The organism is Thermoactinomyces sp. CICC 10521, assembly GCF_016055135.1.
Classification (GTDB): Bacteria; Bacillota; Bacilli; order Thermoactinomycetales; family Thermoactinomycetaceae; genus Thermoactinomyces_A; species Thermoactinomyces_A daqus.
The window spans coordinates 1-55496 of sequence record NZ_JAECVZ010000012.1 but is presented as its reverse complement, the minus strand read 5'-3'; the positions used below and the strand labels follow the sequence as shown (position 1 = coordinate 55496).

Here is a 55496-nt window from a genome sequence, read left to right as displayed (position 1 = left end):
AGAAACGTGACAATTGGCGGAATCGGATCAACATACTGGATCAACTGCCCAGCACCTTCCTCACTTGAAACTCCACCACTTGCTTCATTCTTGATTCTCCTTGATCCAAAGCTTTTGCCATGATGTGATACCTTTTTTCCAATTCACTTGCATAGGAAACGTTGGAGCCAATGGCCAATGTGGTGACATCCTCCCCTTCCTCCAACTCATAAACGATATCCTCATCGGTCGCTTCACGAACGTTCCATCCACTTTTATTCCGTGGTGGAAAAGAAGTTCGATAACCAATGCTGTTGATATAAAGCCCCGTGTCGATGTGATCTTCATCACGAGTAATCCGCTTCGCTTCGTCAGACCAAACCATTCCGGCGGCTTCAACCGCTTTTTGACGAGCCTCCTTTAACTTCTGAGGGGATTCCTTCTTAAAAAAATCGTAGGCATTGGCATCGATTTGTACTTGAAAGGAAATCTCACTTTTCGCCATCCTCATTTCCCTCTTTCTTCAAAAACACCTCATAGTGATGAATTCCTTTACGTCCAAAGACAGGCTGGATTTGCTGAAACAAAAAAAGACCCGGAAAAACCAATCGGCCAACTCGATCCACGATATCTCTCACTTTCATCGTTTCATCCAAGACAAGGTCTGGCCCTAAAAATAAAACATAGCTTACCCCATACTCGAAGCCAAAATCATCCCATCGCGCCTCTTCATTAAATTGGTCCACCCTGCAAGGGACATCCGGCTTCAATCTCTCATCAAAAATGGGACGACCATAAGGATCAAACCCCGTTTGTTGCCCCTTCGTTACCAGCGTGCACCGATGGATAAAATTCAGCTCCATTCGCATTTCTTCCCCACCCTTGATGGTCCAGATACCGAGAAAAACATCCCTGTCGCGAATGTCTTCGGCATTAGGGACAATAAAATGGAATCCAGTTCCTTGATTCCGGTCAGTCCCGTTTCCTTACCGGTATCATCCTTCAATGTATAGGCATAGGAGCCGATTCTTTCTTGTTTAACCTGGCTCATAACCCTCTCTTTTCCTTCGTCATGATCCTGCACCCACAGGTACTCCACGAGGAGTACGCTCGCTGTTTTAAGATCGATTAAGCGATCCAGATCAGTCTCATCATAAAATTTTCTCTGGGCGACGCGGTGTATCCATGCGGTGGCTCGTTCGAGATATAGCTGGAGCTTCTCTTCGGGAAGTTCAGCCACTTCTTTCAAACTGGTCCTTTCTCTTACTTCCTCGACGGAAAGATAGGCCAAAGTCAGTTCACCTCAACAATAAAACCAGAACGGATGCGGGCCAACAGTTCCGGAGAAGGATTCTCTGGTAATTCCTTCTCCTGATTCCCAAGCAACGAAAAAGACCCTTCCCCATATTGAGTAGAAGGATCTTTGAGCCTCACTTTCTTTTTCTCTTCTTTTTTGGTCGCCATTTCATATCCCTCCATTCTTTTAATGTAAAATTAACTTAGGACAATATGAAAGGAGTAGTGATAGATTGATTTTCGCTCTTATGCAGTTATTGGGTGGAATTATCTTATCACTAGGCTGGATACCACAGATTGTTCAAATCTGGAGGACCAAGTCCGTTAAGGATTTGAACATAAAATCCTATTTAATGGTTTTGTTGGGTATTAACCTGATGGAAGTTTATGCACTGAGTTTAGCGGTAAGAGGAGTTGGATATGCTTTTTTGATTACCAACACGTTATCTTTGGTTATTATCCTCGTTCTCGTGATCCTCATTTTACGATATAAGAAGTAAGCTTGTTTTGAATTAGAACCACCGGAAGATTTCCATATGCCCCTTATGCTCGTTGTTGGTCTAACGTAATAATTAAGCGAGCATTCTTCTCAAACGGAACGAACTCTGATATTTCTGTTCCGTAGGAACCCTCCAACTGGGTCTTCGCCGACCGTTCAAATTCGACACCGAACTCTTTATAGGAGTAGCGGATCAGGGCAAAGGCAGTGTCCACGAGGATAATCCGATTATCTGGAACAAGATTGTTAATATGAATCGGTGCTCCCAGTGGTGAAGGCCACTCTCCACTCTTTAAGTTATCAATAAATAAGTAGTTGCCATCGCCGTTTTTCAATTCGGCAATCGAAGAAGCCGTCTTGCGATTCATCACGAGCCGTTTTACGTTGTAGCCCAGCTCTTCCTCCATATACATGGCCGCATAAAACAAATCCCCAATGGTCAGATTGTTAGCCGTCTTTACCCCAATCACAGGCGGGGAATCGGAACCATCCGGAAAATAGCCATTCAACAACCGGTAAATCGCCGTATTTTCATAGTCGCGCCCCAGTTTTTTCCCTACTTTCATCAGAAACAGGGATACCAGTTTAATATTCATGTCTTTCGCTTCATCGGTCCATTCAATGCCACGTCCTCGTTTATGCAGCCGGATCGATTGATCTCCAATCTTGAGCGTACCAACCGGAATCGGAGCCCCTTGACCGATTTCACGCAGGGCGACTTCATCCTCATCATACTCGAGGAAATACCACTCTTGTGCCATTTTGGTGGCATCCACCGTATCCGCCACCAGCACTTGCCAGTTGGATTCCTTCTCAAATCCCATTCGCAATCCATCTTCGATCGCTGCATTAAACAATGGCTTCATGCCGTCATTCTGGAGCACCGTGCGAACTTGGACCTTTCCGATGTCCTCGATTCCAAATGCCCGGAACACATCATTCAGTTGAACTTGCTCTGCTTCCAAATAACGATTCACGGCATAGGAATCAGTTCGCTTATATCGCTCCTTTAAATGAGCAATTAAGGATGCCCCCGTTTTCAGCTCGACATTCTTCCCACAATGATTCCTCACTAGGATTCCCATTGATCAATCCTCCTTTTTAGGGCATGGCCACTTCGACGATCTGCCTACTTGAGTCCACAAAGAGAACGAACGTTCCGTTGTTATCCGAAGCAACCTTGACAACGCCATTTCCGGCGGCGACCACGGATGCACCGATCGTGGGTTCAGCCCCCGTAAATTTGAATCTGTCTACACGGGAAAACCCATATAAATGGCAACCTACAGGCGTCGTGCCGTCGGTTACTCCACCGTGGATGGCCTTTAACTGAATCGGGTCTCCATCTGCACATGGAGCCGCACTATAAGGAGCGGTCGTAATCAACTTGAGTAAATCCCCTTCATTCACCGGCTGTGAAGCCGTTGCACTGGGAACCAGGACAGTCACTTGCAAACCATAGGAATGCGGTGTGACTCCACCCACGCGCGTTCCATACATGAAACCTCACTCCTTCTCAAAGATGTTTTCACGCTTAAAATCCGATGGTTGTGCAGTTGGTTGACTATGAAGCAGTTCAGGCTCTGTCTGACGACCGGATGTAAACCGCTGTTTTACCATCTGTTCGTACAAACGGATTTCTTCTTTCACGGAATCCAGATCATTTAGTTTCAGCAGCATAGAGCGGTATTTCTCGGCATCAAAGCGATCCCCAAAGGCACGAATCCGAGCTTTTACCGCTTGATCGATCGAATCCTCCAGATAGGCGCGCCCCATCTGGGCCTCTTGTTTCAATTGGCGCACTCCCTCGACGGTGGCGTAATCGACCAACTCATTTCTTAGAGCAATATCGTCCGGTTGACGGAAAAGCTCTCCTTCTGAAAGGATGTCGTACACCCGGCTTTTTTCGATCTTGTTTTCCTCAATCGCTTGCCGCAGTTGGTCTAACAGATTCACTCTCTGTTCACTCCCTTTTTCAGGCATAAAAAAAGAACGCTTCCCATCGTCCAACCGGACATGGTACTGGCGTTCTAAGCGAGCAATATTCTGTTGGGACAATTGCCCTTGTGAGACATATTCGCGTGCCTTCTCAATATAGGCTCCCGGTGTGGCTCCTTTGTAAACCGTGCTTACCTCACAGAGCCGCGCATCCATTACCCAGGCAACATTCATTCTCCCTTCTTCATCTTCTAAACCGGGGATATGGGGACATTCCCAATCCCAAAGATTACGTCCGCAAGACCCACAGCGATACCACATGCTTGTTCCGCCAAAACCAACGGACAAATCCCGGATCACACCTGTTTGGATGGCGCGAATCAGATCTTTGGTATTGGCCCCATTGATGTTTAAGTCTCGGATAATGTACCAGTAACCCCGAACGGCATGTCCACCCTCATCCACCGAAATGAGTTCCCCGTGATAACTTCGCCCATAGGGATTCTTGTGGATATCATGGCCTTCCTGAAGACTGACCCCAGATTGAAGGTCCTCAACGTAATTCCGAAGCGTGGTGGACGTATCCATCCGGGTAAAGTAAGCATCTTGCTGATCATTGGAACAAATACCCGAAAAGGTAAAGACTTCTTCCGCTGTCACCGGCTCCAGTGTGTGCCGGTTAATCAGTTCAAGATCCATCTCCCGATTTTCGCCGATCAACCGAACAGGCAAATGGAGCAGGTTTGCTTGCTCGCTCATTTTTTCACCCCTTTCTCTTCCCTCTCCAAATCCGAAAGTAGCCACAGCGACAGTTCACGATATTATCTGCCGTCGCTCCAAGAGATGTATCTCCTGGAAACATCAACTTTTCGCCATTTACTTCAAATGGTTCATCCAATGGCCTCCTCTGACCATCCGCCTCTAAATGCCAGGGGCGGGTGCGATCTTGATGAGCCGCAAACCATTCTTTCCCCACCACTATTCCAGACTGTTTGTCCCCATAAAATTGGCCCGCCCTGGCCGCAGAAATCATTTCCGTCCGGGCAATCGTTCTGGCTCGTTCTTTGCTAAAGGCAAAGGAATTCCGCAATGCTTCCTCCGCTTTATCGATCGAATACTCCCCCTCAAGGACGACCACATCCCACAGGGTCATGATCACCTCGTGGTCGGTTGTTTGCTGAAGGAGGTTTGCCGATTCATAAGCCCGATTGGACAGCCATCGAAGCAATTGCTCATCGCGAGCATCGAAATCCATCTCCACCTCTAATTCCAGTAATGTTGCCATTCCAGCTTCTTCTGCCACCTGTTGAATCCATTCCATTAATACTGTCTCCCATTTATCGACCTGTACATCGGCATCATGAAGAATGCTGACCATGACCCACTTTTCAAACTCCGATGAGGGATGATCGTCATCTACTCGAGTTGTCAATAAAAAACGAGTGGGGAATTGCTTCGCCTCTCGTAGCCGCTGAATGTACGCTTCAACTTGGGCCTCCAACCTCTTATGGATTGCTTGAACAGCCTTGCTTGTTAACCGGGCCACATCAGAAGACCACGAAGTTTGGATCTCTTTGACAAACTCATCTTCTTCCTCTTTTCTCGTTTTCGGCACACGCTTGATTTGTATCCGGTGTGATCGGCCCCCAACTACCGGTGAAGAAGTCGGCAGCTGCGGCTCATTCACCGCTTCATGCCCCACCATTTCCATCGCTGCTTCATCGTTCGTGAACCATCCTTGCTGAATCTGAGCAATTTTGGTTTGCGTTTCAATCTGTTCCGCCTGTGCTTCCAGTAACCGATCCGTCGTCCGCAATTTATTAAAAGTGATCCTTGCCCGACTTTGCCTTCCTTGGACTTGCAGAGCTAAGTTATATGCCTGTTCCAGCACCCGCTTAACCCCACGCTGGATGGACTCGATTCCCGCAACGTAAATCTGCCACTGAATGGAGCCGTGCGTCTCCGTTGTCCCTTCATTCCTTCCGAGCAGGATTGGGAGTTGCTTCAATGCGGTTACCACTTGTTGGTTGATCACATCAATGATTTTGGTCACATCGATCGATTGCCCATTGGTTCCTCCTACCATCGAAATAGTAACCGAATCCGGATGAAAGAAATTATCATCAGGCTGTAAGTCCTTAAATCCCCGCTCAATTTCATGGATGTAATTCATGACAAAGGTACGAACGGCATCGGGGCCCTGAGCAATGATTGAAGGAGGCAAGTTTTCCATAATCGCTTTTTCAGCGATGGAAATATCAAAACGCGCATGCCCTTGATGGTGGGCAACCGCCTTGAGATCTCGTAAAACCTCTACCTGAAAAAATACGATTTGTAGGATCGGAAGAATTGGGCTACGACCATAAGGGTCACCAATATCCGGGTCAATGGGATAGTAAAATACCTGTTCCCGGTTCAATACCTTGTATGTGCCATCCGATTGTCGTTGTACCAATTCGACTTCCCCATTTTCTTTTCGTCTAAAATCTAGGGACGAAGGATCGATCGCATGGAAATCCACCACATCATCCAGACTTTCATTTAACTCGACCTCCAACGCCAGTGCCCCTTGGGTAAATCCGGACAGATTCAATACATTCACCAGTTGATCCGTTCCTCCGGCGTAAAGCTTTCCTATTCTTCTCGACAAATCATTTAAATAGGCCAGTCCTGTTTTATCAGGAGATCCCGTTGGTTTTACACATTCCAGGGTATGGCCTTGATTGGACAAGCGAAGGAAGTTCCAAATCGCCATGCTCGCATCCGGGTTAATATCTCGAATCAGCCTCAGCGTTTCCATGATGTTCTTCTGGCGTAATTCGTCCCGCTTGATGAATCCATCATACCAACCAAACTGCTTCCCCCATTGATTCCCAGTCTGACGACCGCTTTCCAATCGTTTCGTCAGCGATTGCCGAAGATCGGTAAAATACTTTCTTACCTGCCTTCTGGCTTGCCATGATCTCCATTTATCTAGAATCCACACTTCCTCACCTCCTCATAGCCCACCCCTTAATTGAGGGCAACACGACATGTTCCGGCGCTTCAAACTGTCGGAACCGGATCATGGCTTGTGAAAAAGCGTCCACTTGGTCATCGTTTTTCCCATTGGGAAAGGCTGCGCACTCCTCCACAAAATCATGAATCCATGGGGCAATACTTGGTTCGGGAATAAATACGTTCCCCGCTTCCAAGTCAACGGAAGCGGCTGCCGCTCGGGATTCCTTTCCACCTTCAGGATTGACCGGTATCAGTCCCGGAATCTCGTGGTGGAGCATTTGAATCACTGCCGGGCCATTGGCCTTATCTTCGATCAACTTGGTGTATGCATACGGGTGTTTGGCAGATAATCCCCGAATCGCTTGCATCGTTGCCGGTAAATCCATTTGTCCCCGAACCTGATCGATCAAATATTTATCTGCCCCGATCCGTCCCCATACTTGTCCGACCACATAGTCGCTGTCTTTCTTATCCTTAAAGGTACAATCCCATGACTGGATGACCTCATCAAACCGGCTTGGCAATTGGCGATAATACCTCCACCACTTCCGTTTTAATATTGCTCCCTCTGCGGGGGAAGGTCTTTGTTGAAACAGGGCCGCCCAGGTTTGGGAACCAACGGATTGTCTCGTTTCTTCCACCCATTTCTCGTCGAACCCGTACTCCGGCCATAACGGTTCCCCAATCGCCCTGGCAAGGGGGTCATTTTCATTCTCACAAACCGCTGGCAACGAAAGAATTTCCCATCGACTTGGTTCAAATTGAAGTAACCTTCCAGCCAAATCATCCTCATGCCATCGGGTTTGAATCAAAATCACTTTCCCTCCGGGTTGTAAACGGGTTCTCAACGTGTTTTGCCATTCATTCCAGATGTTTTCCCGATACGTGTCCGATTCTGCTTCTTGTTTGTTCTTAATCGGGTCATCAATGATGAGAAGATCCGCACCTTGCCCGGTGAGGGCTCCGCCAATCCCAACGGAAATCATTCCGCCACGATGGCCTTGGATATCCCAGTTCGTAACGGAACTGTTGTCTTGGGATAACTCGATTCCAAAAATCTTCTTTCCAAACTCCGCGATCTTATGTTTGTTCGCTCTTCCGAATTTCCTCGCTAACGTTTCCCCATAGGAAGTCAAGATGACACGCCTTTCCGGATTCCTCCCGATGAACCATGAAGGAAATGTTTCCGAAACGGTCATCGACTTGGAATGGCGCGGAGGCATAAAAATCATTAAACGATCCACTTCGCCCCTTTCCACCTGTTCCAGTTTCCTACAAATGAGATCGGAATGGCGGGAGGGAATATACTGACCATGATGGACATATTCGATGTAAACCGAATAATCATGACGAACCAATTCCATTTCAAGGACGAACCAATCAATTTGACTCCATTCGTTTAAGTTCATAAACTCTCCGGAAAAGCTGTTTAACCAGCTCCCTTGACTCCGGATCGGTAAGGATTTCATGCTGGATTCTAACGTTTCCACGCTGATCCACCTGCCCGCTATGCTCCACTTCATGAATTTCGGTTGACTCTCCTCTGGCTAATCGCTCCACTTTTACAGCGATGTCAAACCAGCGAATCAAATCAGCGGGAGTCAATCGATTCGGATCAAGTGTCCGAAGCCGTTCCAGGATTTTGTTTTGAAACATCATGGCCTGTTTCGCATGACGTTCTGCCATTTTCCGCCGCTCTTCCTCTTGTTGAAGGCGGTGTTGCCGATCCATCTCCAGATCATATTCTTTGGCCCGTTCCACCCAATTCCACTTTGCACTCCAACGTCTGAGAAGAGCCTCACTTTTGGTTAACTTTTGGGCTACTTTCTGTATACTCCGGGTCGATCCCATATCCCGGTAAATAGCGAACGCTTCAAAGGCTTTCTGGCTCTCACCCCGCTGTCTCTCCCAAGGTTTGATGGACATCTCTATTCACCACTCAGATAGTCGGCTGATAAATACTCCAATACCTGCCACTTGTTCTTATTCGTAATCTCGCCTGTTGACATCATTTTCTCCACTGCTTGATGGAGGATTACGGCAACGGGTGCAGGAATCATGTCGGTTCCCAAGATACTTGAGATCGGAACAAAGCTCTTATGAATGACACCTCCGTCTTCATCCAGCCATCCCGCCTTTAAATCAGCTTGGTGTCGTTCAAACACATCAAGTATAAGCATTAACGCAGTGGCCCCATTGTGAATGTTGTACGCCCCCTGCGTTTTCGCTACGGCATCAAGCAGGCGGCTGTATTCGGCGTGCCGGGCAAGGATGGCATCGGAAGCAAGCTCATTTTTCACCCTTTCAAACACTTCCACAAGCCGTTCTGCTTCCTCCGGCAAAAAGACGAAGGAGAGAGACAAGTAATCCAATTGCGCTTCGGTCAATCCCGACACTTGAACTTTTTCAAGCTGTTGCAATACCTTGTCATCCAGTCCCGAATAGTATTTAAGGGTCAAATCCTCAATCTCGTTGTACAGCTCCTGCAAAATCACCGGGTCATCTTCACCCACCAGCGAATTATGGGCAAGCTGGACGGCAATCTGCTCATCTTTGGTCATGGGTTTGTCTGTATACATGATCAGTATTTCAGTAAATCCTGCCGCTTTCGCCGCCTGTACCCGATGGTTGCCGCTCAAAACCCGATACTTTCCTTCTTCCGTCAGATAACAAAAAGGGACAGAGGATAATCCCCCATCCCGCTTGATATTGTTAACCAGGTTTTGAAAGGTCTCGTTTTTCATGTATCGAGCGTTCTTTTCGAGAAGTTCACATTCATCAATCGAAATGATCTTTAACTTATAGGGGCCGGTCATCCGCTCGTTGATCTGGTCAATTTGCCATGCTTTTTCAGCCACCATTGGAATCCCTCCTCCAGCGACCATTTTCCTGCCTCCCCCCAATAGTTGAGCCGACTCGGATTCTCCTTTCGGCTCTGCAACCAAAATAACCCCCGATACTTCATTGAAACGGGTTTGTCGGTAAAAGCGGTCGTACCAATGATTTGTACACGACTGTTAATGGCCTGTTCAATCATCAGCTTGACCTCTTTACTCAAAACGGCTGCCAAAATAAGTTTGGAAAGCCGCTTATATGTCACGGGCCGGATCACGAAGTCAGTCATCAAATAGGCCCCACCTTGCCCATGCTGGGGACGGGACAAACCGATCGCCCCGATCAACTTACCATCAATCAATACAGCCAGATTCAATGTCGCAGATGCAGGCGCGATCCCAGGGGTTAAATATAAACTCCGCAATGTATTCATCTGTCCCTGGGTAATCTTCATAATTGACAGCTTTGAATTCTCCGTGATCACGTCTTTCTCAGTAAACCGGGGAATGTTCACGATTTGCGTTTTCTGATGCGGCATCGTGATCCGCAAAGGTGCTTTATTTGCATAGACAATGACAGGCTTGCTCCGAAGCGAAGTTTGCACCCGTCCGACTTCATATTCCTCCAGTCCTTCGATCGGCTCATCACGAGCCATCATCCACCATTTTTTCTGTTTCACATATTTAACCATTGTTTTCAATCGGTCTTTATCGAAAATCTCATAGAACGGTTCGTTCCAGTCAAATACTTCATTGAATGCCTTATACAACTTTTCATATCCGCCTTTATAGGTAGGGGGGAAGCTGATAAATCCGGCCTCTTTTGGTGCGATGAGAGCCCACTCTACCACGTCACCGGGCCAAAAATCAGCCAGGTGAACTCCCTCGATCCCTTTCAATACCCTCTCGCATGTTTCTTTATGAAGGCGACCCCATTGTTTTCGGTATGCTTCGCGCCTCCGCATGAAAAAAGGCTCTTTCCGGTTCAATCCATCTAACATGGTTGTACTTAAGAGGAGCGTTGCGATCCGACTCACTCCATCCTGCATGTACTCCTCCAACCACTTCCAACCGTCGTGTTTAACACAGATATCCCAATCTTTCCCGGCCAGATGATGCCCGATGGTGCAGGTATATAAACTGACGTCATTTCCGTACAAATTAAATCCTCGATTCTTTAAGATTCGCTCAATCGTGAAGTTGCCCGAGCAGCCGATATAAACATCTTGGGTATCCCATCCTCTTGTAACCTCTGACACCAAACAGCGCAAATCTTGATTGATACTGCCCACAAACATCCATCCACACCCTTTGCCCTTAACAAATAAGAAATCCCTGAGAATTGATCCCAGGGACTTCCCTTTATTTATATTGAAAGAGCCGCATAAACACTTGACGATTCATATCGAATCACAATTTTTCCGTCTCTGATTCCACCATACATCGGACCGTTGAAACCCCACAACGTTGGCTGATGGTGTAATTCTTCTCTTGTTACTCGCGATTCCCAATAACCGGATCGTTCATATTTCGCCGTTAACTCATCTGTTGATTCAAATGTCTCTACCCTAAACTCCGAAACCACTTCATAAAGAAATTGATTTTGCATATTGTCCGCTCCATTAAAGAATTTTTTCCTCGAAAACCCTTTTGCCTTTCTCAATCTCTTCTTCTGGGGACTTCCCGAGCATAAGGTAAAAGTCGGGATGAACCAAACACTCATATGCCCGCACGATCTTATCCCGATCATCTTTGCTCAGACCAATCCGAAAAGATTTTGCGATCCATAACGCTTTCTTCACATTGCCGCTCCTGTAGGCTTCCTTTGCCAGTTCCGTTTTCTTCCTCATTAGAACAGACTTCCTTGAATATCGGAATCGTTGTCTTTCTTTTTTATGCCACACTGGCAATAAGGAAGCGTCTTGCTTCTATCAAAACCAAACTCAGGAACCACAATGCCAAGTGCTGACTCGAACCATTCCGCCACTAGTCGCCGATGACACCAGTCGTTATGTTTTTCAAAACAGAGAAGTACAGCATCTTCTCCCAACGATTGATATAACTGAACCGGATCAAGACTGGCGAGTTTCTTGAGAAAGATCCGATCATATGCTTCACGCGTCATTTTCAGCATGGCCCATGTTGGAGCTAACCGGAACTCACGTTCGCCTTTATACGTTTTAGGAAGGCCGATGGAGATTGCCACCGGCCTCAGCCCTGCTTCAACGATCTTTTGCACGTTTGCGAAGTTGGAGGTGTACATTAAACAGCTTCCTCCTCTTCCAGCTCTACGTCCGTATATTCAAGCCGCCTGCATTGTTCGAGCGTTGCTTTTTCAATACATTTCAGGTTGTGCAGAAACTTTTCTTTGCCCATCGTACCAACTGTAAAGGATTCAAAGGGAAGATTCTGTTTGATCACCAACCATTCGTCTCCACCATTGATTTGGTTGATGAAGCAAATCTCGCCCAAATAAAAGCCCTGTCCCAGACACCAGTTTCCGTGGGACAAATTCTCCCACAAGTCTTCTTGATCCTTACACTCAGCCAGCATGTCAACCGAGAATTCCGGGTCGTATGCTTCGCTGATCCAAGGATTGTTCATTCCAATCTGATACCAAACTTTCTTCCAATCTTTTTTCATCTTTAACACCCTCGTCAGTGTTATGAAACGGAAAGGGTGACCACTCCCTTCCCGCACTTTTTACTTGGCTGCTTCTCAGGACGATCAGGCCATTCCGTTACGAGAACGAACAATCGTTACCTGGAATTCTGATCCATCTTTCGTCCGAATGACCAGCCCTTTGTTGTAGGTTAAAACCCCTGCATCTTCGAAACATTGGATGTGCAGTTCATCTTCTACTTCCTCCAGTAAGGAATGGCAGATGAGCAATTCGAGTTTTCCGTCATTTTCAACACCCTCCTACGTGTTGCCCGTTGACCAGGCCGTTTCACCGATTGATTAACGGTTTGGTAAATCGATCTATTATCATCCTACTTTATTACCGCTCTATTTAAAAATTTCATACACATAGATACTCATAGGTAACTCGTCATACACTGTCCAACTCTATCTACACTTTTGATATACTTAAAATTACGAAGCCTAAGCGGGCCTGACCAACCCGCAGACATGCCTTGGTCCTCCTACCAAGGCTGGCTTCTTTTTATTTTAAGAAACCGACGGCAACCGCCATCGGCCTGAAATCCACATTTTTTCGTCTGGTCGAACCCTCACCAAACAATGATATGAGTTTCGATATAGTCATCCGGGTCAATCCGTTTGTTTTCTTCTTCAGTAACAGAGTGAAAATGAATCGGTAATGTCGATAACAACATCTCGATCTCGTCATCCGTCAACGATCGAAACTCATCATTCATGAAATAACAGTGCCAAAGAACACATCGTTCACACCGGGTTTTCTTGGTTTCAGATTGGCTGGCTTCCGATCCAGCTTTCCACAATCATCAATGGCCATTGTCAATCCAGCACCCAGATTGATAAAGTCCAAGTAAGTGCAGCCAATGATTTCACGAAGCCGCTCAAAGTTCCCTTTTGGAACTTCCATCACTTGATACGTTTTGAATGGCTCCTTGACCACGATCCGGACCAATTCACCTTTTTGATTTCCGCTCATCATGACATTCCCCTCAGGTATGAAAATGCCGTTCTATTGAAAGGAGGACGGTGGAATCCCACCGGCCCCCGTTCCCGCGTGTTTATCTCCAGAATTCTTCCAGCGTTTCGGTTTCAATGCGTTGAATGAGTCTGTAAAAATCGTACTTGTCCATATTGCGAGGAGGCGTGTAATATTCCAAATACACATCCCCTTGTTTCAAGACCATCCAGTCAAAACCGTCGCCTTCCATTCCGACATTGATAAAGCAAATGTCATCGTAGTAAAAAGCAGAACCGGTTGACTGCCTGCTTTTCACCCATTTGAACAGTTCATCGAGACCGTTGCACTCATAAAAATCGTCTTTGAGCAACGGATCTTTCGCGTGCGCTTCCCGAACCCAAGTATTTTGAAGCGCAGCTTGGTACCATACATCAATCCATGATTGGTTCATCAACAACACCCTTTCTGTGTTTTCGGAAACAGTTGACTAGGCTGTTTCCGTGATGATTTGGTCATTTGACCTATTATCATCCTAATACATAGTTAAACTTTTTAAAAAAGTCATACATAAGGGTGTTATTGAATACACTATCATTGGTTGAATAACGCCAACATTCACTATTCCGCTCTTAAAATTACTATTTTTACTGTATAATAAAGATTGAAGCCAAGCGGGCCTGACTAACCCGCGCATGCCTTGGTTACCTTTCGACCAAGGCTGGCTTCATTTTCGTGATCACCATAGCAAAAGAAAACGCCGCCCTTCCGAAATAAAGAAAGTGGCGACGTATGTATGCAATGGGTTTACCGCTACTCCGACTTCCAATATCATATTACAACATTTTATAAGCCCAAAAGTGCAATCAAGGTGCGAAACTACACCATCTTTTTAGAGATATAGGGGACAGAGCGATTTAGAGCATCAACATTTATAACTGTTGCTGATTCTGTGCCCTGGCTTCCCTCTTCTACACGTTCCAGTTCATGCATACCCCCGGGTTATTCCATGTTCAACCCATAAAGGAGAATCATAGTTCCCATAGCTATAAATCGTTCCGGAAACACCCAACTCCATCCAACATAGAACACAGGATGATACCCAAGAGAGATTAACTGTGCTGCGATTTCCTCTAGTGTCAAAACCGCATGTCTTCCACCCAGCTCATGCCATTTCAACTCATCTTTATTCACCAATACCTCTTTTTCGCCTTTACGTGCGATGATTCTAAGAGAACTTTCGCTTCCCGCATATATGTTTTTCTCTGCCAATTTCATTCGCCCAGCCTCCATATCTTTGTCTCCAACTTCGCTTTTTAGGTATTTATCCTTTGTCAAAATCATATCTTACACTATCTCCAACCCAGTTGATTCGCAATTTGCAACACGATTTCATCTCTCCAGGCAATAGCGGTTCGCCTGCTCACAGGAATTTGTCTGGCAATCCCTTCCCATGTAAGTTCTTGAGGGGTTGTCCAGTATTTCAGTTGAACAAGTTTCTTTTTCTCTTCGGGTAATCGGTCATAAACGGTACGGATCGCCTCTACAATTTTTTCTAACTGCTCAATCCTCCGGTGGGCGATTAATAGAGTAACGGTTTTGCCCGTTGGGTCACTGGGAAGAGAGGTTCTCCCACCGCCGATATTCTCAAAATACGGGGTTGAATGTAAAATCTCCGCTCTTAATCTTCTTACTTCCTTTACCGTATCCCAATAAGAATAAAGCTCAGACTCTATATGTTTGAAGGTTCCTGTTTTCAATTTTTCTTCTCTCGGCACTCCCATCCTGCTCCACTCCCTTGGTTCAAGAAGTTTTGTATCGAACAAGTGTCCAACCTTCCTGCTTTACACAATGATGGAACATGCAGACCTTCCCGGTAAGAAGCCATACACAACCCGCACAGAGATGCTTCTTCTTTTTGGCTTCTTCCAGTTCTAAAAGCTGTTTGATCCTTTTATGTCTTTTCCCCATCGTTCCCCACCCCTTTCCATCTAATTGAGTTCTCGAACTCGGCAATTCCCTCGTCAATCTCCTCTGGAGAGAGTTCCGGAAAAGTGGATAACACTTCGTCTCTTGCCGGCTTAACATTGGAATTTAAAAACCGATATTTTAACCAGTTATAAACATGCCAACGATTCAAATGATCTCCCCCGTATTGCAAGACTCTTTCACAAAGAGCGTCATACAGCTTCATGCCTTTTGCGTAATCCTCCGGCTTAATCAGTGGATTTTCTAAATACTGTGCCCCCTTTACGATCCGTTCCAAGTATTCAACATATTGCTCATCTGTTGTAATCGGCGGAATATGAAATCCCGTCATATCGTTCACTCTTTCTTTAATGGTGGCAAATCAACAAAGTCCTGAATCCAACCTTTGAAAGCATATCGAAACTCGTTTACTCCAATATCTCGCCCTTTCGCAATGAAAGACTGAACGACCCTGGCTCCGATCAAGTGTAATCCGGGATTCATGTCCTCCGGGTTCTCCCAAAGAAACTCCACGACATCTGCATCTTGTTCAATATCGCCACTTTCCCTAAGGTGTTCTAACGATGGTTTCAGCGCTTTTTTGCCCTCCCGGTTCATTTGGGCGAGCATAATCAACGGACAATCCACTTCCATTGCTAAGTTCTTGGCTTTTTTGCTGACTTCCCCGACCGCCTGCGCCCTTGTCATCCCTGTTGGTTGAGGAATATTCATGATGCCCAGGTAGTCGATGAAGATCGCTCCCAATCGACCGTATTTCCTTTTCAATTGCCGGGCCATCGACCGGACTTCATCGATTGTGACGGCTTTCCCATCGGCAATATGAAGCGGCAACTGTTCAAGCTGATTAAATGCTTGATCCACTTCTTCAAATTCCGTGGGGGTTAGCTTTTTCAACCGCAACCGGTTAACAGGGATTCCCGTGATGGAGGCAATCATACGGTTATAAAGGGCTTCTTTTTTCATTTCCTGGCTGATGATTGCCACCGCTCCATGATCTTGCGCTGCGATTCCTCTTGCCATTTTCAGCATTTTTGCCGTCTTCCCAACAGATGGCCGGGCGGCAAGGATATAAAGCCATCCTCGCCCCAGTCCACCCATCCATTCATCAAATTGCTTGAAACCGGTAAGAATCAGGTCATCTTTTTGTCTCAAGTAGTCCATATAGTCTTTCCGGGTATCCTTGATATGAACCAGGTCATTTCGGATACCTGGCCTGACAGAATCGGCCAACTGCTCAATTCGCCTGAACAGATCTTCATTATTCTCAAATTGATCCTGAAGGACTAATTGTTTGATTTGTTCACCGACGGTAGCGACACGCCGCCGGATCGACCGCTTTCTCACGATCTCGGCATAGTGCTTGGCATTTGCGGAAGTCGGGACGGCTGCGGCCAGTTCATTCAAGTAAGGAACCCCTCCAACTTCGTCCAAACGTTTGTAGATGACCAGCATTTCAGTAAGCGTAATCGGGTCGATCACTTTATCGTTTGAATGCATGTAGAGCATGGCTTTCCAAATCATTTCATGGGCAAAAGTGCTAAAATCCCTCGCTTCCAACAGAAAAGCCAGATCATCCATTACTTTGTTGTCAATCAAGACCGAACCAATCACAGCTTGTTCGGCCTCAATGATTTTTAGCTGTTCCAAGTTCATTTGGATCAGCTCCCCTCTCTAACCATGCGTGAAATCCCTTTATATCTTCAGGACTGTGTCCTGCCGCCACCCACCGATTAAAGGCAATAATCCTTGCCTGTTCGCTGATTTCCTTTTGCTCTCTGGCACGATCTCTCTCAGGAAATCGAACGACATTGCCGTTTCTGCTATTCATCTGCGCCAGTAAGGTTTGAAATTGTTTTCTTAGCTTTTCGGGTGAAAGAATATTGCTTTGCCAAAAGTGGTGACTGGTCGCCCAATCAATCACAGCAACAATCGTCTTTTTATCCCGTTTATCGATGGTCAATATCTTTCGGCAATCATCCGCCCATTTTTGCATGTTCTTGGCTTCATAATCTGGATTCCATTCATGGATCTTCCTCAGCAGGTACTTTGCCATTTTCATATACTCAGAATCATCATCGTACTTGCGACGATGATCTTTTTTTTGTTTCGTTTTGTTTTGTTTATTTAATATGGAAGGATTGCCGGAAACACTGTCGGAAGCAGAGGCGGAAAGATTGTCGGAAACACTGTCGGAAAATTTGTCGGCAATATTTGCAGACAAGCGGTTTAATTTGTAAATGGCTGATCGGTTCCCCGATCGGGATTTGAAGTCAATATACCCCTTTGTTTTCAACTCGTTTCTTGCATTTGCAACACTTCGTTCTGATAGTCCGGATTTGTGAGATAGCACCGTGACAGCTACGGAAAACTCTTCTGCCCATCCGGTTTTATTGCATGTGTGCATCAAGGCGTGCCACAGTGCAATCGCGGATGCGGACAATGGTTTTACCTCAAGCCGGTCATAAAATGCCCTAATCTCCAACAAATAGTTCATGTCTAAAACCCCTTTAAAATCACGCCATGAGCGAATGTCACACCTATCGGGTCACCAGCATATCTTAAAGTTCCTCCAAACAATCCTTTCTTGCTCCGTACTGTACTCAATGAGGGTCGGCTATCTTTCCCCCCAGAGGCAGAGTGTCACCGGGGGAAAGAACCATCATCACTGGATGTAACCCTCCGCTTTCAAAGGACGGTGGTTAGTCCGTCCCTTGCCAAGATATCCCGTCTATTTCACAATCTCGATTTTCAATTCATCCTCCCGATGTTCTACCGACACCCCGTCGATAACCATACCGGTTTCCGGGTCCACAACTCGATTGCCCTGAATTTTAAATGCTTTTCTGAGCCCGTTTTTATCCGGCTCCTCTTTGATACGAATTAAGTCGATGCGGCCCAAATCTTTGAGCGATTGAACCAAGGTTTTCTCTTGATAGTTCCATTTAGGCTGCTGCTTGCGGAATCCAATCTTCCCGTTCGGCAAATTCATTGATTTAAATTCAGGGTCTTCGTGCCTTAACTCATTTGCATAAGCCGTCAACAATCCAGTCAAGTAATCCAAATCCCAGTCAATTTGTCCGTTCACCATTTCAAGCCAAGCATAAATTTTTTCGATCTCTGATTCAGCCAGAGCGATGTTGCCAGCTTTTTTGCTTTGAAGAGCTTTGATTTTTCTAAGTACCCAATTGGCTTTTTCCGGTGAGTCAACCACGAAATGCTCTTTGATTTGCTCTTGTTCCTCCAAGAAATCATGCAAGCTGATTTCATTGATTACCATTTTGGTTCACATCCTTTGATAGAGGGCGGCACAAAGACCACCCCAAATCGACAGACTAGTCAGACACATATGTCGTCAGCTTTTACCCAATCACGTTGAAGTCGATGGACTCTTTTTTTACTGAGTAATTCTTACCTCGATACTTGATGTAAATGATGCTCTCCTTAACCCGGAGGTCAATCATCAACTTGATCTCGAAAAAATCGAACTGAACGTCTGAACCGTCAACCAACTTTGCTTTCATGATGATCTTTTTCACAGACGAACCACCAAATCTTCGGCAAAATAGCAACCAAAGTTTTTTGTCTTGATGACCGTTCGCCCGTTAACCGTAAAGATCGAAGCAATGGTGTCCATTTGTTTTTGGGCACAAACGATGGGATCTCCCTCTCGCAGATGATCAACCGGTTTATTGACAACAGCTTGAAATACAATGCGATCCTTATTCTTTTTCATCTTCATCACCTGCGGATTGGAGTAATTGATTTCTTTGATCTTCCAGTGCTTCAATCCCTTTCAGAAGCCGTGCAACAACGGGGTTGGTCGAAACAAGGACGGATTCGGTTGATTTTGGGGATCGAATAAAGGTGTTGCCTTTCCCATCGCAGAACCACAATAAATCTGGTTCCGACTTGATTCTCGTTAAGTCTTCGACTTTTTCCCATTTCAAATCAATCTGCTTTTGAACCTCATTTGCCTCACGATGCTCATAAAACCAAATGGAGGCAATTTGGCTTCCTGGGATGAAAATCCGTTTTTCTTCCCTTTCAATGATCAAGTTCGGGAATTTGTACCCTTCTTCATGGTCAAGTGAAATTTCGAAGACCCGTTGGGAATCTTGACCCAACACTTCAATGGTTTTATTGTCAACCATGCAAATTTCAGCTTTTCTGATGAACATCTCTTTCTCCCTTTCTTGGGAGCAAACCGGGCAGGCCAGCCACCCGGCTGCCCGATTTTATACAGACTGCTTGATTTGACGAATGGTGTAAACCAGGTCATCGTCCAGAATGCGACGAATGGCTTCCGTATGTCCGAGGTCCAATGCTTGGAGAATCTGAATCCGAATCCGTTCCAATTCCTCCACCTGTTCCGAGTCAATCACATGATACTCAGGAAGTCGCAGATAATTGGTTTCCATCTACTCCATCCTCCATCTCCACATGGATTTCCTCATCCAATCGCTCATTGTCCAGTCCCAAATCCTGATTTCCTTCTTGGTCTGAGGCAATCTGCTGGTCCCTGGAGGATGTGGTTTCAACTGGTTCTCCAGCTTCCAAATTGTCATCAGATTCTTGACTGGAAGATGTCGCTTGTTTTTCTTTGAATTCATTGACGGCTCTCACGATTTCAATTTCTGTTGCATTGCTCAAGGAATTGTTCTTATCCTTGCTCAAGAACTTGTTGATATCCGCGAATTCTTCATCCGTGACATCCGCTCGACTCGATTTTTTCGTGAAGGCGTACACGATGGCTTTTTGCCTTTTGGTGGTGATCTTCTTTTCACCACAAATTGCAAAGAAACGTCTTCTCTGCGCTCCATTTCCTTTTTGTTGTTTCGTTTCTTCTTGGTTCTCTTCCGCCAGTTGGTTCCACGCAGCCAAGTCTTTTTGCTTGGAAGGCTGTTGCTCGTGTCGATTCAGCTTTTTGAACTGGGATTTTGGTTGCTTCTGTTTATCACTTACGGGCTGAACCGGAACCGCATCACTATCCTCATCTGCTGCAAGTCCTAAGGCCAGGCTTAGAGAGTACCGTCTGGCGTAGGTAATGGCTGATCCTTGCTTTTGCGATGCCGTATTGGTTTGATTCCTCTCGTCTTCTTTCACCGGGATTGGTTCAAACTCAATCATTTCTCCCGATTCGTGAACCAGAATCGTGTAAATTCCAATAACCTTGTTGTTCTCATCCCGTACAGCGTTTTGAAACCAACCTAAGCCACTTTCTTTCATAGGTTGACGAATCACATCTGCAATGTCGGCCAAATCTGCATACTTGTACGAGTAAGATCCTCCGTTCTTGGTATGAATCGTAGCTGTTTGATTTTTGGGCGGGTTTTTTACCAGTCCTTGAAACTTCACAAAGGCCGCGAGAATATTGGTGTTGTTTTCGGCGAATTTCATTACTCGCTCACCTCGTTTTATTTGGCACATGTACATCAGCCAAAATACCGTCCGTTGGAGGGATAACGATTCCCTCCGTTGACCTCCAGTCTGTCGATCTGTTAGACTAGAGGTATCCAAATTTCTTTTTTAAGCTCGCTTGTCGCCACAAGCGGGCTTTTTGCTTTCACCATCATCTCTCTTAAACCACAAAACCACCCCCTTTCAGTACCCAAAATCTAGCCATGATTTATCGAAGCTTGACTATTCAGCCATTCCTCCAAGGCTTTCCGGGGAATCAGAAATCTCGTTCCAGCCCGAACCTTTGGAAAATCCGGACGACAAAGGAAATGCTCTCTTAACGTAGGTACAGATACTTGCAGTTGCTCAGCAGCTTGTTTAACCGTTAAAGCTAAAGGTTTATCTTCCAGCTCCTTGGTTTCAACAATTTCGATCATCCGCTCAAGAATATGTAATAGTTCACGCGATTTATCCAATTGCGAATTTGACGATGATGGGATTGTCATTTGCCCTAGTCGCAATGTACCTCACCTCTCTGAGTTCCCGTGGAACGTAACGGATAGACTTTTACATAGAGCTCGTCCAAACTCACTTGAAACAAATCAGCGATCATGATTAAATGCTCCGCTTTCATCTGGCATCTGCCTTTTTCAAGGTAGTGGTATCCAAGCACACTTTTATATCCTAGAAACTTTGACATAAACTCTTGGCTAAACCCCTTGTGAATCCTAAGTCGTTTGATCTTTTTAAGATCAATCAGGACATCACAGGTTTGCATAGGTTTACTCAGAACAATCACCACCCTTCCATTAAGGAATGTGGATATTTCCGTTTTGTCATTATATCTATATCCTACTTTCCGTTATGGCAAATGTCAAGTAAGAAAACTTACGTAATGGCATTTGTCTCTATTGATTTTACCTTTTCGGTTATGTATAATTTCCGTATCGGAATTACCAAAATGGCAACTTCAATCCGATCAAGGGAGGTGAATACTATGTCAATTTTAGGGGATCGCCTCAGACTGGCTAGAAAAAGAAAAGGTTGGACACAAGCTCAACTCGCATCTGCACTTGGTGTGAAAGAATCCACGGTAAATCGCTACGAAAATGGTGGAAGACAGCCAGATTTCGAGCAGCTTACCAATATCGCAAATCTTCTTGAAGTATCTCTTGAATATCTTGCTGGTCGCTCTGAAAATCCAAAGATTCCTGAGAGAGAGAATGACAAGGACCATGTATTTGATGAAATCGATACTTTATGCCTTCATCAACTTGGCGATTACACGAAAAAACTGCCCCCACAAGCGCAGGAGCAGTTACGCGAAATCATTATTGCCTATTTGAAGACATATCCCAGAAAGGTTGATTAACAAAAAACTTTAATCAATTGGACAAAAAATCAACAAACGCTCCGAATAAAAGTAGTAATACCTGTTTGTATGTAATATTTTATATACAAACGGTATCTATTACTTTTACTGTACAGGAGGCGGATATCGGATGTCATTGGACTTATTTAACATTGCGAATCAAGAAGGCATTGAAATTTGGTACAAAGAGTTAGATCCGCCCCTGGAAGCTATCTATTTGAATTCATTGAATCGCCCACCCTTGATCGTATTTGCCAACAGAATTGTTCATAATGACCCGTATTTCCGATGTATTTTTGCGGAGGAACTGGGACATCACTTTACATCTTGCGGCATAGCCGTCTGCCATCAACGGCTTAACAACCGGAAAGCAATAGAGATCGGTCGGATCGAGTTTAGGGCTATGCGTTGGGCTGCGGAATTCTTAATTCCATTCAAAAAGCTCATACGTGCTTATTCTAAGGGGATTACCACCTTCCATGAATTGGCTGATTATTTCCAAGTAACTGAAGAAATGGTTCAATTTCGATTTAAGTTACTTAACATCCGAAGAATGGGTTCAACAGATGTTTTATAGTCAACAAAATAGATATTTCTATCAGCAAAGATAAAGAAAAACTATCCGGGGAAACGATCATGATTCTTTATGCATGTGATCAATGTGAGAGAAAGAAAAAGAGCTTGGTTTTACCGGAGAACTGGATTACAATGCTAACCAAGCTCCCCAACACCTATGCAGAAAACCACTTTTGTTCTTGGGAGTGCCTTGCAAGATACAGAAATAGTGAAAAGAGTCTGAGCCATAGGTAGGGGAGCTTAGTATCTGATTGGTAGGGGGAACTGTATGAAAGGACATGTTCGTAAGAGAGGGAGTAAATGGTGCTTTGTATTAGATATTGGACAAGACCCACAAACAGGCAAGCGGAAGCAGAAATGGTTTAGCGGGTTTAAAACTAAAAAAGAAGCCGAAAAAGCACTGATCCAAAAAATTCATGAACTTGAGCAGGGGACCTTTGTTGAACCTGCTAAAACAACCTTAAAAGAATATATGGAACGGTGGCTAGAAGACTACGCAAAGACTGCTTTGAGACCATCAACGCTTCAAACGTACAAAACCTATATCAATGCACATATTATTCCCACTTTAGGTGCGATCACTTTACAACAGCTTCAACCTATGCATTTGCAACGCTTTTACAATGAGAAGCTCACAAATGGAAGGGTTGATGGGGAAGGGGGTTTATCACCGCACACAGTAAGATACCTTCACGTAATTCTTAAAGAAGCACTAGGTCATGCAGTAAAATGGCAATTGCTCAGTCGAAATGTTGCAGACTTAGCTGATCCTCCAGCTCTTGGAAAAAAGGATATCATCACATTGGAACCTGAAGAAGTCACTTTGTTCCTTGACCACGCAAGAAAAGATCGATTATATATAGCATTTCTTCTCGCGATCACAACCGGGCTACGAAGAGGCGAAATCCTTGGGCTACGGTGGAAAGACATCAATTTTGAGGCTAAAACTGCAAGTATAAGAAAGAATTTAGTAGTAGTGAATGGGAAGCCAGTATTACAAGAGCCTAAAACCAAAGGCAGCATTCGTTCAGTTTCCCTTCCGTCTACTACGATCGAAGAGTTAAAGAAGCACAAAAGAATACAGAACCAAGAAAAATTACTAGCAGGTGCGGGTTACCAGGATAATGATCTGATTGTGGCAACATCGGTCGGAACCCCGGTCAGCCCAAGAAATCTTCTAAGAAGCTTCTACAGAATCATAAAAAAAGCCAATCTACCTGATATTAGGTTTCATGACTTGCGGCACACACATGCCACCCTAATGTTAAAACAAGGGGAGCATCCGAAAATTGTGTCCGAAAGGCTAGGCCATTCAAATACACGAATCACAATGGACATTTACAGTCATGTTCTCCCTAATATGCAACAGGAAGCCGTTGATCGATTCGAAAAAATGTTCCTCGAAAACAGCAAGATTTCCAAAGTAAATCGCCATTGAGTGTATGTTTGCAAAATGTTTGCAATCAGCACTCTCCTCGACTATCCCCCGCCTTACATAATAAGAAAAACCCCTGAATTCTCAAGGGTTTTGGTTGGTGGAGCATAGCGGGCTCGAACCGCTGACCTCTACACTGCCAGTGTAGCGCTCTCCCAGCTGAGCTAATGCCCCGCGATATGCATTTTTGCGTCGAATCGAACTGACAGTTATAAATATAACTCATCCGCATTTGAAAGTCAAGCATCTTTCCCCAAAAAATTTTTCTCTTTTTTAAGCAAGATCCGGGCTCAAAAAGCTGGCTTTTCCCGTTTATGGCTGTTCTCCAATAAATCTTCACGACGACTGTGAAAAAATTCAATTCTTATTCACATCTTTCTTCGTTCAACCATTATACAATCATTTAGTAAGGTCGTTAAATTGCTCTTTGACATATCATTTTTTGGAAATCACTTTGATTTTCGTCAGGGCTATGCTCTGTTTTTTTGTCAACTATTGTTCAAACTAACATTGAGGTGAACCTATATGCGCCGAATCCTCGCCATTGGGTCCTTTTTTCTCGGTATGAGCCTGTTCCTGTCAGGATGTACTACTGATCAAGCGGACCAAGTACATAATGAGCAACAAAAACATCCTTCTTCGGCTGAAACGAATCATCCTCAGGATCAAAAACAATATGCTTCCGGAAGCAAACAAAATGCGGATCAGCAAAAACCAAGCAAACCGGCCGTAACCAATCCGATTCCAAAATACGAGTTCACCCCGGTCAATCCGGATACATTGGACCAAAAACAATCTGAAGATCTGGCGCGCCTCAAGGATCAATCGGTGATCTTTAACAGTTCGCGCAAAATAAAAAAGGTCGCCCTGACATTTGATGACGGGCCTGATGATCAATACACCCCGCAAATTTTGGATATTCTAAAGGAAGAAAATGTGCATGCCACTTTTTTTGTCGTTGGAAAAATGGCTCACAAAAACCCTCAGATGTTAAAACGCATTGTGTCAGAGGGCCATATAATCGGAAACCATACATGGGATCATCCGCTGATTCCGAAGCTTACGCAAAAACAGCTGGAAAGTGAACTGGAACGGGCCGACCAAGAAATCTATAAAATCATCGGCTACAAGGTTCATTTTTTCCGTCCCCCCTATGAAGCGATCCATGGCGGAAAAGAACAAATCCTGGCCAAAGGTTACCAGATTATCGATTGGGACGTGGATACAGAAGATTGGAAAGCAGGGCGCACACCGGAAGGCATTTATCAAACGATCGTCAAAGAGGTGCAACCCGGGAGCATCATCCTGGAGCATTGCGCTGGAGGTGATCGCAGTGCAACCGTCAAATCGCTGCGAAAAACGATTCAATATCTGAAAAACCAAGGATATGAAATCGTCACTCTGGATCAACTGCTGCAAATTCCAGCCTATGAGAACACACCGACAAAAGAAAACACTCCTCCCGCAGACGGAAGAGTGTAATCCCGGCACTTCCCGCAAAAGGGGAGTGCTTTTTACTTTTTTTCCCCGGCTAAAAACTCCATCCGTTCATTTAAGCAATTGAGCAAAGCTTTCTGCCGGTCTCCATCCTCCTGTTCGTGCGCGATCAATTCGCCAAACCGAATCACGATTGTCTTCCCTTTAAAAAGATCTCCCAACCGCAGCGACTCCGGACCTTCATAAACCGCCGGGAGAATGGGCACTTTCGCCCGGTCGGCCAAGTACGCCGCCCCTCTTTTCAAAGGTACTGATTCCTTGGTCCGGGTACCGCTGGGGAAAATCCCCACCACTTCTCCTTTTTTAAGTAAGCGAATCGGCGTTTTCAGGGAACTGGGGCCGGGTTGATCCCGGTTGACGGGAAAGCTGTTCAATTTGCCCAAAAACCAGGCGACAAGCGGTATCTTGAACAATTCAATTTTTGCCATATAGTGAATCGGCCTCGGAATGGAAACACCGAGCGCAATAATATCCAACCAGCCCGTGTGGGTGCAGGCCAAGACAAAGCCTCCTTCGGCTGGAACGTTCTCTGCTCCCTCAACACGAATGCGATAGAAAATTTTTAAAATGGTTGTAGCAATGATTTTCGCAAATGAATACATGGCTCCTCCTTTATCCGGATGACACAAGTGACTTTTGTTCTTACTCTTACAGTAACAGGGATTCCCAATTATGCAAAGAGGTAAATCAAAAATAAAAGGCCAATCCCTGCAATTCATACAGGAATTGGCCTATCAAGGGGTAGCTTCGTGGTAAAGTGGGAAATTCAAATTACATCAGGAAATGGTTATGCCATATTCTTTGATCCAGGAATTCACTTGAATCAAATACTCCAGTGCTTTGACGATCTGTCCTTCGTCGACGCCGGCTTTGCCATCGATCAACGCCTGCACGTTTCGTCTGTTGACCAGGGAGTAGATCGGGGAGTTATGGTCAGCCAGGATATCGTTGGCCCAGCGGATAATCGCTTGGTAATAAACAGGGTTTTGCGCAGTCGGATAGGCGCTTTTTCTGCGATAAAGCACATCGTCAGGCAGATAACCTTTCAGTGCACGCCGCAAAATCCCTTTTTCAATGTTATCGACTGTTTTCACCCGGTAGGGCACATTCCACAGGTACTCGACCAAACGATAATCACAGAACGGAACGCGAACCTCAAAGCCCGTGTACATGCTGGTCCGGTCTTTGCGATCGAGCATAAACGGCAGGAACCGGGTAATAAACAGGTAAGACATTTCCCGTTGCCGCGCTTCGAGATCGCCTTCTCCCTCCAAAGCCGGAACTTCGGAAATCGCTTCTGCATAGCGCGTCTGCACATAGTCGTCAGGACGGGCATAATTCAGCGTTTCCTGGGACAATAAACTGGACAAATAGCCGGTGGTGCTCACCCGCCACGGGAATGTGCCCGCATTGAGGAACTCATCCTGATGGAACCAGGGATATCCGCTGAATACTTCATCTGCCGATTCACCGGACAAGGCGACCGTGGCATCTTTTTTAATTTCCCGGAAGAGCAAGTAGAGGGACGTTTCCATCTCCCCGATCCCCGGCAGGTCACGTGCCCTTAACGGAACCAGCAGGTTTTCAAGCAATTCCTCCGAATCGAGGACAATCGTATGGTGCTCGGTTTTCACATGTTCGGAAACACGTTTTACCCACGGTTCATCGAGATCGCGATGGAGCAAATCCGTTTGGAAATCGCGATCGCTGCCGACAAAATCGAGCGAATACGTGTGCAGGGTGCGATTCTCTTTCGCCAGTTCCTTTCCGGCAATCGCCGTCAGACCGCTCGAATCCAGCCCGCCGGAAAGCATGGCCACCAGCGGCATGTCGGAGATGAGTTGGCGACGGACGGTATCTTCCAGGATTTCGCGAATTTTGGCTGCGGTTGTTTCCACGTCATCCGTATGGGGTTTGCTTTCCAGTTGCCAGTAGCGGGTCACCCGTTTGCCTTCGCGGGTAAAGGTGATCGAATGGCCGGCGCGAACCTCTTTGATCCCTTTGAATACACCCACGCCGGGCGTACGCATCGGGCCGTTTCCGAAAATCTCCGCCAATCCGTCTGCATCCAATTCCGGTTTCACTTCCGGATGTGCCAGGATCGCCTTGATCTCGGACGCAAACAGGATCATGCTTCCCTTTTCCGTGTAAAACAGCGGTTTCACGCCCAGGTGGTCACGTGCCAAAAACAGTTTTTGGTTCGCATCGTCCCAGATGGCAAAGGCAAAAATCCCGTTCAGGTGCCGTACGCAGTCTTCTCCCCATTCGAGGTAGGTGTGCAACAACACTTCGGTATCCGAATTGGTTTTAAAGGTATGGCCACGTTCTTGCAATTCTTTTTTCAGTTCAAGATAATTATAGATTTCGCCGTTGTATGTCATCGCGAAAAGACGGTCTCCCCATCGCTCCACCATCGGTTGCAGACCACCTTCCGGATCGATCACGATCAGGCGGCGGTGAGCCAGACCGGCCCGGGGTGACAGCCAAAAACCCTCTGCGTCAGGTCCGCGATTTTGAATCGTTCCCGCCATTTTCTCCAGAATTTCCTTTTGACCGGAAATGTCATTTTCCCAATCGATCCAGCCGGTAATTCCACACATGTCAACCATCTCCCATCATTTACCGACTTTATTAACACGACGTTTGTTAATCAACACATCGTTTATTATAATACATGTAGTATATATTTCAACAAGCAAACTGTTTCTAACCCGTTGATTAATCGACAAAAAGGGGAATGATTGATTATAAATACATGAAAACTCCACAGGGGGATGACCATGAAAAATCAACGGAAAAAACTTGATCCCCGGGTTGTCCGTACGCGCAAAATGCTGCGTAATGCCCTGATCGAACTGATGGGGGAAAAAGGATACGATGCGATCAGCGTACAGGAAATCACCCGGCGAGCAACTTTGAACCGGGCTACTTTTTACCTCCATTACCGGGATAAAGGGGATCTTTTGATGCAAAGCATCGAGGAAATTTTGGCGGAACTGGTGGAAGGGATGCAACAATGCCGGTTGGACAGTGAAAACATCACCGATGCCAATGGAAATGTGGTTCGTCCTCTTCCTGATCTGGTCTATGTCTTTGAGCATGTCGCCAAACACCAGCAGTTTTACAAAGTCATGCTTAACATGAACGGACAACAACGCTTTTTGTTTCGCCTGCTTGATGTATTTGCCGATATTTTGAATGAACGCCTCAATCAAAGTACGGCCTATGATATACAACCGGCTGTTCCCAAGGAAATTCTCATCCATTATGCCGCCTCCGCTTACCTCGGCGTCATTGCCTGGTGGTTGAGAAACAACCTCCCTTATCCTCCGGAATACATGGCCATGCAATTGACGCGGTTACGGATACAGCATCTGAAAATCGGACAATTTCCGCATCATCACAGATAAAAGACCGGTTACTCCGGTTAAAACCAGGGCTAAAAATTACACCAAGAGCAAATGATTCAAAAACTATACATTGTACCATTTTCATGCTATCCGCTATGATAAAAATGAATTCAGTTTTTTCCATAATAAATTCACCAAAACCCGCTTGAATTTCCAAAAGAGGGGGGTGGCGAGAATAGAAGGAATCCAGGCAGGCACTTTATCCAGAAAAGAAAAATACAAACAGGAGCGCATGCATCCCATTGTCCTGTTTTTGTTGTTCGGGACGGCTTTTACGCGGATGGCTGTGTTTATGAGTTTGCCTTTCCTCTCTTTTTACCTTACAAAACAAATGCACCTGGAAGTTTTGCAGGTCAGCACCGTCTTGGGAATGGCCGGTTTGGGAGGCGCAATCGGTGGGCTCATCGGAGGACCTCTCTCCGATTTCTTCGGGAGGCGGTTCATTCTCTGGCTTTCGATGATTTTGTGGACTTTCGTCTTCTTCGGTTTTATGTTTGCCAGGGATTATTACAGCTTCATCGGTTTAAGCCTGGCACATGGGCTGAGCCGTTCTTTTTTTGATCCGGCATCCCAGGCGCTGATGGCCGATCTGACGATAGAGTCCAAGCGGTTAAAAATTTTCGGATATCGGTATACTGCACTCAATGTCGGAATGGTTACCGGTCCGCTGCTCGGAACCTACTTATATGAATGGGTGGGGATTTATACCTTTTTCTTCACTGGAATCGCTTTTGCCCTTTACACGCTTCTCCTGATCGTGACATTGCGTAACTATCAGCAACAGACCAGATGGTCCCGGCCAAAGGAGTCGACACGGTTTTCCAGTTTTGTCCGGGTGCTGGCACGAGATCGGTCACTCGGGTATTACATCATGGGCAGTTTGTTGTTTTATATCGTTTATTCACAGATGGAAACAAACTTGCCCATTTATCTTTACAGCCTTTTAAGCAACGGTGAAAATGTCTATCCCCTCCTGATCGCCATTAACGCGTTGATGGTCATCTTATTGCAGGGGCTGGTAGCCAGCTGGGCCGAGAATAAAAACCCTCTGAGCAGCGTGATCCTGGGTTGCTTTATTTTCGCGCTGGGGTATGCCTCGTTTGCAATCGGAAAACACGCTTCTTTTTTTATCATCGGCATCGTATTGTTCACCTTTGGTGAAATGCTCATCTTTCCGATTACAAACAAGATGATCGACCAGCTGGCGGACGACCGCTACCGAGGAGCCTATTACGGAATCGGCAACCTCGCCCAGGCCGGTCTCTTCCTGGGACCGATGATTGGCGGCTGGATGTTCAAGCAGGTGGGAGCACCGCTCACCTGGTGGGTGATTGTCATCATCTCCCTGCATATCATCTGGTTTTATGCCATGGGATACCGGCGATACCGGCAAAAAAGCGGAGTGGGAATTGCCCAGATTGTCTATCGCGTGCTGTATGATCTCAGGCTCGCTTCTCTGATCAAGTTTTCCTATAAGATGATTCCTTTAATCTCCTTTCTGCTGGGAATCCTCTTTATCGCTTCCCGCTATTTCGGGGACCATCTGTCCTTCATGCGCTTGATTGATCTCTTTTCCACTTTATGATCCTGCCGTGAATCCCTTGGCCCGGTTCGTTTCCCTGTGGGGCAGATCGCTCCCGGCCAACGGGATTCTTCTCTTCATAAAAAAACAAGCATAGAAAATCTCAGCTGTCTCCAGCAGTGATCTTCTATGCCTGCTCCCGTCTGCCGTCATCTGCAATCCGAAGGATTCGTTTCGCTGCTCCTCACTTTCCAGAGCAGTCCAATCACAATGACCAATACAGTGAGACAAACCGGCAAAAAGTCATCAAAAGCGGGAAAGGAATCGACAACCAGGCGCCGGAAGATTTTGTCTTCCGCCATCATTTCCCCTGCGGTGTACCCCAACAATCCTCCCCCGACAATGATAATGACCGGGAAGCGTTCCATCAGTTTCATGATGAGCTGGCTCCCCCAAATGATGAGCGGAATGCTCAGCGCAAGGCCGATTATGATCAAGACCATATTTCCTTCGGCCGCTCCTGCGACAGCCACCACATTGTCCAAACTCATGACCAGATCCGCGATTAAAATTGTCCTGAACGCTTCCAGCAAACGCGAACTGCCCTGGATCTCGTGAGCATCATCCTCACCCTTTAATAATTTGATGGCGATCCAGACGAGAATCAAACTCCCCACGAACTGAACCAATGGAATTCTGAGCATCCAGGCGGCGATAAACGTAAGGACAACTCTGAGCCCGATCGCTCCAAAACTCCCCCAAAACACTGCCTTTTTGCGCAACTCGGGTTTCAATCCCCGGCTGGCCATGGCAATCACGACTGCATTGTCTCCGCTTAATACAATGTTGACTAGGATAATTTTTACCAGACCAATCAAAAAAGCTGATATCATAAGGACAAACATCTCCCGGGTAGAGGTTATCGGGTGCCTGATTTTCATCGGGCGCATCGGGGCACGATTATACCATCGAACAACACCCCTGGAACCCAAGAAAAAGGTTCATCTTCGCTCCGAAGTGAACCCCCATTCATTTTACTTTTACTGCAAATAATCATGAAGACTGCATTACCAATACAATTATCCAATAAAACTATCTTAATATCAAATAAAACACCTGAACCCGTTTACGAAAAAACGGCCGCCAGGAGCACTCCCGACGGCCTTTATATCAAACTATTTTTGTTTTCGCCATATTTTGGCATAGTCGATTGGATTTAAATTGACCATATCCGCATACTCTTCTGTCAGTTGTTTTACGACAGGCAGCGGGAGGCCGGATTGGATCAATTCCTGCTCAAACCGTTTGATGGCGGTCCGTTTGCCGAGACTGCACCGGATATAAGCCGAGCTGAATTTGGTCAGTCCGGCCGCCGTTCGCCCAATGAGATGAAGATACCCCATTGCCCCTGCCTCCGTTATTGGTCAGAGGGTTTATGATTGGGCGGGTTAAACGGCGGTCTGTCATGCGGACCGAAAGGCGGTCTCCGGCCCCAATCTCTCCAGTCTTTTTGCGGGAAATAAAATTGCTTGTTTCCGGAGGAAAAATTGCGAACCAAATCTTTCAGTGAAAACATGTAATCGGATGTCATTTTAAGGGCGGCATCCTGAGGAATTCCCGCATCAATCAATTCCTTGTACAAGCTTCCGATCGCTTTGCCCATCTCACGGGCAGAATCTTCGGAATAGAGAATGTCAAACAGCTTTGTAAATACCTCCGGAACTTTATTTGACACAACCTCAAGCAATTCCGGGGCTTTTTTGGCCATAACCTCAAGAATTTCAGAGATTTCTTTCGCAGAAGGACCCGGTCTGAATTCCATAATCCCATCTCTCCTTTAATTGAATTGAAATGATGAAACAGAAGCTCAGCGTCACGGAATGAGCGCTGCAAAAATCTTCGTAAAGCCAGCCGACAGCGACCTGAAGGCAAACCGGACTGCATCCCGTCCGAGGAGAAAGGGAGAAACTGCCTGACTGAGCGCAGCCGGGATATTCCTGATCCAACCGGTACGCCGCCGCGGTGCTTGAAACTGGGCTGCCTGGATGCGCGCCCAAAGCTGATCACGAAACGCAGGATCAGGCTGTGAGCCCCACACGGAAACAGCGCTGTTTTTTACGGCAACGAGAAAGGCAAGTTCCCGCTTGCATGCATCACATTCTTTAACATGGTTGAGGGTGGACACGATTTCGGCGCTCGACAGCGTCTCAGTCAATAACCAGGGCAGCAATTCCTGCACGGTTTTACACAGTTCGCTCATCATCAGTCCCTCCTTTGCGCAATTGTTGCCGCATCCGGCCCTTCGCCTGATGCATCCGGCTTTTTACTGTCCCTTCTGGAATACCCAGCAATACACTAATTTCTTTATAACTCATTCCTTCGACAAAGACGAGGTAAAAAAGCTCGGCATGGTGCGGTGGCAAGGCTGCAAGGGCGTCAGCGACGGAGAGTTCGGTCACCACCTGATCCGCAATATCCGGTTCTGAACCGCTTCGGAATTCGCCGATCTCCTCCAGGCTTTCCAATTGCGAATACCGGCGACGGGACCGCAGCCAATCAAGCAGCTTATGCCGGGCAATCGCAAAAATCCATGTCGCCACTTTCGCCTCTCCGTTATAGCGGGCGGAACTTTTCCAGATGGCCACAAAAATATCCTGCATCAAATCCTGAATGTCGGCATCATGATTTATCTGTACCCGCAGATAACCGTAGAGGCGCGGGGCAAACTCCTGATACAGTGCCGCAAACGCCCTCTGGTCTCCCATCGCCATCGCCTTTAGCCACTGCTCTGCCAGTGTGTCCGCATTTTCTCCTACGCGTTTCCCGGAAAACCCATCCCCACCACCTCCCCGTTCATTCATATAGTGAGTCGGGGCAAACCGGCTTTTGGTTCGATCAATCCAAAAAATTTTTCCCGTCAAAACGATATCCAGAACCAACCCGGGACTGATCACCTGAGCAACATCGGAAGAGAAATGTGCCCGCGATCCGATCATCCGCACATTTACAAAGAAAAAGCCCCGGGTTACCGGGGCAAAAACAACGATGGTGATACTACTTTTTGGCCATTAAGTACATAAAGTAGGGGGCGCCGATGATGGTTACGACGATTCCGGCCGGAATCCCGCTCGGGTCCAGGATAACCCTGCCGATGGTGTCCGCGGCAAGGAGCAAAATGGCCCCGATCATCGCCGCAAGCGGAAGAAAGCGTTGATGTCGCGGTCCGACCAAGGCCCTGGCGATATGCGGAGCCATAAGCCCAATGAACGGAATACCCCCGCTTACGGATACAGAAGCCGAAGAAAGGGCGACCGCGATCAGAATAAGGAGCCGTCTGTCTCTTTCCACCCGAACGCCCAAACCGACAGAGAGATGCTCATGCAAATTCAAGATGTTGAGTAAATTCGACTTTGCCAAAGCCAACGGGACGAGCAAAAGAATCCAGGGAAGCAAAGCAAGAACAAAGATCCAATCATCCCCCCAAATTCTCCCTGCCATCCAGTTGGCAAAGAAATCATATTGCTCCCGTTGCAAACGGGTGGTCAGGATCAAAACAGCCCCGTACAGAGCCGCCGCGATTCCGACACCCGTTAAAACGAGCCGATTCGGGTCAACCCCCTCCCCTCTTTTATAAGCCATAATATATATGAAACCAGCCGTTAATATCCCTCCTGTCAACGCAAACAGGGGGAGTGCGAATAAAGAGCGGTTCGCTTCCGCTGTAAAAAACACGACATAAAAAACAACCATGAGCCCTGAACCTGCATTGATTCCCAAAATACCCGGATCGGAAAGAGGGTTTCGGGTAATGCTTTGCAGAATCGAGCCGGAAACAGCCAGCCCCATCCCGGCCAACACGGTTATAATGATTCTCGGAAGCCGGAAATCATACAAAATCAAATTTTCCCTGGCCGTTCCCTGCCCGAAAATCGTTCGCACCAATTGGGCAGGGGACAAAGAGACATATCCGGTGGCCATGCTGATCACAATCAATGCCAGAAGCAAAACCAATGCGGCGATCAGGGTAAAGCGAACCTTCTTAAGCGGGTCGAAACGGATCATGTTCATGTTCTTCCTCCCTTTCGTGCGAGATAAAGGAAGAAAGGAACGCCGATGATGGATACGATGGCGCCTACCGGTGTCTCGTACGGAGCATTGACCATTCTCGCCGCTGTGTCGGCCAGCACCATGAAGATACTCCCAAACACGGCTGAACACGGGATAATCCAGCGATAATCAGTTCCAACCAGATAACGGACGATATGCGGAGCGATCAATCCGACAAAAGAAACGGGACCAGCCAGCGAAACCGCGGCACCGGCCAGAATCAGCACAGCAACCGTCAGGACTGCCTTTGTCCATACAGTACGCTGCCCCAACCCTTTGGCCATTTCTTCCCCGAAGCTGAGGACGGTCAATCCTTTGGAAAGCATGACAGCCATCACCATGCCGACAACAATGGCCGGAAAAACAAGTTTTAATTGAAGCCAGTTTGTCCCGGAAACTCCTCCGGCCGTCCAGAAAGCAAGGTTTTGGGACAGTTTGTAATACAGGGCAATGCCTTCCGCCAAAGCGGTCAATAAGGCCGACACCGCCGCACCTGCCAGAGTGAGGCGGATCGGAGACATCCCTCCCGGCCGTAAAGATCCCAGACCAAATACCAACCCCGCTCCGATTCCGGCACCGATAAAAGAAACAATCATGATAGACAAATAGTCAGACGTGAAATGGAACGCAAATGCACAGGCGAGCGCCATGCTTGCACCGGCGTTCAAACCAAGCAAACCGGGATCTGCGAGGGAATTTCTCGTCATTCCCTGCATGATGGCTCCGCTGACCGCAAAGGCAGCCCCGACAATGGCTGCTCCCAACTCCCTTGGCAACCGGATGCCGACAATAATCTGATCCGCTTCCCTGGCAGGTTCGTAGTGTAAGATCGATCTCCATACCGTAAGAAAATCCAGATGGGCGGCTCCCACTGAGATCGCGAGCACCATCCCCCCGACCAGAATAATCAAGCCAAAAGCCAACACGGATGTTCCAATGGCCGGTCGGGAGTAAACCCGATTACCTGTTGCCTGTTTGTTTTTGGTCATCATCATTCGAATTAGTCCTTTTAATTCCTATCTTTTCTCTTTTGTCAGTGCATTTACGATAAAATCAAGTTCGTTTTCAAGCGTAATCGGGTCATTAAAATTGAAAGAGTTTGAGTCAAAGGTAATGACATGGTTCTTTTGCACAGCCGGAATCCTTTTCCAAACCTCTGTCTCCATAAATGAATTGTCCGCTGCTCCGTATCCTGTTCCCACAAACAGGTAATCTCCGGCGTACTGCGGAAGCACCTCTGCTGAGATGGCTTTATATCCCGTCCCAAAAACATCCTGCTCCACCTTTTTGGGAGCTTTGAGACCCAGAGCCTGATAGATTACCTCTGTCCCGCGGGCCCAGTTGTTTCCATATACGTAAACATCTTTTCCATAGCTCTCCAACACGGTAAACGTTGCATCGTCCCCGATGGCTTCATGAACCTTTTTCTTCGCCGCTTCGGCTTTTTCTTGCCACTCTTTCACCCACGCACGTGCTTCCTTTTCTTTGCCGACCAACTTTCCGATTTCAATATGTTGTTCGAGATAGTTGTGTTTCTCATAGGTAAAGGCGACAGTCGGGGCAATTTCGGCGTATTTCTTGAGGTTTTTATCGTTAGAATAGGCAATGATCAAATCGGGATTCAGAGCCAGCAGCTTTTCCAACGAATCATTGCCGATCACTTCCACGCGATCCAATTTGCCCTCATAAAATTTGTTTTTCTTGGGCCATTCGTTTACCGCGATCGGGGTGATTCCCAGCTTCAGCAGATTCCCGGTGTAGGATGCGGCCAACACGGCTATTCTCTTCGGATGGGCAGGCACTTTTACATCTCCCGTATCCGAATGGTAAATTTTCATATCTGAATCGGCTTGGTTCGTCTGGCCTGCTCCACCGGAACACGCCGTCAACAACCCCAACAGAATAACAAGCAAACTGAATAAAATATGTTTTTTATAAATCCACATCCTGCTCATCCCTCACAAAAGATAATAAAAATCATTCTCAACAGCATATAAAAAATGATGCATGATTCCACAAACTGCCCGTGAGCTGCCAACACAACCCAGGGCTGAAAATCCGGAAGACGCGGGGAGGTCAGAAAGGACACACGCCCCGGCCAACAAATCCATTTTGAAAAATCCTCAGATCATCATTTCTTCCTTTGAATGAAACCTCTTGATCAAATCATAAGTAAGGCACATCGGCTTTTTAGTTCTCGGGTCCAGTCCGATCTCAACATCAATGTTAAAGACACTCCTGATAACCTCCGAAGTCATCACCTCTTGCGCAGTCCCTTCCTTTATGATCCGACCCTTTTTCATGGCCACGAGATGATCAGCGAAACGGGCTGCCTGATTCAGATCATGGATCACCATCACAATGGTGCGTTTTTCTTTTTCATTCAAATATTTCAGCAACTCCAGGATCTCCAGCTGATGTGACAAATCAAGATAGGTTGTTGGTTCATCCAGAAGAATAATCTCCGTTTCCTGAGCCAATGCCACAGCGATCCAAACTCTTTGCCTCTGCCCTCCCGAAAGGGCATCGACTTGCCTGTCCCTGAAGTCGGCAATACCTGTGACCTGAAGCGCCCAATCAATTACCTCCCGGTCTGTATCCTTCAGCCTCCCCATCCCCTTTTGATACGGAAACCTGCCGTAGGAAACCAATTCCGCAACCGTAATTCCCTCCGGTGCAACAAGGGTCTGAGGCAAGATGGCCATTTTTTGCGCAATCTTCTTTGTCGATTGCTTCATCATTTCTTTCCCGTCCAGAAATACAGCACCCGACCGCGGAGAGAGGATTCGGGCCATCGCCTTCAGCAGGGTTGATTTCCCGCAACCATTCGGTCCGATGATCGCGGTAATTTTCTGATCAGGGATGTTCAGGTTTAACGTTTTGACGATCTCCTCATCGCCATAGGCTATGCTTAAATTCTCAGTATAAAGCCTGGACATCGGTTAGCCTCCCGTTTCTCTTTCCCGAACAATCGAAGAGACAGCGGCCCACTCTGCGTTCATATCCGGGCCCTTTCCTTCGCCAGCACTGAATTGATATCGATTCTCAATTTCATCTGTATTTTATTTAAAACACGGGATTATGTCAATTACTGAGAAAAGGTTATTCGCCTTCCCACTGCACCTGTACGGTATTGCAAGCTCGGGAAAAAGAAACGCAAGGCTGATTCGAGTCCCCTCAAAAAGCACCAAATATCGGGCAACGCCTCTTCATCCTCTTTTTTCCCGAATTATCCGGCTTTTTCAAACAGGAGATCCTTCATCTGTTCAAACACCATTTGAGCATCCGGTCCGGAAATGAGCAAGGTCACCTGACTGTTGACCAAACCGGTGGCCAATATGCACATGCCGAGCAAACTTCTTCCGTTGATCGTGGTATGCTGTGATTGGATTAAAATGACACTGTCAAATTGATCAATCTTCTGCACAAATTGAATCATTTTTTCCAACGGAATGCGGGATGGAATTTTGCACTGGAAGCGAAGTTCTTTCATGTAAGTCATCCCCTTTAAAAAGATTCGCAAAATGAAAAAGGAGACGCATAAAAACCGTCAGCAACAAGGCGGGCAAGTTGATCCCATCGCTGCCCATGGCCCTTCGAGCCCCCCTTCCAAGTATTTCATACTTCCACCTGCATCCGCCACAATTACGCGACATTTTATGACAAGATTTCTCCCGACTCCCTCAAATTTTACGTAAGATAATCTGACAACCATTTAGAAAAATGTCAAAAAAGCTGCTAAAATCATGACATAAAGGGGGCGGATACCGTGTCATTAAAAGACCGAAAAGTGATCAATATCGGAACCGTCAGTGAATTAACCGGGTTATCCATCCGGCAAATCCGTTACTATGAGGAACGACAGCTGATTTTTCCGGAGAGAACCAAAGGCGGCACACGTAAATACTCCTTTTCCGACGTCGAAAAATTAATGGATATCGCAAATAAAATGGAAGACGGCTGGCAATCTCATGAGATCAGAAAAATGGAAGAAAAAAAGTTAAAAGATCCCAAACTCCGGCACAAAATGATCGAGGGACAGCTAAATGCCGCCTTTGGCATGAAAAACTACAATTACTCCAAGTGAAGGCCTGCTTCATAGGCCCGAACATTCCCGCAGCGGCAGGGATGCCTCAAGCAATCCCTTCGTCCGCTTTCCGTTTGAATAGAAAATCCCCCAGGACCATCTGCGCCTGGGGGCTCCTTTTTCTTTGATTCAGAACAGTTTCATGATCTGGCTGAGGATGAGACCGACCACGCCGAAATCGGCATCGCCAAATGTGGTTCCCTGAAAGCCGAGTTCCCCGAGAGCCGGAAGCAACAGGGCAGGCAAAAAGCTGATAATAAGACCATTGGCAAAGGCGCCGAAAATCGCCCCGCGGCGTCCGCCCGTCGCATTGCCGAACACACCAGCAGTCGCTCCGGTAAAGAAATGGGGCACCAACCCCGGCACGATCACTTTCAGTCCAACCAGCGGCAAGAGGAACATGCTGATCAGTCCGGCCACAAAGCTGGATAAAAATCCGATGATCACCGCATTGGGCGCAAACGGGAACACCGTCGGACAATCAAGGGCAGGCTTGGCATCCGGCACCAGTTTGTCGGCAATCCCCTTGAACGCCGGGACAATCTCCGCGATGAGCATCCGCACCCCGGCCAGAACCACATAAACACCAGCGGCAAACGTAATCGCCTGAATAATGGAATAGACGAGATAATTTTGTCCTCCGGAAAGCTCTTTTTGAATATAAGCAGGCCCGGCAAAGAGGGCGACAATCAGAAACAAAATCGTCATCGTCAAGGATACGGCAACAGAGGTATCCCGCAAAAAGCTGAGCTGTTTGGGCACTTTGATCGATTCGGTGGACTTCTCTTTGTTACCCGTCAGTTGCCCCACCAGACCGGCGACAAAATAGCCAAAAGAACCGAAATGGCCGATTGCAAAATCATCCGTGCCCGTAATTTTCCGCACATAAGGATGAAGGATCGCCGGGGAAACCACCATCAAAATCCCCAGGATCACGGACCCGACGGTGACCAGTAAAGCTCCGTGCAAGCCCCCGGTGGATAAAATGACGGCAAGCAAGCAGGCCATGAACAAGGTGTGATGCCCGGTCAGGAATACGAATTTCAAGCGCGTAAAACGGGCGAGAATGAGGTTGACCACCATCCCGAACACCATGATCAAAGCGGTGGAGGTGCCGAATGTGCTTTGCGCCACAGCCACAATCGCCTCGTTGTTGGGAATCACGCCCGAGATGGAAAATCCGCGGTTCAGCATCTTTCCAAAAACATCGAGGGAGCCGATAATCACATTGGCACCGGCACCGATCAGAATAAACCCGAGAACGGTCTTCAGCGTTCCCGAAATGATTTGCGCCAGCCCTTTCTTCTGCAGGAGCAGGCCGATCAGAGCAAAAATCCCTACCAGAATTGAAGGGGTTCCCAGGATATCAACGATCACTTGCAAAAACTTCATTTTCATCCCCAACTTCCTTTATTTGGATCGGACAGCTCTACTCATAGGTGCGAGGCGAGCTTCTCTTTGATCTCCTCGAGATTCATCACATTTTCCAACGCCACAATCGTGCGCGTGCCGTCGTCCAACTGGGAGATGATGTCCTGCGCCCCAAGATAGATATCCGCCTTTTCGGTGCGGGCGGTCGCCAAATCGGTGTGCTCCACCTCCGCCTCCTTACCCAGTTCACCCAACGCCTTCTTCACGTTTAATTCCATAATAAAGCTGCTGCCAAGTCCATTACCGCATACGACCAAGATTCTCATCTTTGCATATCCCCTTTTGAGTAATGATTGATCATATTCATCACTTCTTCCGTCGTCTCCGCCTGAATGAGGCGTTCAATTTCCTCTTCTTTTGCCAGCAGCTCCGACAGCTGGGCCAGTGCCAGCAAATGCGATTCATTGTCGGCAGCGGCCAGCACAAAGATCAAATGAACGGCTTTATTTTGCGGAAAAAGAACCGCTTCTCTCAACCGCAAAAAACTCATCGACAACTGGTTTACCCCATGTTCGGGACGAGCGTGCGGAATCGCCACTTTGGGCGCAAGCACCACATACGGCCCCAACTGGTTAATCGACTCAATCATGGCTGTCACATAACGCTCTTCAATCGAACCGCTGTCGATGAGAGGCTTAGCCGCCAGGCGGATCGCCTCTTTCCAATCAGCTGCCCGCGTGCGCAACTGAATGGTCTGTTCTGTGATTAACTCGTTCAACATCGGTTTCTTACTCTCCTTTTTAAATGGAGGAGTGAAATGGTTTGGCGCAAAAAGCGAGGCCAACGCTTTGGACAAACCGGCCCGGTCATGGATATCGGCATACTGCTCTATCACATCCATAACCTTAACCAATTGCTCCCGGTTTGCAGGAAAGCCATAAATTTCTCTCGATACTTCGCTACGCAACCGGGCCTTCTCTTCCCAGCTCAAAATCGGTTTCACAATAAACAACTTGCAATCGGTTCGCAAATAGACGGTGGAAAAAACGATGTCACACTTGATTCGTCCGGAAAAAAACTGCCTTACAGTCAGGACATCGAGAAACAGAATATCCGGAAAGAGTTCACGCAGCACATGCGTCAGCAAATTGGAAATAGCAATACCGTTGGGACACACCACCACCGCTTTGGGCCTGCTGGTCAGTTCAAGCCCCTGTCGCCTCAGCCATCCGCCAAAATGCATGGTAAAATAAGCCATTTCTCCTTCGGGAACGGGCTTGCCCACCCGGTTTTGAAAAGGAATCACGCATTTTTTCACCAAATAGTGCAATGCTTCGTTTTCGCGCAAAATCACATCAAGCAGGGGATTTTGCATTTCGAGATCGTATTTGATCCGGTAATAAGCCGAATACAGATGCATCGCGATCAGCGAAGCCAGGTGATCTTTCTCGGCCAGACTGATACATGCGATACGTTCAAATTCCCCGACCATGGCTGCGGCGATCTCTTGCATCGGTTTTTCCTTTTGGGAAAAAACATTGGTCACGAGCAATTGGAGGGCGATATAGGCTTGTTCGGTTCGGAAGGCTTCTTCCGACAGCCCGTCCGGTGCCAATTCACCGAGAAGATGCCGGCTCACCCGGTATTCTTCAGTCCGGGCAATTTCCTCCCATTCCGCCTCATCCCAGCAGATCAGGCATTTCCGTTCCAGCCGCTTCCCCAAAAACTGAAGCATATAGGTGAGTTGCAGCAAATGCTCATCCGTATAGCGAACTTGCAGATCGCGTTCCACTCTCTCCAAACAGGATCGCACACCGGAATACGGAACTTCCCGGTCTTGCTCCAACACTTTTGTCAGCAAAACTTCTCCATTTTTTTGCTCCAATGCATGCAAAACCAGCCATCGCATCAGTTTGCGCTGCTGCCACTCCGGTCCGGTCAGAAGGTAGCCCTCCATCCTTGAATAGATCAGATCGACACCCGCCTGAGCGGCGATCCGTTTTGCTTCTTTGATATCGGACAAAGCCGTGTTGCGGCTCACTTGCAGAAAACTGCTGGCATGAATCAGCGACCAAGTTTCCTTGGTGGTGAGAAGCGACAACAGGATCAACCGGGCTCTCTCCCTGCTTGACCAAACATACTCTTCTCTCTGAACCGGTGAAAGCATGCTTTGCACTTTTTCCTTCAACACCGGTGGAAACACGAATCCCTCCCGGCGTCGGTATTCGATTTCCGGCAGCTTTTCACAGGTCAGCCAGGCATTGATCTTGTCCAGAGCATAAGCGAGTTGTCTGCGCGACAGACGAAGATTCTGTTGCAATTGATTCCATGAACTGTCCGGTCTCGTCACGATCTCCTGAAGCAGTTTCAGGCAGCGTTCATCCAGTAGCATGACCCATCCCCTTCTTTCCTTTAGTATAAACAGAGAATTTTCGTTTTTGTAACCGTTTCCATCACAAATATTGTAAATCGCTTTGTACAAATGTGGGATGATCGACAAAAAAAGACACCGCAGACTGAAGCAAGCGGTGTCTTTTCTTTACCCTTTGAGCGATCCGGCCAACAAACCGCGGATAAAGTATTTGCCGAGAAAAATATAAACGAGCAGCGTCGGGAGCGCGGCCATCAGCGCCCCGGCCATCTGGATATTCCACTGGACGATCTGGCTTCCGGAAAGATTTTGCAACGCCACCATGATCGGCTGCTGTGAAGTGTTGGTGATGGTGATCGCAAACAGGAATTCGTTCCAAATCTGCGTAAATTGCCAGATGCCGACAACCACGAATCCGGAAATGGACAACGGGAGAATGATCCGCCGGTAAATGCCCCAAATGCCGTTTCCGTCAAGTTGGGCCGCTTCGACCACCTCCCTTGGGATGTTGGCATAGAAATTGCGAAAAATAAGCGTCGTGATGGGGATGCCGTATACGACATGGACAAGGATCAATCCCGGAATGGTATTGTAAAGCTGGATTTTCTGCAAAAATTGGATCAAGGGGATCAAAATGCTTTGATAAGGAATAAACATTCCGAACAAGATGAGCGCAAACAGCGTGTTGGAACCGGTAAACTGCCATTTGGACAGGATATATCCGTTGAGCGATCCGAGCAGTGCCGACAAGATCGTGGCCGGAATGACCAGGTAAAGCGTGTTGAGCAAATGGGGCTCCAATTTTTCAAACGCGATCCCGTAACTGGTCAGGTCGATTCTCGAGGGCAGTTCCCACATCTGAGCCAGCGTCGCTTCACTGACCGGCTTGAGACTGGTCGTCACCATCACATAGACAGGCAGCAGAAAAAAGACTGAGAGCAAAATGAGAATACCGTTGCTGAAAAATGGGGCGATGCGGTTTCGGATCACAAGCTCTCCTCCTTCCGAAAGGTAAGAACCAGATAGGGAATAATCAGAAGGGAAACGAGAACCAGCATGATTACGGCGATCGCCGCTCCTTGCGCATAATGACTTCCTTTGAATGTCGTCTCCACCATATATAGCCCGGGCATGTCAGTGACAAAGGCGGCACCGGGTCCCGTCATGGCATAAACCAGATCGAAAATTTTCAGGGATATGTGCCCCAGAATAATGATGGCACTGAATGTGATTGGTTTTAAAGCCGGTAACAGGATATAGCGGAAAACCTGCCATTCCGTTGCTCCGTCCACTCGCGCAGCCTCTTTCAGTTCATCAGAAATCGAGCGCAATCCAGATAAAAACATCGCCATGGTAAACCCGGACAATTGCCAGGCCGCCGCAATAATGACTGCGATCAGCGCCAGGGGCAGACCGACATGAAGCTGGCCGAGATGCAGATCGGGGACCACTTTTGTCTGCACGTACCAAAGCGGCGGATCATCGACGCCCAACTGTTTCAAAATCAGGTTGATGCCGGTGCTGGGGTTGAAAATCCATTGCCATACAACCCCTGTCACGATAAAAGACAAGGCCATCGGAAACAGAAAGATATTGCGAAACAGGGTTTCCCCTTTTCGCTTGCGATCAAGCAATACCGCCAAAAACAGGCCCAGGCAAATGCAGACGGCCATAAACAAAAGGGTAAACACAACCGTATTCCGCAGATCAGACTGAAAGCGAAAATCGGCAAACAGAAAGCGGTAATTGGCTAAGCCGGCAAAACTGAGATCCTTGAGGAACGTATTCCATTTCGTAAGGGAAATATAACCGGTCCACGCGATAAATCCATAGACAAAGACAAAAATCGCGATCAGCGAAGGGAGCACAAACAAAAAGGAAATCCATTTCTCCCTGTGCCGCCCTTTCTTCACTGTCGAAACCGTTTGTGCTTCGGCCAAAGCGATCGCCTCCTTTGAAAAAGATCAGGCGGCAGAACCAACTGCCACCTGAAACGATCTTGTTATTTTGTCGCCAGATTTGCCGTTGCATCTTGTTTCATCATCTGGATCGCCTGATCGACATTCCCTTGGGTGACAAATGTATTGATGATTTGGTTAAACTGCGTCACAAAGCCTTCCGGAGCGGCCGAACCGTGGGCGAGACTCGGAACCAGAGTGGACGAGCGAAAATCCTGCATTGTTTGTTTTCCGTAGACATCATACTTGCCCGGGTCCGCATCCAGCCGGGCGGGAATCGATCCTTTCAGCGGATTAAAGGCATCCTGCCCTTCAACCGAACCCAGCACGGCCAAAAATTTCCTTGTCGCCTCGGGATGTTTGATCCCTTTGGGCAATCCAAACGTGTCCGTTATAACGACGAACGTTTTATCCGTACCCGGGAACGGAGCCCAGGCGAAATCCTGGTTTGGCTTCAATTTCAGGTCATTCGTCAGGTAGCCTTTGGCCCAATCCCCCATCACATTCATCGCTGCTTCGCCTTTGCCCACCAATTGCGTGGCATCCTGCCAGTTTCTGGCCGCATGATCCTGATTGGTATACGAAAGCATCTTTTTAAAGGTAACGAGGGAATCTTTTACACGCGGGTCATCAAAAGATACCTGCCCTTTCCACAACTTGTCGTAATCGTCAGGCCCCAGTTTCCCCAGCAGAATATTTTCAAAAAGCTGCGTTGCTGTCCACGGTTCCTTATCCCCGAGAGAAAGCGGAGTCACTCCCTTGGATTTCAGCGTATCCGCCACCTTGAAGAACTCATCAAACGTCGCCGGCGGTTTCAGACCGTATTGGTCAAAGATCTTCTTGTTGTACCAGAGGACATTTCCCCGGTGAATATCGACCGGAACCGAATAAATCTTTCCGTCTTTGCTCACCAGATCAATCAACGCCTTGGGGAATTTGTCCTTCCAACCTTGCTCTGCATAAAAATCGTTAAGCGGTTCCATTTTGTCCGCTGCCACCCAGCTGTCGTTCAGCTCAGCACCGCCGTGAACCTGGAAAGTATCTGGCGGGTCGTTTCCCTGCATCCGCGTCGCCAGCACGGTTTTGGCATTGGTTCCCGCCCCTCCGGCGACCGCGGCATTAATGACCTCAATTTCGGGATTCTTCTTTTTGAAAAGGGCGATCAGTGCCTTCAAACCGTCTTCTTCACCGGCTCCTGTCCACCAACTGAAGATTTCCACCTGATTTTTATTGGCGGCATTGGATCCCGAAGAAGCCGAATCGGAACTGCATCCCGTCATGAGAACGAGCAACATGCCTGCCATCAGACAAGAGAACAAGGCGCGACCATTTAATTTCAAGCCCAAGCCCCCCTCTGGATCCAGAGTTGTATTAACATACTGAAACTAAATAAAATTAAGAAACCATCTGCTATTTGTAGTATAGCAATGAAAAGACCGTTTGAATAGACTAATATTTCAGATTAAAATATTTTGTCCTGTTCTTCATTTTTAATGTGTAACCGGATGAAATCATTTTTCCCGGTCTCCCCCCCATATCGGGTCGTGCGTTCTCCGATCGCAACTCATCAATACTCTTATGTGTTATTCACAAAAAATCAATCATTTATTAACTAAATATTGACATAAAGTTAAATAAAGTTATATAATTAATTTGTTAGTTAGTGCTCACTAACATCCAGGCTTTGTCAAGGAGGATGTTACAAACACCGATGACGACGACGGAAGAGAAAATCCTGACAGCGGCCATTGAGCTGATGGCGGAAAAAGGCTATCAAGCGGTCACCACCAAAGAAATTGCCAAGGCAGCAAATGTCAGTGAAATGACATTGTTCCGTCATTTCGGCTCCAAAATGAACCTCTTGGAGGCGGCCGTTGAGCGCTTTTCCATTATCGTGCCCCTTTGGCAAACGGTGGAGAAACAGATCTCCTGGAATCTCGAAGCCGATCTTCTTCTGATCGCACAACTGTACCAGTCACTCATCAGGCAAAACAAAAAGGCATTTACCGTCTTGTACAAAGAAAGCAAACATTTTCCCCATCTCAAGGAAAAAGTGATGTATAAAAACCCCGTTAGCCTGAAAAATCATCTCGTTGAATATTTCCGGGAAATGCAAGCGCGCGGACAAATGATCGACGTCAACCCGGAAGTGCCCGCGGTCGGGTTTCTCTATATGAATTTGAACGCTGTTTTGGGAATCAATGATCTACTCAGCCAACTGGATGAAAGTGAGTTCATCTTGCAGGCCGTGCGCATTTTCGCCCGTGGCCTGAAAGCTTAGGGACCTGAACGTAAACCACAGAGAGAAAAAAGGGGAGATGTGTTGATGTTCACCATCCCGTTTGAAACTGCACTCCAATATGAGGGCGCAACAGGGGCAAAAGCGAAAAACCTGTCCATCCTGGCAAACCACCAGTTGCCGGTTCCCGATGGTTTCGTGGTCACTGCAGAGGCACTTTCGCGTACGCTCGCCGCCAACCGAATCAGCCTGGATGATGCGCAGGGTCTGTCAGAGAAGCTGACGACAGCCGTGATTCCCGATGAAGTAAAAGAGGAGATCAAAGCCCGGTTTGAGCATTTGCGGAAATCGTTTGCCGCAGTGGCCGTGCGTTCCTCTTCCGCGGCAGAGGATCTGGAAGATGCCTCATTTGCCGGACAGTACGAAACCTTTCTCAATGTAACGGCATTTGAAGACCTACTGAACAAATTGCGGCATTGCTGGGCATCCATGTTTTCAGAACAGGTTCTTTCCTATCTGAAGAAAATGAACATCTCCCTCTCCGATCTGGCGATGGGCGTCGTGGTACAGGGTCTGGTGTATTCTGATGTCTCCGGTGTCATCTTCACAGCCAATCCCATCAGCAAGAATCCGCATGAAGTGGTGATCAACGCCAGCTACGGTCTGGGTGAGGCGATCGTGTCCGGAATGGCGACCCCCGATCAGTTCGTGATCGATAAAAAAAGCGGCAACCTGAAAAAAGAGCCGGGGTTGAAAGAAGTGAAAATTCTCGCCGGCCCCTCAGGAACCCGGACGGTGGAGACAACGGAAACGGAACGGCAGCAGTTTTGCCTGACCGATGCCCAAGTGCGGTCACTGGCTGACATCGCCCGGAGGGTGGAAGAAATTTATCAGCTCCCGGTCGATTTGGAATTTGGCATCGAACAGGGCAAGATTTACCTGCTCCAGGCCCGGCCGATCACCACGGCCATCTCCGATTTCCAATGGTCGATTCTGCTGAACGAAGAGGACAAAAAAGATCAGTTCTGGTTTTATGATGAAACCCACTTTGATGGCCCAAAAAGCCCGCTTTTCACTTCTTTCATGGTTCCCGCCTTTGTCCACGGATTTCATGCCGGCTTTAGCAAGTTTAAGTTTCCGGTCGGCAAAAGCCGCATCAAATCGCATCTGAGTCACATCTACATGTCGATTGAACCGTTCCGCGGCAACATAAAAGAACGTTTGGCTCAACATCAGGAAATCGTCCGTCCGTTGCTCCCCAATGTCAAACAGTATCTGGCTGACCGGGTCAATCAGGTACTGATGCCGATTTACCGTCAATTGGATCAGGACAGCCACAGAGAGCTGGAACTGGATGAAGCACGGGAAAAAGTGGCCGATCTGTTCCGCTTTTACCAAAAAGCCTGGGAAGTGCACTTTGAAGTGGTCGCACCACCCTCAGCCGTAAACAGGATGTTGGAGAACCTTTATCAACAATTGACCGGGAAAAAGGATCCCATTTTCCTTCAAGAATTACTGGTTGGTGTCATGAACAAATCGCTGGAAACCGACCGGGAGCTTTGGAAACTGGCAGAGCAGGCAAAACAGGATCCAGAAGTGTTGGCAGCTTTGCAGGAAGAGACAGCAGACCGGGTTACGGAACGACTCGCCAGAAGCGATGCCGGCCAACGCTTTTTGCGCGAACTGCAACGGATGCTGGAAACATACGGATACCGCAAAGACAATACCCATGAATTCCTGGGGAAAACCTGGATTGAAGACCTGTCACTCCCACTGAGCCGTATTCAAACCTATTTGCAAAACGGATATCATTTTGCAGATGAGCATGCCCGGATCGTGAAGTCACGCACTCAAAAATACGAAGCATTTCTCGACTCTTTGCCGGAGAGCGAGCTGAAAAGCCGGTTTATGGAGGTCTACCAATGGGCGCTGGACGCGGCGACGATCCGCGATGACCACCACTTTTACATCGATGCCATGCTCTCCGCCAAATCACGCCTGTTCCTGCTGAACGTGGGCAATACCCTCACCAGGCACGGAGTGATAAACGAAAAAGAAGATATTTTCTTCCTCTACTATGATGAATTGCTGAAATTAATGGAAAAACCGCAGGATTCTTCCGGATTGATTGCAGAGCGCAAAGCGGAATTTGCAAGGAACCAAAATCGGATCATTCCGACCCATTTCGGCAAACCTTCGCCTGAATTGTTGTCCAATCCGCAAATTGCCCAAGTCCATGGTTTGCGCAATGTGGAAGAAAAAGATGAAGACCGGGAACTCAAAGGGTTTGCCGCATCTCCGGGCACTTTTACCGGCAAGGTGAGGGTGATCCGCAGTGAAGCAGAGTTTGGCAGACTGAAAAAAGGGGAAATCCTTGTCTGCAAAACGACAACGCCGACATGGACCATCCTCTTTACGGTGGCGGCGGCTGTTGTCACCGATGCAGGGGGCATCCTCTCCCATTCGGGAATCATTGCCCGTGAATACAACCTGCCTGCTGTCGTCGGTACCCGGAACGCGACCTCAAAGCTGAAAGACGGCGATACGGTCACCGTTGATGGAAGCAGCGGGACGGTGACGATCCATGACTAAGGGCAAGGAACTCCTTTTAATTGTATCGTTGTTGGTGGGGACGATTTTGGTCCCCATCAATTCCACCATGATCGCCGTCGGTTTGTCGGCCATCTCCGCCTTTTTTCATGAGAGTTTAACCTCCATCTCCTGGGTGGTCACCATTTACCTGATCGTTATGGCCGTGACCCAGCCGATCGCCGGGAAGCTGGGTGATCTCTACGGTAACCGCCGCATCTACATGTGGGGACTCGCCCTGTTGTTCTTCGGTTCCATCGCCTGTGCCTTTTCGTTCAACCTGCCCTGGCTGATCGCTTTCCGATCGATTCAGGCAATCGGTGGCGCACTGGCCACTCCAAATGCCAGCGCCATCATTCGCCATGCCGTATCCAAAGAGCGCATGGCCAAAGTGTTCGGGCTGTTTGGAATGGGCATGGGGCTGGGGGCGGCGATCGGACCGTTGCTGGGTTCCACCCTGATCAGCTTGTGGGGGTGGAAGTCGATTTTCTGGGTCAATGTGCCTTTTCTCATCTTCGCCATCGCCACCACATGGTTCGTTCTGCCGAAAAGCGAGGTGCGCAAAAAAGCAGAACTCGACTGGCCCGGTTCCCTTTATCTGGCCGTCAGTTTTGCCATGTTGATTTTGCTGACTCATCCGCAAACGGTTCCGGGCTATATCGTGCTGGGGGTTCTGTTCGCCATCTTCGCCGCTTTATTCGTATATCGGGAGCTGCATGCCCCCTATCCTTTGATTCAGTTTTCACTGTTTAAAGACAGCACGTTCACCAGTGCCAATCTTTCCATTTTGCTCAGCAATTTTGTGATGTACGCCACTTTATTGGCCATGCCCCTCATTCTGGAATCCCACTACCACCTCTCAACCCAGAAGGTGGGACTGGTCATGTTTGTTTTCTCCATTTCCATGTCTGCCGCGGGATGGATCGGCGGACAGCTGACAGCCCGGTGGGGGAACCGCAAGATGATCGCACTGACCTTTGCAATCTCCGTGTTTGCCAGCGCGCTTTATTGGTTCCTTCATCTATCAACGTCAATCCCTTATCTCCTCTTCGCCTTGATCGCGGGGGGATTGGCCGGCGGACTCGGCAACTCCGCCATGCAGACGGCATCTCTGCAATCGGTGAGCAAAGAATTGTCGGGGACGGCCTCAGGCATTTTTTCCACGTTCCGTTATTTTGGCAGTATGATATCATCGACTCTGGTCAGTCTGTTGGTGGGCCAAGCATCATTGTTCGTCATTTTGCTGGCAGTATCGGCAGCAGGGATTTTCATTTCCAGAGGCATCAAGTTGGAATGGGAATCCAAACCGGCAACCCGGCTGGAGGCAAAATAACGGGAATTTCCCTGAATTACACTTAAGAAAGGGTGAAGCAGGTTGCCTGACTTTCGTCAATCATCAACAAGGCAGAAAACGCTGCTTCGCCCCACCACACGCGATAATTGAAAAAAACAAACTTTCACGGAAAGGAGCAAAAGATGGAAGCTGTAGCCAAACAATTGGAACCCGCAAAAAAAGAGCATAAAAAACTGCCCTTTGCCAACATGGTAAAGCGGATTATCTTGATTTTGGCAGGCGCTGCTCTTGTCTCTGTCGGATTGGAAATTTTTCTGGTGCCCAACCACGTCATTGACGGCGGGATTACCGGCATCTCGATTATTCTGTCACACCTCACCGGACTTAATTTGGGTGTTTTGCTCTTCACTCTCAATCTTCCGTTTTTCTTTCTCGGCTATAAACAAATCGGAAAAACGTTTGCCATTTCCACGTTAATCGGCGTCGTCGCAATGTCAGTCGGAACCAACCTGCTTCATCCCGTTCCCGGACTGACCAAAGATCCGTTGCTGGCCGCGGTATTCGGAGGAATCATCCTCGGAGCCGGTGTGGGCATGGTGATCCGCTATGGCGGCTCTTTGGACGGGACGGAAATTCTGGCTATTTTATTCAACAAGCGAATTCCACTGTCTGTCGGCCAAACAGTGATGTTCTTCAACCTGTTCATTCTCGGGAGCGCCGGATTCGTCTTCGGGTGGGACCGGGCGATGTACTCCTTGATGGCTTATTTTATCGCCTTCAAAACGATTGACATTACCATTGAAGGCTTTAATGAAACCAAATCGGTCTGGATTATCAGCGACTATCCGGAAGAGCTGGGAAAAGTGATTTTATACCGGCTGGGGAGGGGGGTCACTTATTTGAGCGGCGAGGGAGCCTATACAGGCGATGCGAAAAAAGTGATCTTCTGTGTGATCTCCCGTCTGGAAGAGGCGAAACTGAAATCGATTGTGGAAGAAATTGATCCCCAGGCATTCCTGGCGATCGGCAATATCCACGACATCCAGGGCGGTCGCTTCAAGAAACGGGATATTCACTGAGGTTACCGCCATCGCCTCTTCTTCCCGGGGGCTCTGCATCCATTTGCATGCCGGACATTCTCTGATCTCCAAGGAGTTGATTTCCCATGAAACGATCCGCTTATCTCGAACGGATCGGGATCAAAGCCGTAAAACATCCTGACCGGGCATTCCTGTCGCTTCTTCAGGAGAATCATCTGCTACACGTTCCCTTTGAAAACCTGGACATCCCGCTGAACCGACCCATTCGCATATCTTTGCCCGCTTTTTACAAAAAGATCGTGGAACAACGTCGCGGCGGTTTTTGCTATGAACTGAACGGCTTGTTTGACTGGCTGCTGCGGGAGTGCGGATTTGTCACCTCACGGATCTCTGCGCGCGTGCGGAATCCGGACGGTTCTTATGGCCGGGAATTCGATCATTTGACTCTGCTGGTTCATCTGGATCAGCCCTATTTAGTCGATGTCGGCTTCGGGAACAGCTGCCGGCTTCCGCTCCCGCTCACTGGTGAGGAAGTGGAAGACATCAGCGGCCGGTACCGCATCATTCCCGACCAAATCCGGGATCACTATCTCCTGCAAAGACAGGAGAATGGCGATTGGTCCACACAGTTCCGGTTTACGACCCAGTCGTATGAGCTGGACGCATTCACCGAGATGTGCGAATACCATCAAACTTCGCCCTCTTCCAATTTCACACAGAGAGCGATGTGCACCATTGCCACCAGGGACGGACGAATCACCCTCACTTCCAACTTTTTGACGATCACCCGGAACGGACAGCAACAAAAGTTTCCCATCTCGTCCCGGCAACAGTTTGATGAAGAGCTCCTGCGTTATTTCGGCATCCGGGTATGAGTCTCATATCTGACCACATACCCGGATCATGATCGATTTCCTTCCCGGCGCAACTCTTCCCTGACTTCCATCAAAATCTGCCCGAGCATATTTTTGCCGCTTCCGTCTGCTCCGCAACCCCAATAATAATCAACGGGTGAATTTTCCACAATCTCCCGGTTGCCGGTGGAGAGCAAAATCGCCCGAATGTCATGATGGCTTTTAAACTTTTGCAACACCGCTTTTCGCATCACTTCATCTTTCACCAATTCCCAATCTTGGCGCAGGGGCAGACGGCGATCCCGGCCCATGGTCACAGCGTCCTTCGGGCTTTTTATCAGGCGAATCTTCTCTTCATAGGGGGTTCCCGCAAACTTTTGCGCTTGAAAATAATGTTCACTGGTGGGCCACCATTTTCCGTCCAGCATGAAACCATGCGCCGAAAAATTGGAGAAACAACCATATGGTTCATTCACTCTATAAAAATAAATGGTCACCGAGGTTCACCTTCCTGCCCGTAAATATTCCCAATCAATAAAAATCTAGAATTATATCATAACATAATTTTTTAAATAGATATACACTTCCATCTCCTCTTTCCCATCGCCTGTCAACCAAAAAACACCCCCTTCAATCAGTTTTCCAGGGCGTGTCCGGTGAATGACGATCCGTCCGAATTCATCGGCTCTGCTGTCCAAATATGACTTATCCTCCTCCGGTTCAACTACGCTCAAAAAGGGACGGACTTCTCCTCTGGGGTGTTATCTTAAACCTTATGAATCACGCAATCATAAATTATGGTAAATCCACTCGAAAGGGGAGAGAAAATGGCTACTTTTTATGAAGCACTGATACACAAAAACAGACTTGCCCCCATGATCATGAAACGGCCCGAAGTAATAGGAATCGGAATAGGATACGCCAATCCGAAGGTTCCCTCCCAAGGTGCTTGTCTCAATCTATATACCTGCAAAAACTTATCCGCCTCCATTCACTCTTCGTTGCAATCAGCAATAATGAAAGCGATCAGAAAAAATTCCGCCGTGCCTGTGCGAATCATTCAAAGAGGACGCTGCACCACACATCATCCACGATTTCGCAAATCATCCGCCCTCCCGAGTTGGCAAAGCCGCCTTCGTCCCGTGCCCGGGGGAGCCAGTATTGGCAATGCCGATGGGACAGGGACAGCCGGAGTGATAGTATCCGCGTTTTCCAAATACCCCCAACTGTATATTTTGAGTAATAATCATGTTCTCACTCACTACAATACCAATCAGTTCAGTGAAACGATTCAGCCGGGACCTTCCGATGGCGGGAAGCTCATAAGGGATCGGATCGGACGAGCATTTTTATATGTTCCTTTCAATCGAAACGGGGTAAATTATATCGATGCTGCCCTCTCCATTCCGGATCGCAATGATCTCCTGGACCCCAGATACCTTTCGGGAGAATCAGGTCAGCGAATGGCATTGCCGGGCCATCTGATCAGTTATAAAGTGGGGGAACGCTTTAAAAAAACAGGGAGAACGTCGGGGATGGTCAGGGGAATCGTTGAGTCGATCCATACCGATATCAAAGTGCTCTACTATCTGCCTGAGGAAACCACATTTTATTACCGCAACCAAACGATTGTTACCGGGAGCAAACCCAGCGCTCTTCCGGGTGATTCCGGTTCTGTCTGGCTGCGGGATCGGGACAACTTTGCTGCCGCGGTCCTTTTGGCCGGAACGGACGATGGAATCATGTCCGTCAATTACCCAATTCACTGGGCTGTCCAGGCTTTAAAAATCAGAATCGCCCGTCCTTCAGGCCTGGGGAAAGCAACAAGCCCCCCTCCCAATCATAACTTTGCCTACGTTCAACCTCTCAACCCCGTGGAATTGGAGCAGATTCGTGTGCTGAAAGTAAAAGATCGGGGCATTCCATCGTCTCTACCAATCCGGAGAGCCTAAAAAAATAGAATTGGTTTTTGGCACAAACTATCATCCTCTTTTCTTCATATCATAGAGTGTAAATTTCAAAAGGAGTGATGAGATGTTGAAAAAATTATCCGCAGAAAGCAAAGCTGTTCCGAAGAGAAAATTGAGAGCGGCACAAGGGACGGTTGCGAATCCGACGGGTGTCTACACCTCTGATGACGGCGGCCGTTATTATGTCCGGCAAATCGGGAACACCATTTGGTGGGCTGGACTGGGGAACGGAGGAACTGGAGATAACTTTACGAATGTCTTTCGCGGAACCCGAACCGGAAACGTCGTCAGCGGAACCTGGGTCGATGTTCCGCGGGGAACAAACACCGGGTCTGGTACCTTAAGTTTCCAAATCAGCTTGGATCCGACTACACAGAGAGTCACCTTTACCAGAAGATCTGCAACGGGCGGATTCGGCGCAACCTTCTGGCAATTTGACATTCCGCAGGGATTAAGACGACCGGCAAGAAGAAGAGTCAAAAGAAAAAGATAAACGGCTTTCTCAGAAAGATGCCCGTGTACTGCGGGCATCTTTTCCGTTTTCAAGCAAGACTTCCACACCAGGAAATCAGCAGAGTTATTCATTTATTCGTTCATATTTGTGCCAAAAAACAGAAATGGTCGTTTGGTACAAACCATCATTCTCTTTTTTCATACGATAAATTGACTTTGAAAAAAGGGAGTGATTCCATGTCCACAAGCAGTTTGATTGCCGGAAACAAACTGATTCCCAAGAAAAAAGTGAGAGCAGCACAAGGGACCATCTCCAATCCGACGGGTGTGTACGATTGTGATGATGGCGGCCGTTATTATGTCCGGCAAATCGGGAACACCATTTGGTGGACTGGACTGGGAAATGCCGGAGATGGGGATAACTTTACGAATGTGTTTCGCGGAATCCGAAGCGGCAACGTCGTAAGAGGAACCTGGGTCGATGTCCCACGGGGGGTGACCAGAGGGTCCGGCAACTTAAGTTTCCAAATCAGTGTGGATCCCACCACGCAGAGAGTCACCTTTACCAGAAGATCGGCAACGGGCGGATTCGGCGGCACTTTTTGGCAGTTTGACATTCCGCGGGGATTGCGAAAACCGGCGAGAAAAGGGGTCAAGAAGAAAAAATAACCGGCAGAAAAAAGCAAGACCCGTCATCAAACGGGTCTGGAGATTGATGACAAACCCCACCCTTTTCTTCGGAAAAGGAATGGGGTTTTGTATATTTCTAGGATATATACAGATAAAGTAAACCTGATGTGACC

At 47.5% G+C, this 55496-nt stretch carries 68 protein-coding genes and 1 tRNA gene (1 of these 69 running past the window's edge); 16 read left to right on the top strand and 53 right to left on the bottom strand.

The annotated features are described in order from the left end of the window. The 5 genes in view from I8U17_RS10295 to I8U17_RS10275 are tightly spaced (at most 2 nt apart) and all read right to left on the bottom strand, a layout consistent with a single transcriptional unit that may run on beyond the window. Positions 1 to 44 carry the 5' end (the start) of a hypothetical protein gene (locus I8U17_RS10295; RefSeq protein WP_198056136.1) on the bottom strand. Its footprint begins 313 nt before the window's first position, so only the first 44 of its 357 coding nucleotides appear in the window; the start codon lies at positions 42 to 44; its stop codon lies beyond the left edge, outside the window. Then, positions 41 to 484 (bottom strand): HK97 gp10 family phage protein, encoded by a 444-nt coding sequence (locus I8U17_RS10290; protein WP_198056137.1) that lies wholly within the window; start codon positions 482 to 484, stop codon positions 41 to 43. The genes I8U17_RS10295 and I8U17_RS10290 overlap by 4 nt, the downstream gene beginning before the upstream one ends. Beyond that, a complete protein-coding gene (locus I8U17_RS10285) occupies positions 471 to 848 on the bottom strand; it encodes a hypothetical protein (RefSeq protein ID WP_198056138.1) in 378 nt (125 codons plus the stop codon). The genes I8U17_RS10290 and I8U17_RS10285 overlap by 14 nt, the downstream gene beginning before the upstream one ends. Then, positions 833 to 1270 carry a head-tail connector protein gene (locus I8U17_RS10280; protein WP_198056139.1) on the bottom strand — a complete coding sequence of 146 codons (438 nt, stop codon included), beginning with the start codon at positions 1268 to 1270 and terminating at the stop codon, positions 833 to 835. Before I8U17_RS10280 ends, I8U17_RS10285 begins: the two co-directional genes overlap by 16 nt. A 2-nt stretch (positions 1271 to 1272) precedes the next feature. After that, positions 1273 to 1443, bottom strand: a complete 171-nt coding sequence (locus I8U17_RS10275; RefSeq protein ID WP_198056140.1) for a hypothetical protein — start codon at positions 1441 to 1443, stop codon at positions 1273 to 1275. 80 nt (positions 1444 to 1523) lie between these two features. On the opposite strand from I8U17_RS10275, the gene I8U17_RS18580 reads away from it, so the two are divergent. Beyond that, positions 1524 to 1775, top strand: coding sequence for a PQ-loop domain-containing transporter (locus I8U17_RS18580; protein WP_232337276.1), 252 nt, complete (start codon positions 1524 to 1526; stop codon positions 1773 to 1775). Positions 1776 to 1818: 43 nt separating this feature from the next. Here I8U17_RS18580 and I8U17_RS10265 read toward each other — a convergent pair whose 3' ends face one another. The 27 genes from I8U17_RS10265 to I8U17_RS18775 form a co-directional block, all read right to left on the bottom strand. Beyond that, positions 1819 to 2859, bottom strand: coding sequence for a phage major capsid protein (locus I8U17_RS10265; RefSeq protein ID WP_198056142.1), 1041 nt, complete (start codon positions 2857 to 2859; stop codon positions 1819 to 1821). 16 nt (positions 2860 to 2875) lie between these two features. Further along, a complete protein-coding gene (locus I8U17_RS10260) occupies positions 2876 to 3274 on the bottom strand; it encodes a hypothetical protein (protein ID WP_198056143.1) in 399 nt (132 codons plus the stop codon). Between the two features lie 6 nt (positions 3275 to 3280). Continuing rightward, positions 3281 to 4471, bottom strand: a complete 1191-nt coding sequence (locus tag I8U17_RS10255; protein WP_198056144.1) for a hypothetical protein — start codon at positions 4469 to 4471, stop codon at positions 3281 to 3283. Between the two features lie 4 nt (positions 4472 to 4475). Continuing rightward, positions 4476 to 6698, bottom strand: coding sequence for a phage minor head protein (locus I8U17_RS18780; protein WP_198056145.1), 2223 nt, complete (start codon positions 6696 to 6698; stop codon positions 4476 to 4478). Positions 6699 to 6702: 4 nt separating this feature from the next. Continuing rightward, the gene (terL, locus tag I8U17_RS10245) at positions 6703 to 8121 is read right to left on the bottom strand and encodes a phage terminase large subunit (protein ID WP_198056146.1); all 1419 of its coding nucleotides are present in this window, start codon (positions 8119 to 8121) and stop codon (positions 6703 to 6705) included. Continuing rightward, positions 8093 to 8638 (bottom strand): phage terminase small subunit-related protein, encoded by a 546-nt coding sequence (locus I8U17_RS10240; protein ID WP_198056147.1) that lies wholly within the window; start codon positions 8636 to 8638, stop codon positions 8093 to 8095. Before I8U17_RS10240 ends, terL begins: the two co-directional genes overlap by 29 nt. A 2-nt stretch (positions 8639 to 8640) precedes the next feature. After that, on the bottom strand, positions 8641 to 9573 hold the full coding sequence (locus tag I8U17_RS10235) for a ParB/RepB/Spo0J family partition protein (protein WP_198056148.1): 933 nt from the start codon (positions 9571 to 9573) through the stop codon (positions 8641 to 8643). Then, entirely contained in the window at positions 9525 to 10844 is a 1320-nt protein-coding gene (locus I8U17_RS10230; protein ID WP_198056149.1) for a putative antirestriction adenine methyltransferase, read from the bottom strand. The genes I8U17_RS10235 and I8U17_RS10230 overlap by 49 nt, the downstream gene beginning before the upstream one ends. A gap of 68 nt (positions 10845 to 10912) precedes the next feature. Further along, positions 10913 to 11155 (bottom strand): hypothetical protein, encoded by a 243-nt coding sequence (locus tag I8U17_RS10225; protein WP_198056150.1) that lies wholly within the window; start codon positions 11153 to 11155, stop codon positions 10913 to 10915. Between the two features lie 13 nt (positions 11156 to 11168). After that, positions 11169 to 11396, bottom strand: coding sequence for a hypothetical protein (locus I8U17_RS10220; protein WP_198056151.1), 228 nt, complete (start codon positions 11394 to 11396; stop codon positions 11169 to 11171). Beyond that, complete coding sequence (locus I8U17_RS10215) at positions 11396 to 11809, bottom strand: DUF488 family protein (protein ID WP_198056152.1); 414 nt, start codon at positions 11807 to 11809, stop codon at positions 11396 to 11398. Before I8U17_RS10215 ends, I8U17_RS10220 begins: the two co-directional genes overlap by 1 nt. After that, positions 11809 to 12189 (bottom strand): hypothetical protein, encoded by a 381-nt coding sequence (locus I8U17_RS10210; protein ID WP_198056153.1) that lies wholly within the window; start codon positions 12187 to 12189, stop codon positions 11809 to 11811. Before I8U17_RS10210 ends, I8U17_RS10215 begins: the two co-directional genes overlap by 1 nt. A gap of 733 nt (positions 12190 to 12922) precedes the next feature. Further along, positions 12923 to 13183: a DUF3846 domain-containing protein gene (locus I8U17_RS10205; RefSeq protein WP_033100792.1), complete on the bottom strand. Its 261-nt coding sequence runs from the start codon at positions 13181 to 13183 to the stop codon at positions 12923 to 12925. 82 nt (positions 13184 to 13265) lie between these two features. After that, the gene (locus I8U17_RS10200; RefSeq protein WP_033100791.1) at positions 13266 to 13616 is read right to left on the bottom strand and encodes a hypothetical protein; all 351 of its coding nucleotides are present in this window, start codon (positions 13614 to 13616) and stop codon (positions 13266 to 13268) included. 548 nt (positions 13617 to 14164) lie between these two features. Beyond that, positions 14165 to 14440, bottom strand: a complete 276-nt coding sequence (locus tag I8U17_RS10195; RefSeq protein WP_152568527.1) for a hypothetical protein — start codon at positions 14438 to 14440, stop codon at positions 14165 to 14167. 74 nt (positions 14441 to 14514) lie between these two features. Continuing rightward, on the bottom strand, positions 14515 to 14946 hold the full coding sequence (locus I8U17_RS10190) for a RinA family phage transcriptional regulator (protein ID WP_033100789.1): 432 nt from the start codon (positions 14944 to 14946) through the stop codon (positions 14515 to 14517). A 170-nt stretch (positions 14947 to 15116) separates the two neighbouring features. Then, positions 15117 to 15482, bottom strand: coding sequence for a hypothetical protein (locus I8U17_RS10185; protein ID WP_033100788.1), 366 nt, complete (start codon positions 15480 to 15482; stop codon positions 15117 to 15119). 5 nt (positions 15483 to 15487) lie between these two features. Next, positions 15488 to 16804: a replicative DNA helicase gene (locus I8U17_RS10180; protein WP_033100787.1), complete on the bottom strand. Its 1317-nt coding sequence runs from the start codon at positions 16802 to 16804 to the stop codon at positions 15488 to 15490. Next, entirely contained in the window at positions 16776 to 17591 is an 816-nt protein-coding gene (locus I8U17_RS10175; RefSeq protein WP_198059353.1) for a helix-turn-helix domain-containing protein, read from the bottom strand. Before I8U17_RS10175 ends, I8U17_RS10180 begins: the two co-directional genes overlap by 29 nt. 288 nt (positions 17592 to 17879) lie before the next feature. Next, positions 17880 to 18428 (bottom strand): host-nuclease inhibitor Gam family protein, encoded by a 549-nt coding sequence (locus I8U17_RS10170; protein ID WP_198056155.1) that lies wholly within the window; start codon positions 18426 to 18428, stop codon positions 17880 to 17882. Between the two features lie 82 nt (positions 18429 to 18510). Beyond that, positions 18511 to 18687, bottom strand: coding sequence for a hypothetical protein (locus tag I8U17_RS10165; RefSeq protein ID WP_160173833.1), 177 nt, complete (start codon positions 18685 to 18687; stop codon positions 18511 to 18513). Further along, positions 18684 to 18884, bottom strand: a complete 201-nt coding sequence (locus tag I8U17_RS10160) for a hypothetical protein (RefSeq protein ID WP_033100786.1) — start codon at positions 18882 to 18884, stop codon at positions 18684 to 18686. The genes I8U17_RS10165 and I8U17_RS10160 overlap by 4 nt, the downstream gene beginning before the upstream one ends. Beyond that, the gene (locus I8U17_RS10155; RefSeq protein WP_198056156.1) at positions 18871 to 19329 is read right to left on the bottom strand and encodes a hypothetical protein; all 459 of its coding nucleotides are present in this window, start codon (positions 19327 to 19329) and stop codon (positions 18871 to 18873) included. The genes I8U17_RS10160 and I8U17_RS10155 overlap by 14 nt, the downstream gene beginning before the upstream one ends. 57 nt (positions 19330 to 19386) lie before the next feature. Beyond that, complete coding sequence (locus I8U17_RS10150; RefSeq protein ID WP_033100784.1) at positions 19387 to 19569, bottom strand: hypothetical protein; 183 nt, start codon at positions 19567 to 19569, stop codon at positions 19387 to 19389. Beyond that, positions 19541 to 20548 carry an ERF family protein gene (locus tag I8U17_RS10145; RefSeq protein ID WP_198056157.1) on the bottom strand — a complete coding sequence of 336 codons (1008 nt, stop codon included), beginning with the start codon at positions 20546 to 20548 and terminating at the stop codon, positions 19541 to 19543. The genes I8U17_RS10150 and I8U17_RS10145 overlap by 29 nt, the downstream gene beginning before the upstream one ends. Positions 20549 to 20766: 218 nt before the next feature. Next, positions 20767 to 21069 carry a helix-turn-helix domain-containing protein gene (locus I8U17_RS10140; RefSeq protein WP_198056158.1) on the bottom strand — a complete coding sequence of 101 codons (303 nt, stop codon included), beginning with the start codon at positions 21067 to 21069 and terminating at the stop codon, positions 20767 to 20769. After that, positions 21060 to 21326 (bottom strand): helix-turn-helix domain-containing protein, encoded by a 267-nt coding sequence (locus tag I8U17_RS18775; protein ID WP_052154149.1) that lies wholly within the window; start codon positions 21324 to 21326, stop codon positions 21060 to 21062. The genes I8U17_RS10140 and I8U17_RS18775 overlap by 10 nt, the downstream gene beginning before the upstream one ends. Before the next feature lie 219 nt (positions 21327 to 21545). Between I8U17_RS18775 and I8U17_RS10135 the strand changes: the two genes are divergently transcribed. From I8U17_RS10135 to I8U17_RS10125, 3 genes are all read left to right on the top strand, one after another. After that, positions 21546 to 21920, top strand: a complete 375-nt coding sequence (locus tag I8U17_RS10135; RefSeq protein ID WP_052154141.1) for a helix-turn-helix domain-containing protein — start codon at positions 21546 to 21548, stop codon at positions 21918 to 21920. Positions 21921 to 22050: 130 nt separating this feature from the next. After that, positions 22051 to 22497, top strand: a complete 447-nt coding sequence (locus tag I8U17_RS10130) for an ImmA/IrrE family metallo-endopeptidase (RefSeq protein ID WP_052154140.1) — start codon at positions 22051 to 22053, stop codon at positions 22495 to 22497. Between the two features lie 267 nt (positions 22498 to 22764). Beyond that, positions 22765 to 23934, top strand: coding sequence for a site-specific integrase (locus I8U17_RS10125; RefSeq protein WP_033100782.1), 1170 nt, complete (start codon positions 22765 to 22767; stop codon positions 23932 to 23934). Positions 23935 to 24029: 95 nt separating this feature from the next. On the opposite strand, the gene I8U17_RS10120 is transcribed toward I8U17_RS10125, so the two are convergent. Next, positions 24030 to 24105, bottom strand: a tRNA-Ala gene (locus I8U17_RS10120). A gap of 351 nt (positions 24106 to 24456) precedes the next feature. Between I8U17_RS10120 and I8U17_RS10115 the strand changes: the two genes are divergently transcribed. Then, the gene (locus I8U17_RS10115) at positions 24457 to 25413 is read left to right on the top strand and encodes a polysaccharide deacetylase family protein (protein WP_232331017.1); all 957 of its coding nucleotides are present in this window, start codon (positions 24457 to 24459) and stop codon (positions 25411 to 25413) included. A gap of 32 nt (positions 25414 to 25445) precedes the next feature. Here the strand turns inward: I8U17_RS10115 and I8U17_RS10110 are convergent, their stop codons facing one another. Further along, entirely contained in the window at positions 25446 to 26030 is a 585-nt protein-coding gene (locus I8U17_RS10110) for a lysophospholipid acyltransferase family protein (protein WP_033101244.1), read from the bottom strand. Between the two features lie 174 nt (positions 26031 to 26204). Next, positions 26205 to 28028, bottom strand: a complete 1824-nt coding sequence (gene asnB / locus I8U17_RS10105) for an asparagine synthase (glutamine-hydrolyzing) (RefSeq protein ID WP_033101243.1) — start codon at positions 28026 to 28028, stop codon at positions 26205 to 26207. Positions 28029 to 28208: 180 nt separating this feature from the next. Between asnB and I8U17_RS10100 the strand changes: the two genes are divergently transcribed. Continuing rightward, positions 28209 to 28838 carry a TetR/AcrR family transcriptional regulator gene (locus tag I8U17_RS10100; protein WP_052154244.1) on the top strand — a complete coding sequence of 210 codons (630 nt, stop codon included), beginning with the start codon at positions 28209 to 28211 and terminating at the stop codon, positions 28836 to 28838. A 166-nt stretch (positions 28839 to 29004) separates the two neighbouring features. Continuing rightward, positions 29005 to 30423 carry an MDR family MFS transporter gene (locus I8U17_RS10095; RefSeq protein WP_152568561.1) on the top strand — a complete coding sequence of 473 codons (1419 nt, stop codon included), beginning with the start codon at positions 29005 to 29007 and terminating at the stop codon, positions 30421 to 30423. A gap of 146 nt (positions 30424 to 30569) precedes the next feature. Here I8U17_RS10095 and I8U17_RS10090 read toward each other — a convergent pair whose 3' ends face one another. The 10 genes from I8U17_RS10090 to I8U17_RS10045 all read right to left on the bottom strand — a co-directional run bounded on the left by I8U17_RS10090 (position 30570) and on the right by I8U17_RS10045 (position 37960). Further along, positions 30570 to 31253 (bottom strand): TerC family protein, encoded by a 684-nt coding sequence (locus tag I8U17_RS10090; RefSeq protein WP_198059352.1) that lies wholly within the window; start codon positions 31251 to 31253, stop codon positions 30570 to 30572. Between the two features lie 282 nt (positions 31254 to 31535). Further along, positions 31536 to 31763 carry a hypothetical protein gene (locus tag I8U17_RS10085; protein ID WP_033101239.1) on the bottom strand — a complete coding sequence of 76 codons (228 nt, stop codon included), beginning with the start codon at positions 31761 to 31763 and terminating at the stop codon, positions 31536 to 31538. Positions 31764 to 31777: 14 nt separating this feature from the next. Next, complete coding sequence (locus tag I8U17_RS10080; protein WP_052154243.1) at positions 31778 to 32182, bottom strand: hypothetical protein; 405 nt, start codon at positions 32180 to 32182, stop codon at positions 31778 to 31780. Between the two features lie 51 nt (positions 32183 to 32233). Next, positions 32234 to 32620, bottom strand: a complete 387-nt coding sequence (locus I8U17_RS10075) for an anti-sigma factor (protein WP_033101238.1) — start codon at positions 32618 to 32620, stop codon at positions 32234 to 32236. Continuing rightward, complete coding sequence (locus I8U17_RS10070; RefSeq protein WP_198059351.1) at positions 32604 to 33299, bottom strand: RNA polymerase sigma factor; 696 nt, start codon at positions 33297 to 33299, stop codon at positions 32604 to 32606. The genes I8U17_RS10075 and I8U17_RS10070 overlap by 17 nt, the downstream gene beginning before the upstream one ends. A 115-nt stretch (positions 33300 to 33414) precedes the next feature. After that, positions 33415 to 34422: a FecCD family ABC transporter permease gene (locus I8U17_RS10065; protein ID WP_033101271.1), complete on the bottom strand. Its 1008-nt coding sequence runs from the start codon at positions 34420 to 34422 to the stop codon at positions 33415 to 33417. Positions 34423 to 34424: 2 nt separating this feature from the next. After that, positions 34425 to 35462: a FecCD family ABC transporter permease gene (locus I8U17_RS10060; protein WP_198056163.1), complete on the bottom strand. Its 1038-nt coding sequence runs from the start codon at positions 35460 to 35462 to the stop codon at positions 34425 to 34427. A gap of 21 nt (positions 35463 to 35483) precedes the next feature. Next, positions 35484 to 36413: an iron-hydroxamate ABC transporter substrate-binding protein gene (locus tag I8U17_RS10055; protein WP_198059350.1), complete on the bottom strand. Its 930-nt coding sequence runs from the start codon at positions 36411 to 36413 to the stop codon at positions 35484 to 35486. A 177-nt stretch (positions 36414 to 36590) separates the two neighbouring features. Continuing rightward, positions 36591 to 37406, bottom strand: coding sequence for an ABC transporter ATP-binding protein (locus I8U17_RS10050; RefSeq protein WP_198056165.1), 816 nt, complete (start codon positions 37404 to 37406; stop codon positions 36591 to 36593). Between the two features lie 290 nt (positions 37407 to 37696). After that, positions 37697 to 37960 carry an HPr family phosphocarrier protein gene (locus I8U17_RS10045; RefSeq protein ID WP_033101234.1) on the bottom strand — a complete coding sequence of 88 codons (264 nt, stop codon included), beginning with the start codon at positions 37958 to 37960 and terminating at the stop codon, positions 37697 to 37699. 276 nt (positions 37961 to 38236) lie between these two features. On the opposite strand from I8U17_RS10045, the gene I8U17_RS10040 reads away from it, so the two are divergent. Beyond that, positions 38237 to 38554, top strand: coding sequence for a MerR family transcriptional regulator (locus I8U17_RS10040; RefSeq protein ID WP_033101233.1), 318 nt, complete (start codon positions 38237 to 38239; stop codon positions 38552 to 38554). Between the two features lie 129 nt (positions 38555 to 38683). Here the strand turns inward: I8U17_RS10040 and I8U17_RS10035 are convergent, their stop codons facing one another. The 6 genes from I8U17_RS10035 to I8U17_RS10010 all read right to left on the bottom strand — a co-directional run bounded on the left by I8U17_RS10035 (position 38684) and on the right by I8U17_RS10010 (position 45534). Further along, positions 38684 to 39946: a PTS ascorbate transporter subunit IIC gene (locus I8U17_RS10035; protein ID WP_198056189.1), complete on the bottom strand. Its 1263-nt coding sequence runs from the start codon at positions 39944 to 39946 to the stop codon at positions 38684 to 38686. Between the two features lie 41 nt (positions 39947 to 39987). Beyond that, the gene (locus I8U17_RS10030; protein ID WP_033101232.1) at positions 39988 to 40251 is read right to left on the bottom strand and encodes a PTS sugar transporter subunit IIB; all 264 of its coding nucleotides are present in this window, start codon (positions 40249 to 40251) and stop codon (positions 39988 to 39990) included. After that, on the bottom strand, positions 40248 to 42317 hold the full coding sequence (locus tag I8U17_RS10025; RefSeq protein ID WP_198059349.1) for a BglG family transcription antiterminator: 2070 nt from the start codon (positions 42315 to 42317) through the stop codon (positions 40248 to 40250). The genes I8U17_RS10030 and I8U17_RS10025 overlap by 4 nt, the downstream gene beginning before the upstream one ends. 147 nt (positions 42318 to 42464) lie before the next feature. After that, the gene (locus tag I8U17_RS10020; RefSeq protein WP_052154241.1) at positions 42465 to 43286 is read right to left on the bottom strand and encodes a carbohydrate ABC transporter permease; all 822 of its coding nucleotides are present in this window, start codon (positions 43284 to 43286) and stop codon (positions 42465 to 42467) included. After that, the gene (locus I8U17_RS10015) at positions 43283 to 44236 is read right to left on the bottom strand and encodes a carbohydrate ABC transporter permease (protein WP_232331016.1); all 954 of its coding nucleotides are present in this window, start codon (positions 44234 to 44236) and stop codon (positions 43283 to 43285) included. The genes I8U17_RS10020 and I8U17_RS10015 overlap by 4 nt, the downstream gene beginning before the upstream one ends. A 62-nt stretch (positions 44237 to 44298) precedes the next feature. After that, positions 44299 to 45534, bottom strand: a complete 1236-nt coding sequence (locus I8U17_RS10010; RefSeq protein WP_232331023.1) for an ABC transporter substrate-binding protein — start codon at positions 45532 to 45534, stop codon at positions 44299 to 44301. Between the two features lie 416 nt (positions 45535 to 45950). Between I8U17_RS10010 and I8U17_RS10005 the strand changes: the two genes are divergently transcribed. The 5 genes from I8U17_RS10005 (at position 45951) to I8U17_RS09985 (ending at position 52291) form a co-directional block, all read left to right on the top strand. Further along, entirely contained in the window at positions 45951 to 46535 is a 585-nt protein-coding gene (locus I8U17_RS10005) for a TetR/AcrR family transcriptional regulator (protein ID WP_198056168.1), read from the top strand. A gap of 45 nt (positions 46536 to 46580) precedes the next feature. Continuing rightward, complete coding sequence (locus tag I8U17_RS10000) at positions 46581 to 49085, top strand: PEP/pyruvate-binding domain-containing protein (RefSeq protein WP_198059348.1); 2505 nt, start codon at positions 46581 to 46583, stop codon at positions 49083 to 49085. Continuing rightward, on the top strand, positions 49078 to 50415 hold the full coding sequence (locus tag I8U17_RS09995; RefSeq protein WP_033101227.1) for an MFS transporter: 1338 nt from the start codon (positions 49078 to 49080) through the stop codon (positions 50413 to 50415). Before I8U17_RS10000 ends, I8U17_RS09995 begins: the two co-directional genes overlap by 8 nt. Before the next feature lie 143 nt (positions 50416 to 50558). Continuing rightward, positions 50559 to 51455, top strand: a complete 897-nt coding sequence (locus I8U17_RS09990) for a YitT family protein (protein ID WP_033101226.1) — start codon at positions 50559 to 50561, stop codon at positions 51453 to 51455. An 86-nt stretch (positions 51456 to 51541) separates the two neighbouring features. Beyond that, the gene (locus tag I8U17_RS09985; protein WP_033101225.1) at positions 51542 to 52291 is read left to right on the top strand and encodes an arylamine N-acetyltransferase family protein; all 750 of its coding nucleotides are present in this window, start codon (positions 51542 to 51544) and stop codon (positions 52289 to 52291) included. A 26-nt stretch (positions 52292 to 52317) separates the two neighbouring features. Here I8U17_RS09985 and I8U17_RS09980 read toward each other — a convergent pair whose 3' ends face one another. Both I8U17_RS09980 and I8U17_RS09975 read right to left on the bottom strand, forming a co-directional pair. Continuing rightward, complete coding sequence (locus I8U17_RS09980; protein WP_198059347.1) at positions 52318 to 52767, bottom strand: riboflavin biosynthesis intermediates N-glycosidase; 450 nt, start codon at positions 52765 to 52767, stop codon at positions 52318 to 52320. Positions 52768 to 52818: 51 nt separating this feature from the next. Beyond that, positions 52819 to 53004 carry a hypothetical protein gene (locus I8U17_RS09975; RefSeq protein WP_152568559.1) on the bottom strand — a complete coding sequence of 62 codons (186 nt, stop codon included), beginning with the start codon at positions 53002 to 53004 and terminating at the stop codon, positions 52819 to 52821. Positions 53005 to 53097: 93 nt separating this feature from the next. On the opposite strand from I8U17_RS09975, the gene I8U17_RS09970 reads away from it, so the two are divergent. The 3 genes from I8U17_RS09970 to I8U17_RS09960 all read left to right on the top strand — a co-directional run bounded on the left by I8U17_RS09970 (position 53098) and on the right by I8U17_RS09960 (position 55362). After that, positions 53098 to 54222: a hypothetical protein gene (locus tag I8U17_RS09970; protein ID WP_198059346.1), complete on the top strand. Its 1125-nt coding sequence runs from the start codon at positions 53098 to 53100 to the stop codon at positions 54220 to 54222. An 85-nt stretch (positions 54223 to 54307) separates the two neighbouring features. Further along, on the top strand, positions 54308 to 54733 hold the full coding sequence (locus tag I8U17_RS09965; RefSeq protein ID WP_152568558.1) for a hypothetical protein: 426 nt from the start codon (positions 54308 to 54310) through the stop codon (positions 54731 to 54733). Positions 54734 to 54930: 197 nt separating this feature from the next. Further along, positions 54931 to 55362 carry a hypothetical protein gene (locus I8U17_RS09960; RefSeq protein WP_152568557.1) on the top strand — a complete coding sequence of 144 codons (432 nt, stop codon included), beginning with the start codon at positions 54931 to 54933 and terminating at the stop codon, positions 55360 to 55362. Positions 55363 to 55496: the final 134 nt, after the last annotated feature.

Coding starts and splice junctions, on each gene's coding strand:
- I8U17_RS10050 (WP_198056165.1), bottom strand. CDS start 37,406: ATGTCCAGGCTTTATACTGAGAATTTAAGCATAGCCTATGGCGATGAG.
- I8U17_RS10010 (WP_232331023.1), bottom strand. CDS start 45,534: ATGACGGGATGCAGTTCCGATTCGGCTTCTTCGGGATCCAATGCCGCC.
- I8U17_RS10220 (WP_198056151.1), bottom strand. CDS start 11,396: ATGAGGAAGAAAACGGAACTGGCAAAGGAAGCCTACAGGAGCGGCAAT.
- I8U17_RS10285 (WP_198056138.1), bottom strand. CDS start 848: ATGCGAATGGAGCTGAATTTTATCCATCGGTGCACGCTGGTAACGAAG.
- I8U17_RS10145 (WP_198056157.1), bottom strand. CDS start 20,548: ATGAAATTCGCCGAAAACAACACCAATATTCTCGCGGCCTTTGTGAAG.
- I8U17_RS10235 (WP_198056148.1), bottom strand. CDS start 9,573: ATGGTGGCTGAAAAAGCATGGCAAATTGACCAGATCAACGAGCGGATG.
- I8U17_RS10085 (WP_033101239.1), bottom strand. CDS start 31,763: ATGGGGTATCTTCATCTCATTGGGCGAACGGCGGCCGGACTGACCAAA.
- I8U17_RS18580 (WP_232337276.1), top strand. CDS start 1,524: ATGCAGTTATTGGGTGGAATTATCTTATCACTAGGCTGGATACCACAG.
- I8U17_RS10115 (WP_232331017.1), top strand. CDS start 24,457: ATGCGCCGAATCCTCGCCATTGGGTCCTTTTTTCTCGGTATGAGCCTG.
- I8U17_RS10150 (WP_033100784.1), bottom strand. CDS start 19,569: ATGGAAACCAATTATCTGCGACTTCCTGAGTATCATGTGATTGACTCG.
- I8U17_RS10100 (WP_052154244.1), top strand. CDS start 28,209: ATGAAAAATCAACGGAAAAAACTTGATCCCCGGGTTGTCCGTACGCGC.
- I8U17_RS09970 (WP_198059346.1), top strand. CDS start 53,098: ATGGCTACTTTTTATGAAGCACTGATACACAAAAACAGACTTGCCCCC.
- asnB (WP_033101243.1), bottom strand. CDS start 28,028: ATGTGTGGAATTACCGGCTGGATCGATTGGGAAAATGACATTTCCGGT.
- I8U17_RS10180 (WP_033100787.1), bottom strand. CDS start 16,804: ATGAACTTGGAACAGCTAAAAATCATTGAGGCCGAACAAGCTGTGATT.
- I8U17_RS10265 (WP_198056142.1), bottom strand. CDS start 2,859: ATGGGAATCCTAGTGAGGAATCATTGTGGGAAGAATGTCGAGCTGAAA.
- I8U17_RS09985 (WP_033101225.1), top strand. CDS start 51,542: ATGAAACGATCCGCTTATCTCGAACGGATCGGGATCAAAGCCGTAAAA.
- I8U17_RS10155 (WP_198056156.1), bottom strand. CDS start 19,329: ATGTTCATCAGAAAAGCTGAAATTTGCATGGTTGACAATAAAACCATT.
- I8U17_RS10170 (WP_198056155.1), bottom strand. CDS start 18,428: ATGGTAATCAATGAAATCAGCTTGCATGATTTCTTGGAGGAACAAGAG.
- I8U17_RS10035 (WP_198056189.1), bottom strand. CDS start 39,946: ATGAAGTTTTTGCAAGTGATCGTTGATATCCTGGGAACCCCTTCAATT.
- I8U17_RS10185 (WP_033100788.1), bottom strand. CDS start 15,482: ATGACGGGATTTCATATTCCGCCGATTACAACAGATGAGCAATATGTT.
- I8U17_RS10005 (WP_198056168.1), top strand. CDS start 45,951: ATGTTACAAACACCGATGACGACGACGGAAGAGAAAATCCTGACAGCG.
- I8U17_RS10210 (WP_198056153.1), bottom strand. CDS start 12,189: ATGAAAAAAGATTGGAAGAAAGTTTGGTATCAGATTGGAATGAACAAT.
- I8U17_RS10215 (WP_198056152.1), bottom strand. CDS start 11,809: ATGTACACCTCCAACTTCGCAAACGTGCAAAAGATCGTTGAAGCAGGG.
- I8U17_RS10290 (WP_198056137.1), bottom strand. CDS start 484: ATGGCGAAAAGTGAGATTTCCTTTCAAGTACAAATCGATGCCAATGCC.
- I8U17_RS09960 (WP_152568557.1), top strand. CDS start 54,931: ATGTCCACAAGCAGTTTGATTGCCGGAAACAAACTGATTCCCAAGAAA.
- I8U17_RS10055 (WP_198059350.1), bottom strand. CDS start 36,413: ATGTGGATTTATAAAAAACATATTTTATTCAGTTTGCTTGTTATTCTG.
- I8U17_RS10260 (WP_198056143.1), bottom strand. CDS start 3,274: ATGTATGGAACGCGCGTGGGTGGAGTCACACCGCATTCCTATGGTTTG.
- I8U17_RS09990 (WP_033101226.1), top strand. CDS start 50,559: ATGGAAGCTGTAGCCAAACAATTGGAACCCGCAAAAAAAGAGCATAAA.
- I8U17_RS18775 (WP_052154149.1), bottom strand. CDS start 21,326: ATGCAAACCTGTGATGTCCTGATTGATCTTAAAAAGATCAAACGACTT.
- terL (WP_198056146.1), bottom strand. CDS start 8,121: ATGAACTTAAACGAATGGAGTCAAATTGATTGGTTCGTCCTTGAAATG.
- I8U17_RS10225 (WP_198056150.1), bottom strand. CDS start 11,155: ATGCAAAATCAATTTCTTTATGAAGTGGTTTCGGAGTTTAGGGTAGAG.
- I8U17_RS10030 (WP_033101232.1), bottom strand. CDS start 40,251: ATGAGAATCTTGGTCGTATGCGGTAATGGACTTGGCAGCAGCTTTATT.
- I8U17_RS10075 (WP_033101238.1), bottom strand. CDS start 32,620: ATGAGCGAACTGTGTAAAACCGTGCAGGAATTGCTGCCCTGGTTATTG.
- I8U17_RS09995 (WP_033101227.1), top strand. CDS start 49,078: ATGACTAAGGGCAAGGAACTCCTTTTAATTGTATCGTTGTTGGTGGGG.
- I8U17_RS10255 (WP_198056144.1), bottom strand. CDS start 4,471: ATGAGCGAGCAAGCAAACCTGCTCCATTTGCCTGTTCGGTTGATCGGC.
- I8U17_RS10065 (WP_033101271.1), bottom strand. CDS start 34,422: ATGATCCGTTTCGACCCGCTTAAGAAGGTTCGCTTTACCCTGATCGCC.
- I8U17_RS10045 (WP_033101234.1), bottom strand. CDS start 37,960: ATGAAAGAACTTCGCTTCCAGTGCAAAATTCCATCCCGCATTCCGTTG.
- I8U17_RS10060 (WP_198056163.1), bottom strand. CDS start 35,462: ATGATGATGACCAAAAACAAACAGGCAACAGGTAATCGGGTTTACTCC.
- I8U17_RS10130 (WP_052154140.1), top strand. CDS start 22,051: ATGTCATTGGACTTATTTAACATTGCGAATCAAGAAGGCATTGAAATT.
- I8U17_RS10090 (WP_198059352.1), bottom strand. CDS start 31,253: ATGATATCAGCTTTTTTGATTGGTCTGGTAAAAATTATCCTAGTCAAC.
- I8U17_RS10190 (WP_033100789.1), bottom strand. CDS start 14,946: ATGGGAGTGCCGAGAGAAGAAAAATTGAAAACAGGAACCTTCAAACAT.
- I8U17_RS10205 (WP_033100792.1), bottom strand. CDS start 13,183: ATGAGCGGAAATCAAAAAGGTGAATTGGTCCGGATCGTGGTCAAGGAG.
- I8U17_RS10080 (WP_052154243.1), bottom strand. CDS start 32,182: ATGGAATTCAGACCGGGTCCTTCTGCGAAAGAAATCTCTGAAATTCTT.
- I8U17_RS10025 (WP_198059349.1), bottom strand. CDS start 42,317: ATGCTACTGGATGAACGCTGCCTGAAACTGCTTCAGGAGATCGTGACG.
- I8U17_RS10160 (WP_033100786.1), bottom strand. CDS start 18,884: ATGAAAAAGAATAAGGATCGCATTGTATTTCAAGCTGTTGTCAATAAA.
- I8U17_RS10195 (WP_152568527.1), bottom strand. CDS start 14,440: ATGAAATTGGCAGAGAAAAACATATATGCGGGAAGCGAAAGTTCTCTT.
- I8U17_RS10000 (WP_198059348.1), top strand. CDS start 46,581: ATGTTCACCATCCCGTTTGAAACTGCACTCCAATATGAGGGCGCAACA.
- I8U17_RS10110 (WP_033101244.1), bottom strand. CDS start 26,030: ATGTATTCATTTGCGAAAATCATTGCTACAACCATTTTAAAAATTTTC.
- I8U17_RS10200 (WP_033100791.1), bottom strand. CDS start 13,616: ATGAACCAATCATGGATTGATGTATGGTACCAAGCTGCGCTTCAAAAT.
- I8U17_RS10230 (WP_198056149.1), bottom strand. CDS start 10,844: ATGTTTGTGGGCAGTATCAATCAAGATTTGCGCTGTTTGGTGTCAGAG.
- I8U17_RS10125 (WP_033100782.1), top strand. CDS start 22,765: ATGAAAGGACATGTTCGTAAGAGAGGGAGTAAATGGTGCTTTGTATTA.
- I8U17_RS10135 (WP_052154141.1), top strand. CDS start 21,546: ATGTCAATTTTAGGGGATCGCCTCAGACTGGCTAGAAAAAGAAAAGGT.
- I8U17_RS10275 (WP_198056140.1), bottom strand. CDS start 1,443: ATGGCGACCAAAAAAGAAGAGAAAAAGAAAGTGAGGCTCAAAGATCCT.
- I8U17_RS10240 (WP_198056147.1), bottom strand. CDS start 8,638: ATGTCCATCAAACCTTGGGAGAGACAGCGGGGTGAGAGCCAGAAAGCC.